Source organism: Psychromonas sp. CNPT3, from assembly GCF_000153405.2.
Lineage (GTDB): Bacteria > Pseudomonadota > Gammaproteobacteria > Enterobacterales > Psychromonadaceae > Psychromonas.
Genome location: NC_020802.1, coordinates 2883577 through 2941247, shown reverse-complemented (window position 1 = coordinate 2941247; position 57671 = coordinate 2883577). Strand labels below are relative to the sequence as shown.

Sequence of the window (57671 nt, the reverse complement as noted above, 5' to 3'; positions counted from 1 at the left end):
CTTTCGCAATACTGGTTATTGGGCCATGGCCCGGATACACAAGGGTGGCACCTGGCAGAGTTAATAGTTTACTTTTAATGCCTCGGATCAATTGATTGTGATCGCCACGTGGAAAGTCGGAACGACCGACGGCCCCACAAAATAAAATATCACCGACAATCACTTGCTGGCTTTGCTCGTCGAGCAATGCAATGTGCCCTGGCGTGTGTCCAGGGATATGTAATACCTGTAATTTTATATTACCCACATTAACAATTTCACCTTCTTCTAACCACTTTTCAGGTAAAAAACTAGTGTGCATGGGAAAACCAAAATGTTGACTCTGCTCTTCTAAAGATTCCAGCCAAAATAAGTCTTCTTTTTCAGGGCCAATGATCGAAACCTTTAATTTATTGGCAATGCGCTGCGCGCCACCGACATGATCTAAGTGCCCATGCGTTAAAATCACTTTATCTATGATGACGTTTTGTTGCTTAACAACATCTAAAATGCGTTGTACATCCCCACCGGGATCAACGATAGCTGCTTTGTTAGTTTGTTCACAAATAATTAAACTACAATTTTGCTCAAACGGGGTGACGGGGATCACTATTATTTTCATCACTTATCTCTTTATAAAAAGGAATGGAGTCAGTTGAAATATTTATACAGATTATTGCACCCATGTTACCTCAAAATGCTTGATCAGGCACTAGATTGGACAACGGCTTAAATGTCATGATTGTTGCATTTGCATGCTTACAATGCACAAATGACATTTTTGCTTTGCGTTAAAGCTTGCTCTACATCCAGAAAAATGATTATTATGAAGATACGCGTCTTCTGTCTAAACAAATGTTATGAGGCAGATAATGACCATCATATCAGTAAGGATTTGGCCTATGACACAGCAAAAGAAAACAGAGCAACAGTTACGTCAACAATTAACAGAGATGCAATATAGTGTGACCCAAGAAGATGCAACAGAGCCTGCGTTTAATAATACCTATTGGGATAATAACGAACTGGGTATTTATGTGGATATTGTCTCTGGAGAGGCGCTGTTTAGCTCTTTGGATAAGTTTGATTCGCATTGTGGCTGGCCCAGTTTTTCTAAACCATTAAAAGCGCGCTTACTCATTGAAAAAGAAGATAACACGCTTTTCTCGCAACGCACCGAAGTGCGCAGTGAGAATTCAGATGCACATTTAGGACATGTCTTTGAAGACGGCCCAAGTGAGCTCGGCGGTTTACGCTACTGCATCAATTCAGCTTCGTTACGTTTTATTGGCAAAGAGCAGATGCAAGAAGAAGGTTATGCGCAATTTTTGCCACTGTTAACGCCATAAGACATTAATAATAATGGGCGATTTTTTTGATAAGCCGCATGTTTTTTGATGATGGCTAAAGGGATATTGATCTGCTTTGCATCGCTAAGGATAAACCCTAAACGCTGATAAAAAGTATGTAAGGTGGGTGTTACAAAGCAATAAACGGGCGCCGTTTGTCGCGTTAACAGGTATTTTACTAAGCGTGATGCGTCACCTAGTCCACGAAACGCAGGGTCGCAAGCTACGCTACAAAGCAGTAAGTGTGAGTCAATATCGCGTAATTTAGCGGCACAAGTTATCCCCGCTCGTTGAAGAACAAAAGCTCGGGAGCCTTTCAGGTTGCGCCCTTTTTTGTAAACACGCTGATAAAACTTGACCAATAAAGGAAATTTCACTTTTTCAAGTTCAATGGCTGGTACGACTAAATTTATCATTGTTTTCCTTGTATACTGCACTTTCTCTTTAAGTTAAGGATCATCATGATTGAAACTAATTGTTCTCTCAAGGCATTTAACACCTTTTCAATAGACGCGACGGCGCACATCTTATTTCATCTTAGCGATTTAACGCAACTAGCGGAGTTATCAGCGCTAGTAAAAAAAATGCGCGTGCAAAACAAGCCAATACTAATATTAGGTGCGGGAAGCAATATTCTTTTTTGTGATGACTTCTCCGGCTTGATCATTAAAGTTGAATTATTAGGTATCAGCATAGAGACAACTGAAAACGACTATATTTTACAGGTGGGTGCGGGTGAAAATTGGCATGACTTAGTCACCTATTGTATTGATAATGACATGGGCGGGCTTGAGAACTTAGCGCTCATACCCGGTGTAGTAGGGGCCGCGCCCGTACAAAATATCGGTGCTTATGGCAGTGAATTTAAAGATTTTTGTGTGGCACTTGAATACCTTGATTTAGACACCGGTAAATTACATAAAGTGAGCAATGCGCAATGTCAATTTGCTTATCGAGACAGTATTTTTAAACAGGCGAATATGCGCAGTGCCTTGATCACGCAGGTCACATTAAAACTAGCGAAGCAATGGCAACCTAAACAGCGCAACGCGTCATTAAGTGATGCACTTGATGTGAGTGCTAAAAGTATCTATCAATCTATTTGTCAGGTGCGCGCTGAAAAGTTGCCAGATCCAAGTGAACTGGGTAATGCGGGCAGCTTTTTTAAGAACCCTGTCGTTAAGAAAGAGGTCGCAGATAAATTACGCGCAGAGAACCCGAATATGCCTTATTACCCGCAGGATGCTGAGCATGTAAAATTGGCTGCTGGCTGGTTGATTGAAAAAGCAGATCTGAAGGGTAGACAAATCGGTGGCGCTGCTGTGCATAAAAAGCAAGCATTAGTGCTGATCAATAAAGGTAATGCGAGCGCCCAAGATGTGATCAAGTTAGCTGAATTGGTACGCCAAAGTATTAAAGACAAATTTAATATAGAGCTACAACATGAAGTGCGTTTTATGGATAAGTTAGGTGAAACAGATTTAGCAAGGGCGATACAGAATGTCTGAATTAAATGATAAAGGTGCCTGTTTACTTAAGCTACTTGCCGATGGAAAGTTTCACTCGGGTGAGACCATAGGTAAAGAGCTTGGCGTGTCGCGTACCTCGGTAAATAACTATATTAAAGCATTACAGAGTATTGGTATTGATATCTATAAAGTAACGGGCAAAGGTTATTGCTGCGCCGGTGGGATTGAATTACTTGATGCTAAAAAAATAGAGATGCACAGTCAAAGTAAGCGGGTACATGTAGAACAAATAGTGGACTCTACTAATCAATACTTACTCGATAAAATCGGCAGTATTGAAAAAGGCCAAACGTGTATTGCAGAATATCAGTCAAATGGACGAGGGCGTCGCGGACGCTCGTGGGTATCTCCTTTTGCCTCGCATCTTTATTTCTCTTTTTATTGGCGCTTTGATAGCGGTATCGATAGATTATCCGGGTTAAGTTTGTTGGTGGGTATCGCAACCGTCAATGCGCTTGAAAAGATGGGTATACAAGGCGTGACACTAAAGTGGCCCAATGATATTTACTACCAGAATAAAAAGCTCGCAGGCATATTGATAGAGCTTAACGCGCAAGCAACAGAAGCATGCCATTGTGTTATAGGTATTGGTATCAATGTTCGCATGTCAGCAGAGCAGGGTGCGTTAATTGACCAACCTTGGGTAGACTTAAATAGTTTGAGCGCGGAGCCCATCGATCGTAATGCGTTAAGTGCACATCTTATCGTAGAGTTACAATTATTATTAGGTGAATATGAAAAGCAGGGGCTACAACCTTATTTAGATCGTTGGTTTAGTTTAGATTGTTTTTTAAGCAAAAGCGTCAATGTGCTGATCGCCGATAAAATACAAACAGGCATTTGCCGAGGAGTAAATGCGAAAGGCGCTTTATTACTAGAGGTTGATGGAGATATAAAAGAATTTATTGGTGGTGAAATATCACTGCGATTGTTGGATAAATAAGCGCAAACACAAGCAGTTGAGTTGTTTTTGAGCAGTCAGACCATAAACATGCAGTTATTATAAATAAACAGTTGCAAGATGGAATGAATGTCTCTATTATTCACCGCACTTAGACGGCGCCGACTTAGCTCAGTCGGTAGAGCAACTGACTTGTAATCAGTAGGTCACCAGTTCGATTCCGGTAGTCGGCACCATTTAAGTCTGGAGGGGTTCCCGAGTGGCCAAAGGGAGCAGATTGTAAATCTGCCGCGTAAGCTTCGGTGGTTCGAATCCACCCCCCTCCACCATATTATTTCACAACGGCCTTGTGAAACGCCCGAAAGGCGAAAAATTATTGCTAATAGATGCAGTTATGCGGGCATCGTATAATGGCTATTACTCCAGCCTTCCAAGCTGATAATGTGGGTTCGATTCCCACTGCCCGCTCCATGTTTCATCTATATTAAATCAACCTCTTAAGGTTGATTTTTTCGTTTCTGGCTTTCTAATAAATACACATAGGGACCAAAAGTCGCCCATTTATAGACCGAAGCTATTTTTCTCTTCAATAAGTAATCATTCCTTTAACTCTCACAAAATTCTAAAAGTTCACCTACAGTACACTCTAACTAATGACATAGCAGTTCTAACGTTTCAAAATCAATGCGGTTATTTGTCTCATGAAAAAATCTCGTGACAGTAGGTATTGTCACTTATCCTCTCTGAATGATTAAAGGTAGTAGAATCTAGTTTAATCTAAATTTTGGATTCAACTAACCCACTTCCATTCAGAAAAAGAGCGAGCTCTAAATGCCCTATAATGTTTTGCCTGCATTAAATGACGCCCAAAACGAAACAGGTTATTTACTACTCCATGGCAACTTAAAAACCGCGGGCTTGACCCTGTAATTTGAACTTTCGCATTTGTTTTTCTTGTAGACGTGTTGGTTGATGTGATAACTCGTATCTATTGTTTTTATACTGAACTGTTGAGTGTTCTAGCGTTGAGATTGTTTTTTTGCGGCAGAGTAACTTGCCAATTTATCAGTACCATCTTCAATGGTGTAAAGCCTTCTCCTTTCAATAAGCGTTTGAAAAAAAACGTATCGCGCCTCCTTTATCCTTGTGCTTTTGAACTAAAACATCAATCTCATCACCATTTTGAGCAACGCGAGCTAAAGGTAATGTAATACTCCATTTATTTTGATGAATACCTCATCCAAATACCAAGTATCGCAAACGGACCTCGTTTCTTTTTAATTTGTAGTATTCCCTTTTTATTTTTATATTTTATATTTATCTGGGTTTGATTCATTGCAAACAATTATTTAACATTTAAACAGCTAAATAAACTATAGGGATCAAGATGCCTTCATCAAATGTAACTACAGCGCGATCTCAACATCAAACATCAAACATAATAATCACAAAGGAACTTGAGCTGTGTCACTTAAAAGGGTTATTCAATCGAACTATTGATGTAGTACGCGTACCTGGATATCTGAAAAAACAAAACGCTAAAGAGATTTCCAGTAAAATCAAACAAAGTCAGCTCTTTGGAAACTATGTAAACGCTCCAAATATTGGACGTATTGGACAAGCATTTTTCGAATGTCAAAACGACGAAGTTTCGTTAAAACTCTATAGAGACTTTTCGGCTGTTTGGATAAAAGAAATGCGGAAAACAGTTAGTCCTTTTTTGACACCAATCGATCGATTGCGGTTAGAGCTAGATGAAATTTGGCCTTTTCATTGTCACCTAGCTGAGATAGGCGAACGTAAACTTTTCGCAGGATTAGTAAGAGAGTTTAAAAAAGGATCATTCGCTGAACCACATAATGACGTTTTAAAATGGGATCTGGTCAATGGAATGCTTACGAACATCACCGACCAGATTGCTGCCAATGTGTATTTGGAAACGAGTAACAAAGGTGGCGAACTTAGGCTTTGGAAGCAATGTCCAGAGACCAAAGAAGAATACGAAGCTATTCGTATTGAAGGAAGTTATGGGATTAAAGCGGAGCACTTGAGCGGATGCTACCTTGAAATCACACCAGAAATAGGTGAACTTGTTTTGTTTAACCCAATGCGCATCCATTCTGTGGGAAAAATCAGCCAAGGCTCTAGACTTACTTGTGGGTTAGAGAGCGATAAAAAAGCACTTCAAATATGGAGCTAATACTATGAAAAGTCTTAAATACCTTTCGGACACTTATCTAGAAAAATTTACGGTTAAAATCACTAAAGTGATAGAAATGGATGGCGCTGTAGCAGTATATTGTGATAATACGATTTTCTACCCCCAAGGCGGAGGTCAACCTTGTGACCTTGGCGTATTTATCATTGACGGTTGTGCTCACCAAGTTTATCACACGGAAACAACAGTGGAGGGTATTTCACATATGTTAAAATCGCATCCTTCACTTTTAACGTGCACTGGTAAGCAGTGTATTCAGCATATTGATATTCAGCGTCGATTATTTAATGCTAAATTACATACAGCAGGACATTTGATCTCTCATATTGTAGAAACGTTGGATCATAATTTATCTCCAGTAAAGGGCCATCATTATCCCAACGGTTCCTACATTGAAATGATAGAAAGTAAAAAAACTAACGACACCTTCTTGGTCGAATGGATTAACGAGAAAATCGATGCTTTTGTAGATACATCCCCCAGAAAAATTCAGTCATTCGAATTGGATCTGGCTGAGGTCAAATCCCTTCGTCCTTTATTAAGCCCATTCATACCTCAAAGCACTCGCATCAGAATGATTGCGGTTGATGGTTTTACACCCGTACCATGTGGGGGGACGCATGTAAACTGTACTTCAAAACTAAAAGGGTTACGGGTAACGCGTATCAAACGCAAAAAAAACCGTATCAAAGTTAGCTATTTAATAAATTGAGAAAAAAATGGACTTCACAACTGCACTATTTTCTATATTGACTATTCATTTAATGGCGTCGATTTCACCCGGGCCTGATTTCATTGTAGTTTCTCAAAAAACGCTACACCAAGGCCGAAAATCGGGTGTTTTTTGTGGCATAGGTGTTTGTGTTGGACTATTGTTCCACATCAGCTATTCCGTGGCGGGGTTAACAACAGCGTTTGGACACTCTGAATATATAGCTCAAGGAATAGGTGTCTTCGGTGGAAGTTACCTTGTGTTCCTTGGTTATAAATCGATAAAGGGTTCTTTCTCAGAAAAAACAAAAATACGGATAAAAAAGGAAAGAAATATCGCAGTACAATCGGCTTTTTGGAGTGGCTTGATTGTGAATCTATTAAACCCTAAAGCTGCAATATATATAATATCTTTATTTTCAATTGTCATTTCTCCTACTTTGGGGATAGAAAAGCTATTACTGGTCATTATCTCGATAATTTCGGTGCAAATGGCATGGTATCTGACATTTATTTTTATTGTAACGTTACCAAGTGTAAGGGTTAAGTTTGACCGTAACGTCTATTTGATTGACCGCACGTTAGGGGGGGTAATGGGGTTGATGGGGATTTACATGATCGTCACCTATACCATTTTTAAGTAAAATATATTAATTTGGTTATTGGACGCCATGTGATTAATTTTATCCTATAGCTACATAACTGTATCTGAGGAAAAGAGCCCCTTTAATTTATGGGGCACAATATGAGTTTGAGACAGAGCCTGTTATCCTAACATTTACGACTTAATTAAATACAGACTAATCAAGTAAGGTTAAGGCCTGTTTTACCTGTCTAAGTAGGATTTGTAATTCATTCTTGTAGTCTGAGCGGAATTTTGTATCGCTCAGGCTATCCCCCACCCTCCAATATATTGTATAAATAAGCACTTTGGTGATTTTTTCTCTTAATTCGAACAGTTCGTAGCTGTTTCCTGGGGCTGAATACCTGCTTAAGAATGTATGGTAGCAATCGTTCATACGGCGGAAGTTATCCAAAGCTGTTTCTTGGTCCGGCTTGATAAAGGACAACCCACTATTATGTTTAGTAATCTCGACTGATTCACTGTATACAATACAGTCTGCAATAATTTTCGTGATTTCTTTCAAAAAGGAATTTTTGTTCTGTTCATCTCGTTTACCTTCCAAAACAGGATGCCATTTACTGGAAATTTTATATCCAATTCCTCGAACAAGAACAATGAAATCGTCTAGCATTAGATTTTTTAAGATGGATCTCGATTTAAATACATACTTGTTCGCGATGATATTGTCGGGACAACCTTCCATGTGGAATGTAGATTTTTGTTCTTTAACAATACAAGCTATATCGCTATAAAGGATAAACTTTGTTTTTAGTGTAAAAAGATGATGTAAAATAACTAATACGGCAGCATCTTGTATAAATATTTCTTGTCCGGAGGACTTTAACATTTTCAAATTAACGTCAAGAGTAACGATCTTAGTTGTTTCTATATTTTTGAACGTAAGTTGGCTCATGTGACTCCTAACTGTCTTCTACCTCCGTGTATTAATATAATTTCAATAATGGTTTATGTAAACACCTTAATTAGATAATGAGGTATAGCTAAATTAAAAAATCAAATACTGTTTTAAAAAGTATAATTATAATGACATTTTTTTGTCAGTTAGTAAATGATAATACTCAATCATAGAGGTACAGAAAAGTGTCATGGTAAAATACGGTTTGTTCACTGCCGTACAGGCGCTACGATATATAGTCATAAACAACCAACCTTTGATTTAAGGCTTATACCAAAGGAACTAAATAAGAGATCCGTCTTGCTGGAAAAATTAATCCCTACCAACGTTGTAAGTTTTGAAGTGAGAATAATACTCTCCTGCAACTCACGTATTGTTAGTGCTAATTTTTCCTGCGCAATAATGAAAGCTTAATTAATTCCATGGGGCTTACTTATTAAAAGACGTTTGCAACATTTTATGCAAACGCTCTAACGCAACCGGGCTTGCTTTAACCGTTAAACGCATACCATCTTCATGATATTGCTCATCGATAACCTGCATTTTACTGTGGATCTCTCCCATGATACCGCTAGCGGTATATGGAATATTAAAACAAGCTGCACACATTTTCTTTTCCAGGAAGGTTTGAATTTCCTGATGAACCATCGCCACATCGGCTTTATCACGGGTGCTGATTTGTAAGGCATCAGGGTATTCGTTTAATAGCTCTAATTGACGTTCTTCGCTAATACAATCAACCTTATTGAGTAACAGTATCTTGTTACTCAAATCAACATTCAATTCACCTAATACATGATCAACAACCGCCAGTTGTGATTTGAAATTGACATCGGATGCATCGACGACATAAAGCAGTAACGCCGCATCTTTAGCTTCTTCTAAGGTTGAATGGAATGATGCCACTAAATCATGTGGCAGTTTTTTAATAAAACCAACCGTATCTGAAATTAGAATACGTGGCTGCGTGGGAGGCTGTAGAGTACGCACTGTCGTATCTAAGGTCGCAAATAACTTATCTTCTACTAAGACTTCGGAGTCAGTTAAGGCGCGCATTAATGATGACTTACCGGCATTGGTGTAACCTACTAGCGCGACACACTGCTGCTCAACACGACCACTACGGCGACCTTGCATCTCGCCTTGTAACTTTATTAACTCACGTTTTAAACTGGCGATTTTATCGCGAATACGACGACGATTAATTTCAAAGGCCGATTCACCAATCCAACTCCCTTTTTGACGTTCACGATCTCCACTATTTTCGTCACGGATACGTGGCGTTAAGTAGTTAAGTCGTGCGATTTCTACTTGTAATTTAGCGGTACGTGTACGTGCATGTTTACTAAATATTTCGATAATAACGCGCGTACGGTCGTAAACCTCAACACCTAATGCCAGTTCAACACTACGTAATTGATTAGGGCTTAGTTCGCAATCGAATACCACTACATTAGCCATCTCTTGGGTTTCGGACTCGGCTAATAAATCGCTTACTTGCTCTTGGTTAAAGTTAACCTGAGCTTCATCTTGTAGGGGTAATTCTTCGTCATTAGTCATCGTAGCTAACTCTTCGAGTTTACCAGAGCCTAATACCGAGAGCAGCTTGGTAGATTGCTGGCGCTGCGTTTGCTTGCCAACGACCACAAATCCTAAGGTCGTCACTAATCGACCTAATTCAGATAATGACTCGTCCACGTCCAATTGCGTAAGATCAGGCGTACGAATAGAAATTAGTAAGGCGCGGGTAACAGAGTGATCTGCTGTGGTGATCGACATAACGTTGCTCATTGCTTAAAGTAATATGCAGTGCATCCTACGTGGTTATGCTTAGCTTATATAGGCATATCGAGTAACCGTATTGTAGTTAAGTCATCTTAGACACCTATTTACCGGTTTCTAAGACGATAAAAGAGCTAAAACGGGACGCATAATTTATCTTTAATGAGCGTCTATCATCGCGGTGCTACGCAGCTGATTTCCCTAACTTATGCAGTACTAAAGTGTGTGGTAGTGTATTGGTTAAGCCATATTCGCCCTAAATTTGTAGCTGGCTAAAGGGGCGTTAGGGAGAGGATTTCATCGGTAAAATTCACGCTAAAATAACATCATATTCAATGTGTCATAACGCCGGGATCACTGTTATGTGTCACCACTTAGTATTGATAATAGTTATCAATACAATTTACATTTCAAGACTCCCTCTGTAGTATTGTTCTTAAATCAAACACAATATATTGTGTTTTTATTTTTTAAGGACGGGTAGTGACACCGTAATTGTGGCACCTAGCAGAGGATTTCATATGTATATTTCACATGTGACTAAGCGTGATGGTTCAGTTAAAACATTTAAAATTGATAAGATTAAAGTTGCGATACATAAAGCAATGCAGGCTGCAGATAGTGGAAATCTAGATGATGTCGATAATATTAGTCAGAAGGTATTAGACGTCATTGAAAGTATTAAACATACAGATAGTCGTTATATTCCCTCAATTGAAGGCATACAGAACATTGTTGAAGAACAATTGATGGGATCAGGATTTCATAAGGTAGCCAAAGCTTACATACTTTATCGCAATGAGCATTCAAAGGATCGTAAGCATAATATCTTTGAAAAACGCATAAACTTAAAGCCTTATGAATACCCCGAAATATTAGAATATGTCGATGCTATTCGCCATTCATACTGGATCCATACAGAATTTAACTTTACGAGTGACATTCAAGATTTTAAAGTCCGCTTAAGTCACCCAGAAAGGGAAGTGATTAAACGCACTATGCTCGCTATTTCTCAAATTGAGGTGTCAGTTAAAACCTTTTGGGGAAACATATATACGAAAATGCCAAAACCCGAAATCGGCTCTGTAGGTGCTACATTCGCTGAATCTGAAGTACGTCATCATGATGCCTATTCGCACCTGTTAGAGATATTGGGGTTAAATGATGAATTCTCCAAATTAGAAGAAAACCCTGACATTATGACACGCGTTCGTTACCTCGAGTCGGCGTTGAAGCATGCCAATAGTGAGGACAATAAAGAATATTCTGAATCTATTTTATTATTTTCACTCTTCATCGAACATGTCTCTTTGTTCTCTCAGTTTCTCATTATTATGTCCTTCAATAAGTATAAAAACATGCTCAAAGGGATATCGAATGTTGTCGAGGCGACGTCAAAAGAAGAACAGCTACACGGCAATTTTGGTATAGATTTAATTCAAATTATTAAACAAGAAAACCCATCTTGGTTTAATGAGGAATACCAACAGAGTGTGCGGACGTTATGCTTACAAGCCTTTAAATCAGAGTCAAAAATTATCGATTGGATTTATGCAGAAGGTGAGCTTGACTTCATTCCCAAAGCACAAGTGAAAGAGTTTATTAAAAACCGATTTAATCAATCATTACAAAGTATAGATATTGAAAAAGTATTTGAAATTGATGAAAAGCTTTTAGAAAAAACTGAATGGTTTGATGATGAAATAATTGGTACAAAACATGGGGATTTCTTTGTAAAACGTTCTATTAATTATAATAAACGCAGTAAAAGTGTGACTAGCGAAGATCTGTTTTAGGCATGTAATACCAAAGGAATTAATATAGTGATCATGTGTTGCGCAGGAAAAATTAACACTAGCAAGGCGTGAGTTGTAGGAGATAGTTGTTCTCACTTCAAAACTCACAACGCAGGTAGGGATAATTTCAACAAGCAAGACGGATCACCTTTTTAGTTCCTTTGGTATAAGTCAGTGGATTATTAATATTTATTCAAGGGAAAGATATGGAATGGTTAACACCCCATAGCCGTCAATTTTTGGCTGGCGGATATTTAAGTGAAGGGCAGAGTGCTGAAGAGCGTATTCGTGAAATAGCAGATCGCGCAGAGAAAATACTTGGCATGGAAGGTTTTTCTGACAAGTTTTATGGTTATATGGAAGCCGGATTTTATTCACTTTCATCCCCTGTTTGGTCTAATTTCGGTAAAGACAGTGGCTTACCTGTCAGTTGTTTCGGCTCTAGTATTACGGATGATATAGGTAATATTTTATTTACTGAAGCAGAAGTCGGCATGATGTCAAAATTAGGAGGCGGTACCTCTGCTTATTTTGGGCACTTACGTCATAGAGGGGCCACGATCAAAAATAATGGTGTTTCATCAGGCGCACCGCATTTTATGCAGCTGTTTGAAACAATGGTTGATGTGGTCAGTCAAGGCTCGGTAAGAAGAGGGCGTTTCGCTGCATATTTACCGATTGAACATAAAGACGCTAATGAATTTTTAGATATTGGTAGTGAAGGCAATGTGATTCAAAATCTCACTCATGGGATCACGGTAACAGATGCTTGGTTACAAAAAATGATAGAGGGTGATAAGGAAAAGCGGGTACTTTGGGCGAAAGTGATACAACGTAGAAATGAAATGGGCTATCCATACATTTTGTTTTCTGACAATGCGAATAATCAAACGGTAGATACATACAAAAAACATGATCTAAAGATTAATGCGAGTAATTTATGTACTGAAATTATGCTTCCGGCGCATGATAAATGGTCATTTGTTTGTGTTTTATCTTCAATTAACTTACTCCATTATGAAAAATGGAAAGATACAGATGCCGTTGAAACGCTCATCTATTTTCTAGATGCCGTGGTGACAGAATTTTTAGATAAATTAGAAGAGTATCGAGATTCAAATGAGCGTGCCGATCAATTGGTTTTCTTGTTTATGGAGAAAGCTTATAATTTTTGTAAAAGTAATCGTGCATTGGGAATGGGGGTATTAGGTTGGCATTCTTTGTTGCAACAAGAAATGCTCCCTTGGGAAGGTCGAGATGCCGCTAAGTTAAATTTAGAAATATTCAAACTTATTAAACAAAAATCGTATCAAGCGTCTGCATCTTTGGCGGATAAATTCGGTGAACCGAGTATTCTCGAAGGCTATGGGCGTCGAAATGCAACACTCAATGCCATCGCTCCTACGACATCATCCGCCTTTATTCTTGGGCAAGTGTCGCAAGGCATTGAGCCTATATGGTCAAATTGTTATGTTAAAGATATCTCTAAAATTAAAACGACGATTAAAAATCCATTCTTAGAAAAATTATTAGAAGAAAAAGGTTTTAATACGAAACAAGTTTGGTTGGATATTCGAGATCATGATGGCTCAGTGCAGCATTTAGACTTCTTAACCGAGGAAGAAAAAAAGGTATTTAAAACGTTCCCTGAAATAGACCAAATGAGTATTATTGATCAAGCCTCGACGCGGCAGACCTATATTGACCAAGGTCAGTCATTAAATCTTATGATACATCCTGACACTCCCGTGAAAGATATCAACCAACTCTATCTTTCAGCTTGGAAGATGGGGATAAAATCGCTGTATTACCAGCACAGTATGAATGCGGCGCAAAAACTGAATCAACAGCGCAGTAACTGTAAGGCCTGCGAAGGGTAAAACGTGGCTGTTGTTAACTTAACGAAATTGGAACAAAAAAAACGGAGAATTTAAAAGTAACCTCTCGATATATCGTCGCTGCGCGAATGCCTCTTATATTTCATGGCAACTGGGCTTGTAAGTCAGATAAGAGCGTCGCGTCCGCATGATGGTATTGGAGGGATAATGTCATTTGAAATTGAGCGCTAACTAATAGTAAAAGAGAGAGCATGCGATAACTTTAACTTTATGCTGAAAAGCGTCATTAACAAATATTTCAAATGCTGCTAAATAGTTAAATTCGTTAATGGAATTCTAGGGGGTAAGCAAGTGAAGCAATCGATAGACAATGAATATACTCGGCTCTACGTTTTAGATGAACAATAAATACTAAGCCAATTAGTGCTCACTATTGATTCAAAATGAAACTAAAATGTCTTGATGTTGAACTTGCTGCATAGTACGTTTATAGCATGTTTTCCATTACGCAGTTTAAATTATGCCAAATAGTAGTCCTTTTAATGTTGAAAGTGTATTCACGTGCTGGAAGTTTTTCCAAAAGCACCGTTGGGTTTCTCCTGAATTTACTCATTCTCCAATTCATGACTCTTGGGATCGCTGCATACGTCAATGCTCTGCTTATGAATGGCATAAACCCAATGTTGCATCAGGTAATACATTGCGCTCATTTGTGCATCGTAATAATGAAATAGTCGCTATTTCTGAAACGGTATTAGAAGATGCTTATCGTATGTTAGAGCCCAAAGATTGTGCCTTATTTGTGACCGATGCAACGGGGTGTAGTCTCGCAATTTTAGGCTCAGAGAAAAGCATTGAACAAGCAAAGCAACTTGGATTTAAACTCGGTGCATTTTGGACTGAAGGGCGAGTGGGTACTAATGCAGTCAGCCTTAGCCTGCATACTCATCAGCCAGAAACCGTTTTTTCAGCGCAACATTTTAATCAAAACCTGCATGGTTATGGTTGTCATGCGGCGCCTGTTTTTGATATTGATGGGCGCCTTAAAGCTTGTCTTTTATTATTTACTGATATGGAAAATTATCAGCCGTCCGATGCCGCTTTAATCACCTCTTGTGCCAAAGAAGTCAGTAGTTTAGTGCAGTTAGAGAATAGCTTATCTGATTCAAATCTAATTTTAAACCAGCGCAATGCGGTATTAGAATGTATGGATGATGGCATTATTGCTTGGGATAAAGATCTGCGTATTACCTTAATGAACGATCAAGCAGCCAGTAAATTTAAGTTAAAAAAAGAACATATTATTGGCTCGTTATTACATAAAATCATCATGTTACCTCCTGTTATTAAGCAAGGTATAAAAAACAGAGAAAAGCTTTCTCATCTGGAAATTACCTTTGAATGCCAAGGTGAATTTATAGAGGCGTTAGTCACTTTAAGACCCCTTTCTAATGCGGGTTTTCTCTTTTTTATTCATCCACTTGAAACGATTCGCCGTTTTGCTCAGCGTAATATTGATAACAATGTTGAGCTTAGTTTTGATTCCTTAGTGACTCACTCTAAAAAAATGAAAAAAGTGCAAACGATTGCCAAAAGAGCGGCTAAAACAAAAAATCCTATTTTATTACGCGGTGAAGATGGCGTCGGAAAAAATAAAATTGCACAAGCGATGCACCACCTTAGTGACAATAGTAAAGGCCCTTTTATCATTGTTAATTGTAAAGTTATTCAAGCTGAAAATATGGTGCGAGAGTTACTCGGGTGTGATGAAGGTGAGGGAAAATTATCAAAATTTGAATTAGCAAATGGAGGGACGATTTATTTAGAACAGGTGGAGTTTCTGAGCTCCGAAGTACAGTCTGCTTTGTTGCAGATGCTAAAAAACAACCTGTTCATGCGTACCAGTAGTAATCGTATGATCCCCGTTAATTTCCAATTGATCACCTCTACCAGTGCAGATCTAGAGCAGTATGTTAACCAAGGTACTTTTAGACGTCACCTTTATTATGCGATCAGTGCTGTTGAGCTCAACATCCCCTCTCTAAGGCACCGCCAAGAAGATATTGTTGAGTTAGTACATCGTCAACTTCTACGTTTAGAAAAGCGTTACAAGACGAGTCTGTCGATTACAGATGAAGCATTACAACTACTGCTTCATTATTCATGGCCTGGTAACCTTTCTGAATTGCAAAATAAAATAGAAAAAATAGTATTAAATCGCTCTGGAGATTTAATCACTATTGATGACTTTCCAAGTCAATTATTGGAAGAGCCAATTAAAGGGGAGTTATCTGCTAAAGGTTATATTCAAAGCCTTGAAGCGATCGAGAAACAAGCGATTCAACAGGCTTGGGATCATTTTGATGGGCGAGTGAATGAAATCGCGACGGCATTACAAATTGGACGCACAACCTTGTGGCGTAAATTAAAAAAATATCAAATATCCCCAAAAATAAATGACTGATAGCTAAAAATAACAGCAAGCGAGATGGTAAATGGGGCAATAATGACCGTTTATCTTCACAATGGTTTCACCTTGAAACCTTTTGCTTGGCTGTATATTTCAAATTGAAACGTTTCTGTGAGCATTTTCTGATAGTGTGATCTTATCCTTCTTTGTTGATTTTCTGAGTATGTTTACGGGGAGCGTTGTGCACCTCTTCAAGAATAATGTCACCATTATCTAGTAGATCGTTACCTTTGTGTCAATTGTGTTTATCGTACCCTCAACCGTTGTAATACCAACATTAAGATTAAATGATTAAAAATGTGAGTATTGCTAGCTTATGGCAGATGAGTACGCGCTCCTTCTGCTTGCGATAAAACGCTAACCTATATATGGATATACACAATGAAAATATTAGAAAAAATTGGTTTTACTTCCAATAAGAAATTTTATGGCTTTCTATCGATAGTGATGTCTGGGCAGATCATGTACTCTGCTTTTGAGGCTTTTAAAGGCACATTTTATAACTTGTTATTGGAAGTATTAAGCATTACTAATACAGAAATTGGGGTGTTATTTACCTTGATTGGATCCGCAATGTTTTTCTACATACCTGCTGGGTGGGTCAACAACCGTTTCCCAGTAAAAAACATTCTGATGATCAGTTTGTTTGTGCGTTTTTTAAGTTTGATGTCAATCATAATTTTTGCTCCTGGGTTTAGTTACTTAGTTGTGATCGCAGGATTATGGGGCGTGATAGATGCCATATTTTGGCCCGCGGTACTTAATGGTGTGACATTAATGTCGGGTGATAAAAATAAAGGCATGGCATTTGGACTACTTGAATCGGTACGTCGTGGTGCTGAAATGGGAATGAATGCCGGTGTTATTGCAGTGATGGCTCTTTTAGGGGGATCTATTTTAGTCTTCCAAGGTGCGATTGTATTTTATACCTTGCTTATTTTACCTATGATTTTTTGTGTATGGAAATTTGTGCCGAACAATGAGTTTGATGTTGAAGCGGGACAAAACAAAAATAAAGAAGCGTTAAAAGGTCTGGCGTATGTATTTAAAATGCCGACACTATGGCTTGCCGCGTTAACTTCTTTAACCGTATATTGGACTTATATTACCCTTATTTACACGGTGCCATATCTACAAGCGGTATTTGGTTTAACCACCACTCAAGCTGCTTTCTTTGGTATCGTCAATACTGCTGCCATGGGGATCCTCGCCGGATTGGTGAGTGGTTTTATTGCGGACTTTATTTTCAAGTCATCCATAAAAATGATGCTAGTGGCGCTTGCGCTCACCGCAACGTGTCTTGCCATTACCATCATGTTGCCTAAATCTGCAGATATGTTGATGATAAACATGGTGTTGTTAGTGTGTTTCTCTTTCAGCTCATTTTTGGCAAAAAGTATCATTCTGGCCCCCATTGCAGAATCAGGTGTCCCTAAAAAATACAGCGGTGCAGCTATGAGTGTCGGATCGTTTGCCGCTTACGCTTCTATCTTTTGGGCATATACCTTAAACGGTTGGATCATCGATAATTATCCTGCTATTGAAGCGTATGAAATGATATTTGCCATTGGTGCGATTGTTTCACTCGTCGGTATGGTATTTTCTATTCTTCTACTGTTATTGAAAAAGAAACAAGCATTAGCAGATCAACAACCGGAACTGGCCACAACAGAGTCAGAGTAGTATTTACCCGTTATCAACGATAACGGGTATTTTATATGGAAGTGACTTGCTACGTTATAAGTCATTTTCATTAGCCTTTTTACAAAAAAATAATGGAACTACCCTCAAATAACAGATGGCCACTTGTAATGGCCATTTCACCTGTGACGAGTAAGGATTTATCATGTTTACATTTTCTGACGAATTAACCTTTGGCCATCGTATTCTTACGTTTAATGTGCCCGCTCATACGCATTCAATTGAGTTAACTGGCACCACAGTCAAAAAAGGTCTCTTATACGCTTATCTGTATGATAGTAATAAAAAATTGCGTGCAAATTTAATGTTTGAAAAACGTAATACCGACGTAGTGATCAGTAAAGATTGTGCTTCATTAGGTGGTTTTTCGGGAGAGATCCCAGAGGGAGATTGGCAATTACAGATTTATAATCTGGAAGGTGAGAACCGCAACCCTAAGGCGATGTCTTATGCTGTTGAAGTTAATTTTAATGTGCCTGAAAAATCATTACAAGTAGCCACAGAGTTATCTTGTACAAAAGACAATCAGATTGTTTTTGATTATGATAAACAAAAACGTGCGGGTGCAGCTTGGTATAAAGGCGATTTACATGCACACTCGCAACTTTCGGATGGTAATAATAGTTTAGAAGCGGCGGGTGAGATTGTTGAGCAACAAGGCCTCGATTTTTTCTTTTTAACAGATCACAATATTTGTCATCCTGAATTACCTATTTTAAAAAACACATTAATTCTCCCCAGTCTTGAGATAACAACGGGTAAAGGGCATTTTAATGTTCACGGGGCCCGTCGCGGTTTAAATATGTTTAATGCCGATTACCGTGCCAGTGCGTTGATTGAGCAAGGGCTGACATTAGGCGATGGAGAGCCGTGTAATATCAGCGTTAATCATCCTGCCATGAAACCTTGGCATTGGGTTTATAGTGAAATGTTATTAACCAATATTAATACATTAGAGGTTTGTTGTGATCCTACTTGGCCCACCTCTCCAAAAGCCACAGAAGAAGCATTAGAAATATTTACAGAGATATGGAAGTCAGGACATTGTATTGCAGCGGTAGGGGGCAGTGATTCACACCTTGAACCACATGAGCGTTACGCCAATGCAACTGTACCTTCTATTTATGGCGATCCTGCTACTTTTGTCTATGCACAAGGGTTAAGTGGTAATGCCATTATTAATGGGTTACGTAGTGGTAATGTCTACCTAGAGCGTCAATGCCAGTTAGATTTTACTATCAATAATGGTGATTTTTTGCCCGGACAGGATGTGGGCAATGAATGTATTGATTTTATGCTGGCCGTAAAAGATGAATCTATCGCCTATTACGCCGAATGTTTTATCGATGGGAAAATAGTGGCTTATTATCCGCTCTCCACTAAATCGTTGCATATTCAGTTTGATATGAGCGAGCATGCATGGGTACGTTTCGATATTCGTCGTGGTGAGTGTATCGATGGAAAAGTTGCGTGTCGTGGTGAATTTGAAGGCGTGATAAATCCTATTTATAACGGGACACATCGTTTATTTAAAGAGCCGTTAGTGGCTACATGGAGTGAATTAATGGTGCGTGTAGAGCATAACAGAGAGCCTCTCGCAACGAAACCCTCTAAATATAAAAACTAATATTAATGTTCATATGGGTGTTTAACACCCATATTTTTTATGATTTATAGGTCATTATTCTAGTTGAATTGGCATTATTACCTTGGTTTAAAAGGTGCTTAGCTTTCTAATTGTGCTTTTTTCAGTGCTTTTAAGATTAACAGCGTCGAGGTTGCTCCCGGATCTTGGTAACCCACACTACGGGCGCCTAAGTAACTTGCTATGCCTTTTTTAGCTTGCATTTCAATCGTGCGGGTGACGGCTTCTTCTGCACGTTGGCAGATGTTTTGTAATGCGATATTTAAGGGTAAATTGTTATCAAGAGCTTGTTGGCCTGCGTCGATAGCTGGCCACCAAACATCACACAGCGTTTTATCACCGGGTTGGGCCCTGCCTCGCTCAATAATGCCGTCCAGACCTGCACTTAACATGCAGAGTAAATCTTCTAAGTTAAGCTTTTCTTTATTAATGACCGCTTGTGATGCACGCATAAAAAAGCTGCTATACAAAGGACCACTTGCGCCACCAATACTGAAGGATAAGATCATGCCCGTTGTTTTTAGTATATCGCTTATTTGTTGTTTTTCTAATCCGGATAGTTTATCTGCAACGCGATCGAAACCACGCTTCATATTAATACCATGATCGGCATCGCCAATATCTGTATCGAGTTGCGTTAAAAACAGACACTCTTTGTTAAAACTTTGCGCGCAATAGAAAAGCCAAGCCAGTAGTTGTTCTTTGCTGATAGTTTCATTATTCATCTAGCATCCCCAACGTAAAGCCGGTGTATTGACTGGCGCATCCCATAGCGTCAATATCTCTTTATCTACTTTTACAAAGGTGATTGAAAAGCCTTCCATATCCAAAGAGGTACAATAATTTCCGATCAGGTTGCGTGTTATATTGATAGAATGTTGCTGACAAGATTGGTGTAAACAGCGAAATACGCCATATAATTCAGCATTCGGTGTTGCACCAAGTCCATTGACTAATACAATGTATTGATCGTCACTTGAAAAAGGTTCGCTAGTTACTTGATGCTCTTGCCACACCCCAAGCATACGATCCCATTCTCTAATTTCACGCGTATAAAGAGGGCTATTTATGATCTGCTGAAGCATCTGTTCAACCAGAGAATTAAGATCTGTATATTGACGTCGTTCAATACCCGATTCCCCATGAATACCCACCCCAAATTCGATTTCATTATCAGCGAGTATAAAAGAGGGGCTTCCCGTAGCAGGAACCGTACAAGCGGTTAAGGCAACCCCAAAAGTTCGTGTACCATTATTAATACGCCTCGCTAATAATTCACACTGCGTTAAATCATATCCTTGCTCAGCGGCAGCTCCCACCACTTTTTCAATGATCACGGTACCTGCAACGCCTCGGCGGCCGGAGGTATATAAGCTGTCTTTAACTGCGACATCATCATCAATAAGCACCGCGCCCACTTTCACACCATCAAAATGCAACATTTCAACCGCGGTTTCAAAATTGAGTACATCGCTGGTGTAGTTTTTAATAAAAAAGAGGATCCCATGACCATTATCAAGTTGTTGGCCACATTCGTACATTTGATCGGGGGTTGGCGAGGTAAACACTTCGCCCGGGCAAGCCCCCGTAAGCATACCTTTGCCAATATAACCTGCGTGCATGGGTTCATGACCATTACCACCACCTGCAATAAGCGCAACGTGATTATTATTATCGCGCCAGATATAACGAGGGTGGGTTGATACCTTTAAGTCGGGATGAGCTAAATAAAGACCTTCAAGTTGTTCTGTCACAATATCTTCGACTTTATTAATAAACTTTTTCATTACAAACCTTTTTATGACGCATCGTTAAAGAGGGATAGATGACAGTATCTGTGTCGTCGGGCAAGTTGTAAATATTAGGTTAAATGTTTCATTTGGAAACGTTTTAATTTATATCGTGGTTCTAAATGAAACCGATTTTTTTGCTGCTTAAATATTTGTGAACTGAGTCAAGTTTCACTTTTTAGGTCACTGCTCAGACGACATATTTGTGCCTGTTATCATGGATAATGATGGGAGAACGTGATGTTAGTTGTCCTTGCTCTGATTACGTTTATGATAACAACAAGCCATCTAAAGGCGCAAATTTTATAACACAAAAAGTCAATGTAATCATATAAGAGGCATTAATTATGGATAAGATCATCATTTCTCCAAGTAAGTATATCCAAGGCGAAAATGTATTAGCGGCGATTAGTGAATATGTACTACCCGTTGGGCGTCAGGCGATGGCCATTGCAGATGAGTTTGTCACTGGGCTAGTCGGTGAAACGGTTAAACAAAGTTTTAGAGATCAAGATTCAGAGTTAACCATGGAAATTTTTAATGGTGAATGTTCACGTACTGAAATCGAACGTTTATTACTATTGAGTGAGCAGGCCAATGCCGATGTGATCATTGGTATTGGAGGCGGTAAAACATTAGATACCGCTAAAGCAATTGGATTTTATCGTAAAATACCTGTCGTGGTAGTACCTACAATCGCCTCAACAGATGCACCTACTAGTGCATTAGCGGTTATTTATACACCTGAAGGTCAGTTTAGTGAGTATTTAATGATCCCAACGAATCCTAATATGGTGATCATGGACAGTAAGATTATTGCGGCCGCACCGGTGCGTTTATTAGTGTCTGGTATGGGGGATGCACTTTCTACTCATTTTGAAGCGCGTGCGAATGCTCGCTCTGGCGGTAAGACAATGGCAGGCGGTGCGCCAACTAAAGCGGCACAAGCATTAGCGAAACTCTGTTATGAAACATTACTTGCTGACGGCCTACAAGCAAAAATAGCCGTTGAAAATGGATTGTCATCACAAGCAGTAGAAAATATCATTGAGGCTAATACCTACTTAAGTGGGATTGGTTTTGAAAGCAGTGGTTTAGCCGGCGCACATGCGATACATAACGGTTTAACTAAGCTTGAAGAATGCCATCACCTTTTTCATGGTGAAAAAGTGGCCTTTGGTACTTTAGTGCAATTAGTCTTAGAAAATGCACCAATGGAAGAAATTAATACGGTGCTTGAATTCTGTCATAGTGTTGGTTTACCAACCAATTTACATGCGATGGGCGTCAAAGTGTTAGATAGAGATAAACTGTTAGAGGTTGCTAAAGCATCTTGTGCTGAAGGTGAAACCATCCATAACATGCCATTTGTCGTGACGCCGATTGCTGTGTTATCTGCAATATTAGTGGCACATGAATTAGGCTCTAAGAAATAACGCTAATTTATTATTTACTCACGATAAGTGGGTTAATAACCTCTGCCTATTAAATTTGTAATTTATTGAATAAGCCATCCGTTCATTTAACCCTTTTTCATTAGGTGTTAAAGGGGCTGATGGCTTATTTTTTTAGTCAAAATATCCAATGTAACCCTCAAATATATGATGACAAAAGCGCTTATGAATTAATTAAGTTTTCATGTATTACGCAGGAGAAATTAGCACTAGCAAGGCGTGAGTTGCAGGAGATAGTTGCTCTCACTTCAAAATTCACAACGCAGGGTGGGATAATTTCAACAAGCAAGACTGATCACTCTTTTAGTTCCTTTGGTATTATCCAGTCGTGTTGATAGTAGGCGCTGTCGGTTTTTTTACTTGAGAGGGTTAAAAGGGGATAACGTTTTCTAAGCATCTCATTTTAAATATTTTAAACCTTTAAAAGGTGAGATCTAGATCTCTATTTTCAACTATTTTTTAATGCGGAGATGATCATAAACACCCTATTTGGCGCCTTTTTTGTTCGCTCTAAAGTCGTTTTTAACCTAGATCAAATGATAAGAGTGATCTACTTCATTATCAACAATCAAAATGGCTGTAACGTTTCAACCTGAAACGATTAGCCCTTGTTTTTTGGTTTCTTAATGGAACCATCGTTGTTTTTTGCATCCCTATTTTGTTCTGGCAAGATGGTTATATTATTTTTTAACCTACTTTATTTTAAACTACTTTTTGGAGTAATTATGAGCCGTTTATTTATTAATGATAAAGCAACGTTAGTCCATGATGCGATTGATGGCATCTTATATAGCAATAAGCATAATAACCTTGTTCGTTTGGATGTTGATCCGCAAATTAGAATTGTGACGCGTAATGATTGGCATCACGATAAAGTTGCCATTATCTCTGGTGGTGGCTCTGGGCATGAGCCTGCTCATGTTGGTTTTATTGGTAAAGGTATGTTAACGGCTGCTGTTTGTGGCGATGTTTTTGCCTCACCAAGTGTGGATGCGGTGTTAAATGCCATAGTCCATGTCACAGGAGAGAAAGGTTGTTTGGTCATTGTTAAAAACTATACCGGCGACCGTTTGAACTTTGGCCTTGCTTGTGAAAAAGCCAAAAAAATGGGTTTAAACGTTGAAATGGTAATAGTAGACGATGATATCTCTATTCCTGACAATCTTAAACCTCGTGGTATTGCTGGCACATTGTTTGTCCATAAAGTGGCAGGTAATGCAGCAGAGCAAGGCGCTTCTTTAAATGTCGTTAAAAAGGCAGCCCAAGGTGCGATTGATGCAACGGCAAGTATTGGCCTCGCACTGACAAGTTGCTCTTTACCGGGAGAAGAATCAACGCAGCGTATTGCAGAAGGCAAGGCTGAATTAGGGTTAGGTATTCATGGAGAGCCTGGCATTAAAACAATTGATGTAACATGTTGTCGTGATCTTGTGATGATCATGGTTGATAAACTAAAACAATCGTTTTCTGCTCCAGATATTAAAATTGCAGTGATGATCAACAATTTAGGTGGCGTTTCTCCATTAGAGATGAGCCTTATATGTAAAGACATCGTGGAATCTGAGTTAAAAAATAATATTGAGTTAGTGGTTGGGCCTGCTCCATTTATGACGGCTATTGATATGAAAGGATTTTCAATTTCAGTGATTGAATTAACAGGCGATCATGCTCAAGCTCTGTGCGCCCCTGTTGAAGTGGATGCATGGGTTGAAGCCATTCCATTGCGCCCATTAAATGTGATAAAAAAAGATAAAGTGTCCATTAACTTTGCATTTGAAGCGTCTGAAAATGCACAGGTTGCAAGTATTGTTAAAACAGTAACCTTGGCTTTGATTAATGCAGAAAAAGAGTTAAATCGTCTGGATACGTTAGTGGGCGATGGGGATACCGGTTCAACGTTCTCTGCGGGTGCTCGACAAGTTTTAGCTGAGCTCAATGCGGGTAATTTACCACTTAATGATACTGGCGCGTTGCTTAATGTCATTGGGGAACAACTTGCTACCGTTATGGGGGGATCGTCAGGCGTATTATTCTCTATCTTCTTCACAGCAGCGGGTCATCATTACCAGCAACATGGTGATACAGTACAAGCATTACAAGCCGGTTTACAACAAATGATGCAATACGGTGGAGCAAAACCGGGTGATCGTACGATGATTGATGCAATGTACCCAGCCTTTATCGCTTGGAAAAATGAAGGTTTTGAAGCTGCCATTGTTGCGGCTAAAATAGGGGCAGAAAGCACAGCCACTATGGTCGAAGCCAAAGCAGGACGCTCTTCTTATTTAAACAGTGAGAGTTTAAAAGGTGTTAAAGATCCGGGCTCAGTCGCTGTTGAGTTGGTTTTTGACGCGTTTAATGTGTAATTAAAACGTTGAAAGTGGATGCTAAAAAAACAGGTTAATCTTATTAACCTGTTTTTTTGTCTTCAACAAATTCGAGGGAGTAATTCGCCCTGTGGTAGTTCAAGATAACGACGACTACCCCAAGGGCTATGTAAAATGACTTTATGATTTCCTTCGTTATCGTGACAAGCATTACCGATGTGACTCGCCGTTGCGGAAAACTGTTTTAACACCGCTAATGTGGCAGCGAGTTCTGATTGTGGCACTGCCAATATCATAGTGCCTTCATTTGCCAAATCGTAAGCTTCAAAGCCATATAATTCACATAAGCCTTGTACTTCATCGCTCACGGGAATATCGGTTTCATTTATATCGATTTGAACTTTTGAAGCAATACACCACTCATTTAACACCGCTGATATACCACCTCGCGTCGCATCACGTAACGTGCGCAGTGTGATGTTTTTCTCGAGTAACATTTCGACAATAGGCCATAAAGTGGCACAATCACTGTGTAGGTTAGAATTTAGTTTCAATGCGTCACGCGCCATTAAAATACAACTTCCATGGCAGCCAATATCGCGTGACACTATGATTGCATCACCGTCTTCGATCGCACTGACTGATAGCGTTTGTGAATGATAAAAACTACCGACACCTGTGGTGTTAATAAATACGCCATCTAAAGTCCCTCTCGGCACGACTTTTGTATCGCCACAGACAATTTTTGCGCCTGATATCGCCAATTCTTTTTGCATGCTTTGTACGATTGTTTTTAAATCGGCATAACTAAATCCTTCTTCAATCATAAAGCTACAGCTTAAATATTCAGGTTTAGCGCCCATCATGGCAAGATCGTTTACGGTTCCTGCAATGGCGAGTTTTCCAATGTCACCCCCAGCAAAGAAAAGGGGTGAAACCGTAAAGCTATCAGTGGTAAATGCAATTTTACCTGTCGTGGGTAAAATGGCTGCATCTTCTGTTTTTAGCAAAATTTCATTTTCGAAATGATGAAAGAACAGATCTTTGATCAAAGTATTCATTTCTTGACCGCCACCACCGTGGCTTAGTTGTATTTGTTGCATATTGTTACCTAAATTATTTTTGTGTATTCGGTTGCTTATTAAGCGCATTATTATTTAAGCCTAAATAACGGAAATAAGCATTACATGCGCCTTCAGAGCTTACCATGCAACTGCCCATCGGCTGGGTTGGGGTACAGTTTTTAGCAAACACTTTACATTGATTGGGTTTTGCCAAACCTCGTAAAATATCGCCACATTGACACGCTTTATGATCGTCTATTGGCTTCGTTGATAAATGCGTTTTAAAGATAAGCTCTGCATCAAAGCGCGCATATTTTTCGCGTAATTTTAAGGCTGAATTGGCAATGTCGCCCAAACCGCGCCAGCGAAATACATCACGAAGTTCAAAGACTTCATTGATTTTAGATTGCGCAATCAGGTTACCTTCTAGGGTCACTGCGCGACTATATTGGATCAACATTTCAGGCGTCACATCATGTTGATCCGTTGCGATACTAAGCTCTACTAACATGAGTATTGACTGCATAACATCAACAGGCTCAAACCCCGCGACGACCACGGGTAATTTATATTTATCTGCGATGTGCTGATATATCTTCGCACCTGTAATAACGCTGACATGTGAGGGTCCAATAAAAGCATTTATTTTGGCGCGACCATCTGACATCACCGCGTTAATAGCGGGCGGCACGAGAACATGATTACAGTGCACATAAAAGTTACACAGTTTTTGCTGATCGGCAATTTGTACTAAAACCGCGGTCATCGGCGTGGTCGTTTCAAAACCAATTGCAAAGTAAATGACTGATTTAGTCGGGTTTTCTTTGGCAATCAGGAGTGTGTCCATGGGATCGTAAATAGGGCGGACATCACCGCCACGGGCGCGGCATTGTGCTAATGTCCCCTTTGAACCGGGCACGCGGATCATGTCACCTAACGTGACTAAAATAGTGTTAGGTAGCATAGCAAGATCAATCGCTTGATCGATGCGCTCTTTTGGCATGATACATACGGGGCAACCCGGACCATGAATAAATTCAATATTGTCAGGTAATAACTGCATTAACCCATATTTCATAATGGTGTGAGTATGCCCACCACACACTTCCATCACCTTAAGGGGATAAGGTAACTGTTTCGCTTTAGTGTTAATTTTTTTCGCCAGTGCTTTCATGATCAAAGGATCACGAAAGGTTTGATAGAGCTCTTTTAAATCCATGCTATTTTCCACATATTAATGTCATATTGTTAATTAAATAAGGCTTGTGCATCTTCTGCTGACATATTTTCAAGCATCGATTTATATTCAATTAGGCTTTCTTGTGCTTCTTCATTATTTAGTTTACTAATGGCAAAGCCAACGTGGATCAGAAGATAGTCTCCAATGGCTAGTTTTTCGCTTATCAAATGAATACTAATTTGTCGTTGGACACCTAAGGTATCCACTGTCACAAGGCTTTCGTCGTCGTGAAAGGCACAAATTTTCGACGGTATACATAAGCACATAGGTTTTCTCTTAATGTTAAAGGTTAAATAGTTAAGTCTGCCGAGTGATCGTTATTCACTATTGTTTGGGACAGCTCTCATCTTTTTTTTAGTATTTAGTTTATTTTCTAACGTATTTTTATGGGCGACAAACCAAAGTTGACCGGCTGCAATACCGCCATCGTTTAAGGGAATAGTTTGGCTAACGTAATAGGTTTTTTTGCGCCTCTTTAATTGGCTCAAAACGCAGTCCATTAATACTCGATTTTGAAATACACCACCACACAATACGATGGGAAGCGTCGGATATTGATCACTGATGGTGATAATTAAAGCACTTAATTGTGTAAATAATAATGACGCACCTTGTTGATATAGAGAGGTGCTTTTATCTGCCGTTAAACGCTCGATAACGTGTTTAAGTAAAGGCAGAAAATCAAATTCACCTGCATTGAGAGTAAACAGAGGCGCAGACTTTTCTCGTTTGCTAAGCGCATTTTTATTACCTTCATTTAATGCTAATTGCTCGAGTAATAATCCGCATTCACCTTCAAAACTGATTGTTTCTAATCCGCTTAATAGAGCGCAATAGGCATCAATAAAACGGCCGATTGAACTGGTGTAGGGGCTATTAATCCCTTTTTCCCAGAGTACGTGCCAATTTTCTAATTGATGCGCGCCTAATTTTTCGAACGCACTTAAGTGCATCATTTGGATTTGCTTTATCGAATAATATTCAAGTAAAAGAGCAAATAATAAACGAGCCGGTGAGGTGATCGCTTGCTCCCCACCAATTAAACGGAATGCTTTTAATGAGTAGCATCGATGGCTATTTTTAATATCGGCGATCAATACTTCGCCACCCCATAATGTACAGTTTTTACTTGGCGTTAAAGGATTATGCGCGTGTTGTGTGCTATCGATATCTCCGAGGCCTGTCCCATCAAAACTAAAACCTAATACACGCTGTTGCAATTGGTACTCTGCCATCACCGATAACACATGCGCATAATGATGTGGCACAGTGCTAATATCAGCAGAGTTATCATTTACTTGCTGATGTGCCCATCGATGTGTGGCATATCTTGGATGTTTATCGCAACAATAATGAGCCACTTTAATCTGATGTAGCAATGTAAGGCTCATGACGCGATGTTGATAATCTTGCTGCATTTCTAAATTATTTAAGTCGCCGATATAAGGGCTAATAAGCGCTTGGCTTTGCTTTTCATTTTGTGGCGCGCCAAGGGCAAAACTGACTTTTTGTTGTGCGCCAGTCGCTAATACGGGTTGCGTTAAAGTGTTCGGCAATGCGAAATAATAGGGGGCGAAGCCACGTCCTAAGCGTAACATTTGACGTTGCCCACCTGAAAAATGCACGAGACTGTCATCACAGCTATTAACTATTTTTCTTGGATGATCGATAAACCCTGCAATGCAGTGCTGAAATTTTGTGGCAACGTCATCACCTTCTATTAATATTGGCTGACCTGAGTAGTTGGCACTGGTGAAGACAAGCGCGCTTTCAATATGATCAAATAACAAATAATGTAATGGTGTGTACGGTAGCATGATACCTAAATAAGGTACGTTTTCGGCGATATTACTCGCCAAATCAAGTATTTTGTTATGCTTATTCGACACTGATTGCAGAGATAAAGCATCATGTTTTTGTAGTAATGTTATCGGGCGTTGTTGTGATCCAAGCAGCGCCCATTCGGCTTCTCCGCCTTGCACATAATGTTGTGCTTGCGTGCGATCTTTAACCATGATTGCCAAAGGTTTAAGGGGGCGATTTTTACTGATACGTAATTTGTTAACCGCTTTTTGATTGCTGGCATCACAGACTAAATGAAAACCTCCAATGCCTTTGATGGCAATTATCTTACCCGCGCGGATAGCGCTCGCAGCTTTTTGTAATACTTGCATCGAATCTGAGCTTGGCGAAGTGCTCCCGTCTGACATTCTCCATTGAATTTGAGGGCCACAACGGGGACAGCTGATAGGTTGTGCATGGTAGCGCCGATTGGCGGGATCTTCATAAGCCTGCAAACATTCAGGGCACATTACAAAATCGGCCATAGAGGTGTTTTTTCTGTCGTAAGGCAATGCGTTGATAATACTAAAACGTGGTCCGCAGTGTGTGCAGTTAGTAAGAGGGTAACGATAATAACGGCTATTTGGATCGCGAATATCGTCTAAGCAGGCATTGCATATACTAAAATCCGCAGAAATATGGGTGCTAAATTGCGTATCGTTACTCTTATTTTTTGCTAAAGAGAGGCTACTCTGACGTATCGAAAATACACCTGGCTTTGGCATATCATCGAGGCTGTGCACGGCAGATGATTTGCAAGTGATACTATCAATCTGACTTAATGGTGGCGCTTGTTGGCGGATATTTTTGATAAAAATATCAAGCTCATTTTCTGGGCCTTGTACGTCAATGTGCACGCCTTGGGGGTGATTAAGCACCCAGCCTTGCAATTGATGTTGCTTGGCAAGGAGATAGATAAAAGGTCGAAAGCCGACACCTTGTACAATACCGCAGACTTCAATTAAGCGTCGAGTTTGTAGTTTAGGTGCCTCTTTTTTACTCATGTAGATTATTCACCGAGTTTATGTGCTTAAAATTTTAAGCAAAGCTAACGATCACACCACAAACGGCGGTCATTTTTGCTAAGATTTTTGTTGGAATAAAACGTGATAAGTAAAAGCCGATAGACATAATAATAATGGCAGAGCAAGACATGCCGAGGGCAAATGCGCTTAAACTCAAGCTACTAAATTCAGTGCCATGTGCCCAGCCGTGGAATAAGATAAAGGAAATAGATACGACGTTAAGCAATGTTTTTTTGAAGTCACTTGCTGTTCGCGCTTGTCCCCATAAGGCAAATGCAGCAACAAACAAAGAGCCAGCAATAAGGCTTTCAACGCTGGCGCCTGTAAAATGAGCGCCTAACGCTAAACCTGAGAGCATAAGGGCAACTGTTGTCGCCATCATTATCAACGATTTTTTAGTGTTTTTTAAATGTTGCGCCATAACACCGATAGCCAGTAGCAAAGTTAAGTGATCTAAACCTGTAAAAGGGTGAATAACGCCATCTAGCCATGAATTATGAAGATGAATAGCGCCCACATGAGCGGATGCAAGGGGTGATAATAAAAGTGCACTCATTGTGATCATGCCGAGGGTTGTTTTTTTCATTTGAGATCCTTAGAAAGTACGAGTCAATGTTAGATAGGTTATTACGATAGCGGGATCGAAAACGATTTAAACACTGTCAAAAGTTAACTACACAATTAGCATGATTCATGCCAGATATAAAATAAGATAAAGCTCGCTGTATCACGTTGTTTTATAAGGGTTATGTTGCCAGCTTTCAAAGTGATCATGTAAGGTGTCGACATTTATGATCGTATGTCGACACCTTTGGCGGCGCCTCTGTATGATTGAATTTAAAGCGTATTTTATAAGCTTAAAAATTTAGCGATTTACCGTAGTTGTTTTGATTAGTGTCAACTTCGAGTCGGAAATTAAGTGTTTTAATGCAGCTATAAATTACTACTGTACACATCAGGATCCGTATGCACGAAATGTCTATTAGCCTAGATACCGTTAATTTGGTGGTCGAATCGGCTAAAAATCAAGGTTTTAAAAAAGTAACTGCCGTGTGGTTAGAAATAGGGGCTCTGTCGTGTATTGAAGCAGGGACCATTGAGTTTTGTTATGAAATAGCAGCAAGAGATACCATTGCTGAACATTCAATATTACATATAGAGTCTGTCGCGGGCCAAGCATATTGCTTTGTTTGCGCAACAGACGTCATTTTAAACCAGCGTGGTAATGCTTGCCCAAATTGCGATGGTTTTCAATTACAAGTGATTCAGGGTGAGGAATTACGTGTTAAAGAAATAGAGGTAGAATAAAATATGTGTGGAGTCTGTGGATGTGGGGACACTAAAATCGAAGGGCATGATCATCATTCTCATGTGCGACATGATGAAGATAGACATGAGCATGAGGGATCTTATCAAGAATTAAATGAATATAGATCGCAACATAAACGGGCAGATGAGGTGCACCATCATTATCCTGCAGCGACACAGGTTATCATTCATCATCACCATTATTACGTAGGTGCAACAGAGCATCAGGCTCATGGGCACTCTCACGCAGATCAACATTCTCATGCAGAGGCCCATTATAAGCACCACCATGCTCATCCTCATCATACGCACGAAGAAAGCACTCTCGACAAGAGCGATAACTTTAAAGCCACGCGCAATGAAAAAAATGATTTACATTATGGCGGTGGTGAAGCAGGTGTACATGTTCCAGGTATTAGCCAACGTCGTTTACTTAAAATTGAAACCGATATTTTAGATAAAAATAATCAATTAGCCAAACATAATCGAGCGCATTTTAAGCAAGAGAAGCAACTTGTATTAAATCTTGTATCAAGTCCTGGCTCGGGTAAAACGACGTTATTAACGGAAACGTTGCATATTATTCAAGCGGATCGTGCTTGTGCGGTAATTGAAGGTGATCAACAAACCTCTAATGATGCTGATCGCGTACGTGCGACGGGAGTACCTGCCGTGCAAGTGAATACGGGTAAGGGATGTCATTTAGATGCGAAGATGGTGCATGATGCTTATCATCAATTACAACTTAGTAAGGGAGGTTTGCTTTTTATCGAAAATGTGGGGAATTTAGTGTGCCCCGCGAGCTTTGATCTCGGTGAAAAATATAAAGTCGCCATTTTATCGGTGACAGAAGGGGAGGATAAGCCTCTTAAATATCCCAATATGTTTGCAGCCTCTCAATTGATGATCATTAATAAAATTGACCTTCTACCTTATGTCACGTTTGATGTTGATATTTGTATTGCTAACGCTAAAAAAGTGAATCCTTATATTAAGGTGATCACTTTATCTGCGACGACAGGTGAGGGTATGCAAGAGTGGCTAGATTGGCTAAAAGAAAATTAAAAACGTTGTGTCACTCAATATAATCATGAAACCGTCACTTCTGAAGTGGCGGTTTTTTTATGTCTAAGTGTCACCTTCGTCACACTGCGTACTGTCTCGTCACATATGTCGAAAAAGGTATTTCGAACATCCTGTTTAGTTAATGATTTTGTTTTTTTTGTTATTAAAAACAATGGCTTAATGTCTTTATTGGGGCATTTTAAAAGTTGGTTTGATTTTTGCTTATAAGGTGTGAATTTCCTAATTTTACTCATTAACTAAGGTTAATTATGAATCGCTTTGTAATTGCTGATCCGAAGTTATGTATTGGTTGTGATACCTGCATGGCTGCGTGTTCAACCACTCATAAAACTATCGGATTGCAAGCCCACCCAAGGTTAACCGTAACACGAAATAAAGATGCGACAGCACCTGTGTTATGTCGCCACTGTGAAGACGCTCCTTGCGCGACGGTATGCCCCGTAAATGCTATCACCCATGTAAATGGTAGTATTCATATTAATGAAAGTCTCTGTATTGGCTGCACATTATGCTCGATTGCTTGCCCTTTTGGCGCAATTACGTTTAGTGGTAGTCGAGGTGTCGGACTTGCGCATGCCTATGATACGTATATCCCTTCAAATGTAAGAACAAGTAATCCGACGACCTCATCACCCAGCTGTTTTGGTAATGATATTTTAGCATGGGAACCTGGGGTGAAAAATATTGCGGTTAAATGTGATCTTTGTGCACACCTTGAAGGTGGACCTGCTTGTATTGAAGCGTGCCCAACCAAAGCATTATTCCTCGTAGATCCCGAGAATACCTTAGCGATGCAAAAGCAAAAGCGAGATGATGCAGCTAATGCGGGCTCTTTGCTTACCCACATGATTTTGGAGGAGAGATAATATGGTTTCTTTTAATCTATTATTTGCATCCATCGCACTGTATGTCGTTGCCGGCGTTATATCACTTCTTCTCTCATCGAAGGAATCGATTGGTATTGCTCTTTCTGGCGTTGTTTCGACCCTTGGTGGTGTATTGGGAGTATGTGCTTCATTACCTGTATTATTTGGCAGTGATGCGATTAGTTATCAAATCTCATCCCCTTTTTACTTTGCAGATTGCATGTTACGCCTCGATCCACTGTCATCATTAATGGTATTTATTATTTCATTAGTGGTGATTGCTTGTAGCATTTACTCCCTTTCTTATATGCAAGAATATAAAGGAAAAGGTGCATGGGCAATGGGCTTCTTCATGAATGTTTTTATTGCATCCATGGTTGCACTCGTTGTTTCAGAGAATGCCTTTTATTTTATTGTCTTTTTTGAAATGATGTCGCTCGCGTCTTACTTTTTGGTTATATCGGAACAAAAAGAAACGTCGATCAATGCGGGCTTACAGTATTTTTTGATTGCGCACGCAGGGTCGGTGCTGATCATGATCGCTTTCTTCATTTTGTACCGCGCGACAGGGAGTTTAAATTTTCAAGATTTCCGCACGGCGAATTTGTCATCCGGCATGGCTTCGATAGTATTTTTACTGGCTTTCTTTGGCTTTGGCGCTAAAGCGGGGATAATTTCTCTGCACAGTTGGTTACCTCTTGCGCATCCCGCGGCTCCCTCTAATGCCTCGGCATTAATGTCGGGTGTGATGGTTAAAATTGGTATTTTCGGGATCATTAAAGTCAGTATCGATTTTCTCGGTGCAGATACGCCATGGTGGGGGTATCTAGTATTAGCCTTCGGCGCGGTATCTTCCGTTTTAGGTGTACTTTACGCCCTGGCTGAACATGATATTAAGCGTTTATTGGCTTATCACACGGTTGAAAATGTCGGCATTATATTAATGGGTGTCGGTGTCGGTATGGTGGGCATTGCAACACATCATCCCGTACTTGCGACAATTGGTTTATTAGGTGGGTTGTACCACATGTTAAATCACGCTGTATTCAAAGGCTTATTATTTCTGGGTGCCGGCTCGATAGTCTTTCGTCTGCATACTAAAGACATGGATAAAATGGGAGGGCTTGGTAAGTTAATGCCTTACACCGCGATAGCCTTTTTAATTGGTACGATGGCGATTTCAGCGCTACCGCCATTAAATGGTTTTATTAGTGAATGGTTTATCTACCAATCACTACTGACCATGGGCCGTCAAGGTGATTTAATGATGTCGATTGGCAGTATTATTGCGGTGGTGATGTTAGCTTTAACTGGGGCTCTCGCCTGCATGTGTTTTGTTAAAGTGTACGGCGTATGTTTTGCCGGCGCGCCAAAAAGCAAAGCGAGTACTAACGCAACAGAAGTGCCTATTGCAATGCTAATAGGCACAAGTTTACTTGCACTTATGTGTATTGTACTTGGTATTGGATCGCCTTGGATAGCACCTGTTATCAAAGGCGTCGCTGCAAGCCTAGTAAAAGGCGGTGTAGAGGTGACGGTATCACAGGGCGTTGCGCTCGTGCCGGGTATTGCACACCAAGCTATTTTGTCAGCCCCTATTATTGCAATTTCATTATTACTATTGCTACTTATCCCTTATGCACTCATTACATGTTTTAAAGGTCAGAAACTCAAACGTCGACATAGTAATGATCCATGGGCATGTGGCTATGGCTATGAGCAGCGTATGAGCGTAGATGCGGGTAGCTTTACATGTACGCTTCGCGCTATGTATGCCCCGCTTTATACATTACGAGAAAAATTAGATCCAGCAGGTCTCTTTACTTGTATCTTACTCAAAACGACCGCCTTTGCAGTCGCGATCGAAGCTTGTTTTGAGGATCATCTTGTTAGCCCAATGACACGTATGCTGCGACGCATGAAAGGGGGTAGTGTCCTATTTTATGGCCTCTATCTGCTTATTGCGTTGGTTGTATTAATGTTAATTCCATTTTATTTAGGAGTGAAATAATGCAAGGACTTGAGATCCCAAGCTTAGGGATGATAACTCTCGCTATTATTCAAGCTTTAATAATGGTCGCTCTCGCTCCGTTATTTACTGGTTTATCCCGTGTGATCCGTGCCAAAATGCACTCACGACAAGGTCCCGGTATACTTCAAGATTATCGTGACTTATATAAATTACTGCGTCGCCAAGATGTCGCGCCTTCACCTTCAGGCATTATTTTTGCTATCACACCTTGGGTGTTAATTATTACCATGGCACTCGTTGCAATGGCAATGCCCGCTGTGACCAATCACTCACCGTTTCCTATCGCAGGAGATGTGATCACCGATATTTATTTATTTGCTATTTTCCGCTTCTTTTTTGCATTGGCAGGTTTAGATTCCGGGAGTATTTTTGCCGGTTTAGGCTCAAGTCGAGAGTTAACCTTGGGCGTACTTGTTGAGCCTATCTTAATTTTATCTATTTTCACCGTGGCACTTATCACGGGCTCTTCCGATTTAGGTAACATGAGCAATACATTGGCAACACTCCCTTGGAGTATGCCGGTTGCAACTGTGGTCTCAGGTGCCGCTTGTGCATTTGTTATTTTTATCGAAATGGGTAAATTGCCCTTTGATGTTGCAGAAGCAGAGCAAGAGCTACAAGAAGGTCCTATGACGGAATATTCAGGCTCTAGTTTAGCGTTGATGAAAATTGGTTTTGGCTTAAAACAAATGGTTGTAGTGATGTTATTTCTTGCTATTTTCGTTCCCTTTGGCAAAGCCGACACGCTTACTGTGTCTGCTTTACTCATCGCGACGTTATGGCTTTTAGTTAAGTTATTTGTGTGTTTCAGCATTGCAAGTGTGTTGGAAAACAGCATGGCACGTGTTCGTTACGTACAAACGCACGAATTGACTTGGATAGGGTTTGGGATCGCGGTGCTTGGATTCTTGTTCTACTTGACAGGTATATAGAGGCTGATGAATATTATGGAAAACCTAGCTTTAATGAAAAATGTGGCCCTTCTGACCATATTATTGCCTTTTTTGGGGGCAATTATCACTATGTTGGTTGCCGCTCCGCTGGCAAAATGGGTATCTCAGATTTTTGCGGGTATCGCTGCATTTGGGGTACTTGTCTTAGCTTTTCTTTACCGCTCGAGCGGGCAAAGTACACTGCATTACACCTTATTTCACATAGATAATACTGAAATTTTGGGCTTCACTTTTGATGCCGTCAGTACTCTGACCGTAATAGCGGTCGTCATACTTGGATTTTTAGTGAATATTTATTCACTTGGCTATATGACCGAAAGTAATCGAGAACATCCGCATGAGGCTAAACCGCGTTATTACGCATTTTTGCTTATCATTATCGGTGCAATGGCAGGTTTAGTACTGTCATCAACGTTCGTCGGCCAATTATTATTTTTTGAAATCACCAGTGTCTGCTCTTGGGCGTTAATTGGCTATTATCAAAAAGCAACGTCACTTAAATCTGCGTTAAAAGCATTATTAGTGACACATTTTGCGTCGATAGGTTTGTTTGTCGCAACCGTTATCGTGTTTAAAGAAACGGGGACCTTCTCGATCACTGCACTGGCGCAGCTGAGCGATCAAACCAAAATCATTGTATTTTTAGGTATCATGCTCGCCGCTTGGGGTAAATCTGCACAATTACCCTTGCAGTTTTGGTTACCTGAAACGATGGATTCTCCGACCCCGGTGAGTGCTTATTTAGATGCTGCATCAATGGTAAAAATAGGCGTGTATATTTTTGCGCGTGCTATTTTGTCGGCAGGTGAAATCCCACACATTATCGGTGTAATTGGCGTGATTGGGGCGATTTTAACAATGCTATACGGCTTTATTTTGTATTTACCACAAAAAGATATGAAACGCTTGCTCGCATACTCAACGATCACGCAACTTGCGTATATTTTCCTTGCATTGTCACTGTCAATATTTGGATCACATCTCGCACTAGAAAGTGCTGTCGCCTATATCTTTAATCATGCCTTTGCTAAGACCCTGTTCTTCTTGGTCGCTGGTTCATTGGGTTACACCTGTGGTACTCGCATGCTGCCTTCTCTGAAGGGTATTATTAAAACTTCACCTCTTTTAGCCGTTGGATTTGGCGTCGCGGCGCTAGCGATAAGTGGCGTTCCCCCCTTTAATGGATTTTTCAGTAAATTCCCGTTATTTGAAGCGGGATTTCAGTTATCTCAACAACACCCTTGGTTAATACCCGTCATGCTTATTGCATTGCTGGAATCAGTGGCAAGTTTTGGTTGGCTCCTTTACTGGTTCGGAAAAACGGTACTCGGAAATCCTTCTGAAGCGGTCCAAAAAGCATCCCCATTACCGATATCAATGAAAATTGTGATTGTGATTTTGATTATTATGTCGGTGTTTTCAAGCTTTATAGCATCAACGTGGCTCAGTTAAAGTAAGTGGTTGTTATGCGTTATGCATAACAATCAATAACTTATATGCAACCGAACCTGTTAATTTAAAAAATTAAGAATAGAGATAGAACTGATTATGTTAGAAGAAAATACTCCAAACAACGGTAAAATAGGCAGTAGCTATATTGCTGGAATACATCACTTTTTTCCAAATGCGATTTTAGAAGAAGAGTGGCGTACACATAACCAAATATTGATCACGGTAAAAGATACGGCATTAATCGAGGTCATGAAATGGTTGTACTTTGAAAAAGATGGTTGGCTAAGTGTTTCGTTTGGTAACGATGAACGCACCTTAAGTGGCTATTTCGCGGTTTATCATACTTTGTCGATGGAAGGTGATGAAAAATGTTGGATCATGGTGAAAATTCATGTTGATGCTGAAACAAAAGAGTTTCCTTCAATTACGCCAGTGATACCTGCTGCAGTGTGGGGCGAACGAGAAATTCGTGACATGTTTGGTTTAAGACCGATTGGTCTTCCTGATCAGCGACGTCTTGTTCTACCTGATGATTGGCCTGAAGATTTACATCCACTGTGTAAAGATGCAATGGATTATCGCCAGCGCCCAATGCCAACGACAGAATCTGAAACATACGCATTTGATAATGAGCTTGGTGATAAAAGTAATCGTATTATTCCGCTCGGACCTTTGCATATTACATCCGATGAACCTGGGCATTTCCGTTTATTCGTTGATGGTGAAGATATTATCGATGCCGATTATCGTATGTTTTATGTGCATCGTGGTATGGAAAAATTGGCAGAGACGCGTATGGGTTATAACGAAGTCGCCTTTTTAACGGATCGCGTGTGTGGCATTTGCGGGTTTACTCACAGTGTTGGTTACACCAATTCGGTTGAAAATGCATTGGGCATTGAAGTGCCACCCCGTGCGAAGATGATCCGTACTGTATTACTCGAAGTCGAGCGTTTGCACAGTAATATGCTCAACGTCGGCTTATCAAGTCACTTTGTCGGTTTTGATACGGGCTTTATGCAATTTTTCCGCGTACGTGAAAAAACCATGTTGCTTGCTGAATTATTAACCGGCGCGCGTAAAACGTATGGCTTAAACCTGATTGGCGGAGTACGTCGCGATATTCAAAAAGAACACCGTCTTAAAGGTATTAAATTAATTCGTGAAATTCGTAAAGAGTTCACAGATCTTGTGGAAATGCTATTAAGCACGCCAAATATTGATCAACGTTTGAAAGGAATTGGGCGTCTTGAGCCTGAAATCGCACGTAACTTTAGTGTTGTTGGTCCGATGGTGCGTGGTAGTGGTTTTGCTCGTGATGTACGTCGTACACATGGTGATAGTGTCGAAGCTTATGCTGATATGCCGATGGAAATTCAAACGTTAAATACCTGTGACGTTGAAGCGCGTCTTTTAGTGCGTATAAAAGAGCTATTAGATAGTTTCAATATGATCGAGTATGGCTTAGGAAATCTACCCGAAGGTCCTTTATTGACAGAAGGTTTTACCTATAAGCCGTTCCAATTTGCATTGGGCTTTACAGAAGCGCCTCGTGGTGAAAATGTACACTGGAGTATGACCGGTGATAACCAAAAATTATTCCGCTGGCGTTGTCGTGCTGCGACCTATGCAAACTGGCCGACACTGCGTTATATGCTACGTGGTAATACGGTATCGGATGCACCTTTAATCATTGGTAGTTTGGATCCCTGTTATTCATGTACAGACAGGGTAACGATTATTGATAAGAAAAAAGGAACAAGCAAAACAATACCGTATAAAGAAATCGAACGTTACAGTATTGAACGTAAAAACTCGCCATTGAAGTAGGCTGTCACTAAGAATTAAGGCAAATCCATGTTTAAGTTATTTAAAACCATAGCAAAAGCAGGTACTCATAGCACCATCCAGTATCCTTTTGCACCGCTTGAAGTGTGCGACGATTTTCGTGGCAAGCCAGAGCATGATCCTGAGCAATGCATTGCGTGTGCTGCATGTACTCAAGCGTGCCCTGCGAATGCATTAATTATGGAAACCGATACGGAAAATAATTTGCGCCGTTGGGAAATTTCATTTGCGCGCTGTATTTACTGTGGTCGCTGTGAAGAGGTGTGCCCAACAAATGCCATCACTTTATCGCAAGAGTTTGAATTGGCCGTTACAAACAAAGCCGATTTGTATGAAGAAGCTAACTTTACGCTAGCTCATTGCGCTGAATGTGGTGAGGCATATGCTCCCACTAAAGCGGTATCTTACGTCCATGACTTACTCTTACAGTCCGGTCTAGATAGCGATGATCCACGCTTAAGTAAACTATTAAACACCTGCCCAAGCTGTTGTCGTAGCGCGAATATGCTCGATAGCAAGAATCTTTCTCATGGGCAATATTTTCATGATGCATTAGCTAAGGATAGTTTAGAAAACGCAGTATCTGCGCATAAAACATCTCAAGATGAATGCAGTAATCAAGGCGAGTAGGGTAAAAACATGAAAGGAATTAAGTCATTAGTTGGCAATGATCATACAGAAACGATCCCTGTTGTAGAAGATGCTAACGTACGAAAATTAAAAAAGACGTTACTCAAAGAGATCAAACGCTCCGCCTATGTTTACCGTGTTGACTGTGGTGGTTGTAATGGCTGTGAAATCGAAATTTTTGCAGCAACAACACCTGTTTTTGATACAGAGCGTTTTGGTATTAAAATTGTCGCATCACCGCGTCATGCAGATATTTTATTATTTACAGGCGCAGTGACGCGTGCCATGCGTATGCCCGCTTTACGTGCATATGAAGCGGCGCCCGATCCAAAAATTGTTATCTCTTATGGCGCCTGTGGCTGTGATGGTGGTATTTTTCACGACCTTTATTGCGTTTGGGGGGGCACTGATAAAATAGTGCCTGTTGATGTTTATATTCCAGGTTGTCCACCTACGCCAGCTGCCACCATTTACGGATTTGCAATGGCATTAGGTTTGCTAGATCAAAAATTAAAGTCGCGTAGTCACAGTGAATCTGAAAATGAAAAAGCAACGCTGCAACATTTAGGTATTCCTCTGGCGTTGAAAACAATTATTGAACGCGAAGCGCGCCTTCTTTCTGGATACCGTCAAGGGGGAATTTTAGCCGATGAGTTTATGACCTTGCTCGCTAAGAGCACCGCCGAGACGATTGATGCTAATTTAAAAGACTTTTTGTCAGAAAGAAACGATCCACGTATTAGTGAGATCATTAAAATATTACATCATGAAGCGCTCGCGTTTATGCGAGGTTAATATGATTAATGTAACGACAGATATAGTGCAAAAACCGGCTTTGACACCTGAAGATGAACAAGTTTCGATGCCTGATAAGCAAGTTATGAGCAGCGAAATATATAAAGAGGCAACGCAAAAACGCGATACGGGTAAAGTGCTTTTTTATGCATTAAAACGTAAATTTGTTGATGAACGATTTGATGTGCCTGAAGAAGCTAAACAAGTGTTGTATTACACGTTAGCAATTGGGCATCATCTGGGAATTGTGGATTGTTTAGAAGTAGCTTTTGAAGCGACGACGACAGAGTATAAAAAATGGGTAAATTTGCTTGATCCAAGCACGGAAGCACATCGAAAGATGATCCGTTATTTTACCTTTGGTGAGATCACCATTTATCCCGATCATATACACATGCTAGCGTGTGCTTTTTCTGCACTTGATAAAGCTAAAATGAGTACGAAAGAGCAGACGATGACGGACGCATTTATTAAAGTACTGACTGCGATTTATCATGAACAAACCATGTATATGATGATAAGAGATAGATAATATGCGAAATCAACTTGGAAAAGTGCAAGGTAAAAAAGACGCAAAGGGTACTCAATTGAGCACGCTATCTTTTGATGCGGGTTTCTCCCATGATGCGGATTTTTTAGCTCTGCAGGCACAAAATACAGTGTCGGCTAATTTATCTATTGTCGATTTATCCATGGCTGATATGGCAATGGCAGGGATCACCAGTGGGATAACCCCCTCTTGCGCGAGCGCCGCAATGCAGGATCTTGCGTTGTTTGATAAGCCTTGCGAAAAAGTAATACTAACCGTCGGTAATAGTATGATGGGTGATGATGGTGCGGGCCCTTGTTTAGCACAAAAGATGATGACGTTACCAATAGAAGGCTGGGTTGTTATTGATGGAGGCACTATCCCGGAGGATAACATTCATATTTTACGTCGTTTACAGCCAAAAATGTTGGTGCTCGTGGATGCTGCAGAGATGTCTGAAAAAGCGGGCACTGTGCGTATTATTGATCCTGATACGATTGCGGATATGTTCATCATGTCGACGCATTCTCTACCTTTAAATTTCTTACTTGATGAGCTTAAACTGTTTATTCCAAGAGTTGAATTTATTGGCGTTCAGCCGGCGATTGTTGCTTTTTCTTTTCCGATGACTGAAATGGTAAAAAGTGCGGTGGAAGAGATCTATCAAGCATTGCAAAAAGTGAACGAGGTAGATGCGTTATTACCGAGCGCTTGGTCTGAGTAGCAAGTGTTTATTTTTCAAGACAATGAACATGCTGATACGAATTGAAATGTCAGCCTTTCATTCCCTCGCTATCGCGAGAAGATCGTATATTCCTTGTCTTTTTTACTGTCGACACTAATGACGAAATCAAATTAACGACTGTCGATATTTAATATTTAATATTACCGACTTTAATGAGCAATCTAAATTTAACTTTAAATTCAGTCGGTTATATATATTTCTTGATATGGTTTCATTGGCACGGTTTATGCAAAAATGATTTGCTATTAATGATAGCAAATCAGCAGAAATATTCTGAGGTCATTCAGTCTATTTTTGTTAAATAAGAATCTCTGAGTTAAGAAAAGGTTAAATCATGAATAAATTTGTTTATGCGGATCCTAATCTGTGTATTGGCTGTACAACTTGTACTATCGCCTGTGTTATTTCACATCAACAGGGATCAGGTTATACGCTAACAGAGAAAAACTTTGTGCCACGTTTAACGGTGGTTAAAACGCTAGATGTTTCGACACCTATATTATGCCGTCAATGTGACGATGCTCCTTGTGCTAAAGCCTGTCCTAATAACGCGATTATTTCTGAAGACAATCATATTAAAGTTATTCAAGAGCTTTGTATTGGCTGTAAGAGTTGTGTGGTCGCGTGTCCTTATGGGGCAATGACGGTGGTGACAGCTACGATTTCCACAGGCGCAGAATCGTCGTTGTTCAAAGAAGAAAAACAAACATCTCTAGCGCTCAAGTGTGACTTATGTGCACATAGTGATGACGGTCCTGCTTGTATTCAAGTTTGCCCAACCAACGCGTTACGTTTAGTAACGTCTGAAGATTTAGATGAAATGAATAAGAAAAAACAATTGGCGGCAGCATGCGCAGCCGGTTAAGTGATTTCTTTTTAATACTATTAGTTCATGACGCTATGTGTCATTGAAGTAAAAATAAAGCGATAAAAGTGAGATTTTTAAATGGAAAAAACACTAACAGTATGCCCATATTGCGGGACAGGATGTAAATTAAATTTACTGACTGAAAACGGTAAAGTGGTAGGTGCTGAGGCGGCCAATGGTCGTAATAATGAAGGTGAATTGTGCCTCAAAGGATATTATGGTTGGGATTTTCTCAATGATACAAACCTTTTAGTTCCACGTCTTAAAAGCCCGATGATCCGTCGAGAAAAAAGCGGGAAATTGGAAAAAGTTTCTTGGGATGAAGCCATTGAATTTGCCAGTTCTCGTCTATTATCAATCAAAGAAAACTTTGGTCCTGATGCGATCATGACCACCGGTTGTGCACGCGGACCTGGTAACGAAGCAAACTTTGTGATGCAAAAGTTTGCGAGAGCGGTTATTGGTACCAATAACGTGGATCACTGCGCTAGGGTGTGACACGCTCCATCAGTCTCCGGTCTGGAGACAACTGTAGGTAACGGTGCAATGAGCAACGCCATTATTGAAATACAACATGCAAAATGCTTACTTATTTTTGGCTATAACGCGGGTGATTCACATCCTATTGTGGCAAAACATATTCTTAAGGCCAAAGCCAATGGTGCAAAAATCATTGTCTGTGATCCTCGTAAGATTGAAAGTGCACGCGTAGCTGATCAATGGCTACAACTGAAGAATGGATCTAACATGGCCCTTGTTAATGCATTGGCTAATACAATTTTTGCTGAAAATTTACAGGATCAAGTATATATCGATAAATATACCGATGGTTTGCAAGAATATAAAAAGATCATCAGTGAATATACACCTGAAAAAGTGGCCTCTATTACCGGTCTTGAACCTGAAGATATTCGCCGCGTTGCGCGTACATATGCAAGTGCTTCTGAATCTATGATCCTTTGGGGAATGGGAGTAACACAATACGGACAAGCGGTTGATGTGGTAAAAGGGCTTGCAAGTCTTGCACTTATCACCGGTAACTTCGGTCGTCGAGGCGTAGGTTGTGGTCCTGTTCGCGGACAAAACAATGTACAAGGTACCTGTGATATGGGTATGTTACCTAATATCTACCCGGGCTACCAAAAAGTAACGGATGAGGCTGTTCGTGAAAAATTTGAGAGTAAATGGGGCGTCCCGTTATCAGCGGAAGAAGGCGATAAAATAACCAACATGAACCATTTAGTTCATGACGGCAAAATGAAGGCTTACTATATCTTTGGTGAAGATCCCGCTCAAACCGAAGCAGATTTAGCTGCCTTTCGTGAAATGATGGGTAAACTTGATCTTGTTATTGTTCAAGATATTTTCATGACGCAAACGGCTGCTATGGCAGATGTCATTTTCCCAGCGACGAGTTGGGGCGAGCATGAGGGCGTTTATAGTTGTGCTGATCGTGGTTTCCAACGTTTTAATAAAGCGATAAATCCACCTGCTGGAACAAAAATTGACTGGGAAATTTTCTCGTTAATGGCAACGGCAATGGGTTATCCAATGTCGTATGAAAACACCAATGAAATTTGGGATGAAATTCGTAGTTTATGTCCTGATTTTGCGGGTGCAACGTATGATAAAATGGATGGCTTAAAAAATGTGCAATGGCCATGTACCGATGAAGGTGATCATGATTTGGGGACTTCATTCTTATTTGAAGGAAACAAATTTACCACTGAAAATGGACGCGGACAGTTGTTTGCTTCAGAGTGGCGTCCACCCCAAGAATTGCCTGATCGTGAGTATCCTTTAGTGCTATCAACGGTGCGCGAAGTGGGTCATTATTCTTGTCGTTCAATGACGGGAAATTGTTCTGCGTTGCAAACATTAGCGGATGAACCTGGATATGTTCAAATGCATCCAACCGATGCAAAAGCACATGGCATGAAAGATCAGCAACTGCTTTGGATCTCATCTCGACGAGGAAAAGTGATCACGCGCGTTAACTATAACGAACGTATCAATAAAGGGGCTGTTTACATGACTTATCAATGGTGGATAGGTGCTTGTAATGAACTCACTATTGAACACCTTGACCCAATCACCGGTACGCCAGAGTATAAATACTGTGCGGTGAAAGTTGAGAAAATAGAAGATCAAAGTTGGGCTGAAAATCACGTTCAAGTTGAGTATAGTGCATTACGTACCAAGCTTCGTAATGCAGCTAAAGGATAGTTTTCCGCTTAAGGAATAACGCTATTTTTATTAAAAAAGTCACTGCTTGTCATTTATGAAAGGCAGTGACTTTTTATTTACATATATAAAACCATATCAATATTATGGATTTATTGCGTAAGATCAAATCTTATAAAAAAAACCTCATTATAATGCCCATCCTAAATTGGTATTTGATAGCGAGATTTATGCATCTAAATGATGAGTTTGCCCCGAATGATAAAATAAGCCCCATTTTTGCGCACTTATGTACAGCGAATAACCTTCAAGAGTTAGTTAAAAAACTGAATACTCTTTCGGCTATTACTGAATCTTTGCAATCGGTTCACCTTCTTATTTATCATGCTGATAAAAAAAACCATATTTTATTTTACCCTGAAGAAAATAAAGTAAATTCATTACAATTAGGCCGGCTTGAAATAGATCCAAAACCTAATGGTGTTCTCCTTGTAAAAAAATATCAAACTTATGATAAAAAAACGTTTACTGACAAGTTTAACGATTATTCACATCTCAAAAACTTCTCTAATGCACACAGTATATATCACGTCCCACTGAGCGCATTTAATCGTTATATTGGTAAAATAGAAGTCGTTAATATAGCACCACTGAGTGCATCAGGAATTAGTGATTTAGAGCAAATTTCGACTGTTGTTTCTCTTGTTTTAGCGAAAATATTCGATGGTAACTTAAATCATCATTATGGATTCCAAGACGAATTACTTGGTTATGCTAAGCCCTTAAGTGTAGAGGAAAATAGGGCGGATGTAGATGCTGCTTTAGAAGGGAATTCCTTGCATAATCATGTCCTTGTAGAGGTCACTGAAGCAGTGATCGGACAAGTAAACTTCGAAGGTTTAGCGACCGTGTTGTTTTTGCACTTACAAGAACATTTTGGTATTGAATTTATCAGTATTATGTCATTTTCGTCGGATAGTGAAAGCCTAAGTTGCCATGAAGTTAACCAAGGTAAAGAGGGTAAAGCACAGTATATAGAGAGTCAAAAACCCAAAGCAAAAACGATGGAAGAACATGTTATTCAATCTAAAAAAACATTGCAATTAAGTCGCTCTGATTATCCGCTTCTTAAGCATAAATTTTTACATGTTGATGATCATTACATGTCTCATAAATTGAGCTCTGAATGTGTGTTTCCGTTATTATTTCGCCAGCAAGTATTAGGTGTTATCAAATATGGACATCGAGCGGAGAAATATTTTTCTGAAGAGCGTTTAGATTTGCTTAAGCAAATAGCTGCGCGTATTTCTGTTGCGATCAATTACTTTCAGAACAGTAGCAAATTCATGATGAAATCGACGCCAAAAGACCTAATGTCAGTAGATAAAACTGAACAAAGTAAGGCAATGTTTGGCGGTATAATTAGTCAAAGTAAAGCGATGCGGGAGGTTTTTCAACGGGTATTAATGGTTGCAGATTGTGATAGCACTGTGTTGATATTAGGTGAAACGGGTACGGGTAAAGAAATGATTGCTAACATGATCCATAATGCCAGCAATCGTAGTCATAAAAAAATGGTCAAGATGAACTGCTCTGCAGTACCCTCTGGCTTGTTCGAAAGTGATTTATTTGGACATGTAAAAGGCGCCTTTACGGGGGCGGTGAATCAACAAGTCGGGCGTTTTGAAGAAGCTCATAAAAGTAGCTTTTTTCTCGATGAAATTGGTGACATGCCCTTGCAGTTGCAACCTAAAGTGTTGCGCGCTTTACAAGAAGGCGAAATAGAGCGTGTTGGTAAGCATACTATTATACCCGTAGATGTTCGTATGATTGCTGCCACACACTGTGATTTACTGAGCATGGTTAAAGATAATTCTTTCCGTCGTGATTTATATTATCGTTTAAACGTCTTTCCTATTCGTATTCCGCCTTTACGTGAGCGCCGTGAAGATATTCCTCTGCTGGCAAAACATTTTACGCAACTTTTTTCTAAAAAAATGAATCGAGATATTCAAAGTATCTCTCCTGAAACGCTACGTATTCTTTATTCTTTACCATGGCCAGGTAATGTTCGAGAGCTAAAAAATGTGATAGAACGGGCCGTTATTATGAATAAAGGGCAAGTATTACATCTGCCGATGTCTGAGTTAAAAGAGTATTTTCCAGACATCGATCCTAGCCCGCTGTGTGTTCAAGATGGCACGAAAAAGGAAGCTGGTTGTTTTCCTGATACCGTAGATCTGTACGGGGAAAACACAATACCGAAGAATGTTAGTGCGGTTAAATCTGTTAAAAGTATGGAACGAGAGCAGATTATTAAGGTGCTTAAAGAAACCAATGGCATTGTCGCCGGACCTAAAGGCGCGGCGCATCGATTAGGTTTAAAACGCACTACGCTATTATCGCGCATGCAACGATTGGGTATCACCTCGAATGATCTTATATAATTAAACGCTGAGTTATCAGCGTTTAATACCAAAGGAATTAATATAGCTTCCATGTATTGCGCAGGAAAAATTAACACTAGCAAGGCATGAGTTGTAGGAGATAGTTGTTCTCACTTCAAAACTCACAACGCAGGTAGGGATAATTTCAACAAGCAAGACGGGTAACCTTTTTAGTTCCTTTGGTATAAGTACATGTATCAGTATATTTTAATTTAGAAAAGGCCATTGTAAATGAACGAAGTGAACTCCCCATCTGTGCTACTGCCCATTGTTGATAGCATCTCTCTTACGTCATCAACCTGCACTACTTATCCGTGTTTGCGCTTTCATGATGGTCAGGTTTTTGAGGCAGAAAATGATGAGCTTGCAGTCGAAACAGCAGTGGCAATGATCTATAACGGTATCGCGCATACCGTGCAGATGTGTAGTGCGACGGATCTTGAAGATTTAGCCATTGGCTTTTCGGTGACAGAAGGTATTATAGATAGCGTAAAGGATATTCATGATATTGAAGTTGTGATCGGATGCAATGGTATTGAAGTACATATGACATTAGCAAACAGACACTTTGAACGTTTAAAACGTGCGCGTCGCAATATGAGTGGCAGAACCGGTTGCGGTATTTGTGGCACTGAAAGTTTGCAACATGTGGTGCGTCCGGTGACGCCCGTTTCAAATATCACTTCGTTACCATATAGCGCTGTACAACGTGCCTTATCTTCCTTCAAACAGCATCAATTGCTCAATCAGATCACAGGTTCGACGCATGCTGCCGCTTATATTTCATCGACAGGTGAAATATTGGCTATTCGTGAAGATGTTGGTCGGCATAACGCGTTAGATAAGTTAATTGGACATTATTTAAGCGCCGATTATAAAAATGGGGCTATTTTAATTTCGAGTCGCGCCAGTTTTGAAATGGTTCAAAAAGTAGCATCGGCCAATGTTGGCATACTCTTAGCTATTTCAGGCGCAACGAGTATGGCTGTCGATTTATCCCGTAGCTTAAATCTTACCTTAGCCGGTTATTGCCGAATTGGGCGAATGAATTTATATACACACGCAGAGCGAATTGAGTTTATCGATTAATAGAGAAAACATTATGTTTTTAGCACCAAAAAACAACAAGTACTTGTTACGTTTCAACTTTCAGTTTCACTGTTAATGACTCCCGCAACCTTTACATCGATTTCAGTCCCTTTTCAGATAATAGACTGCCGAGCAAGTGAATTTTTTAATGGCTGGCCAGAGCAAGGGATGAGCGTCGGTGGACACTTACCTGGTGCTATCAATGTGCGTCCTCAATGGTTAGAGAGAATGTCGCTAGGCGAAAGAAAACATTTTCTTCTCAATCAAAAAAAACTAGATAAAGATAAACCCACACAAATATATTGTAATAATTCAGACGCAAAAAAACTGCAACAGCAACTATTAGAGCTTGATTTTAAAACGGTTGAGATCCGAACCCAAGCATTGGATGACGATAGTCATCAACTGATAGCATTGCCATATTTTCGGACATTAGTCAGTGCTAATTGGTTAAATAAGCTGATTTATTCGGCAGGTGTTCAACCAATTTCAGAAGCGCCAAAAGATAATTTAGTCATACTTGAAGTGGGGCGTGATGATATGACACATTTTATCGCATCGCACGTAAAAGGTGCCCGTTACGCAAATACTAATGATTTTGAAGTTGAACCACTTTGGAATATTGTGCCCTTAAAGCAGTTAAAAGAAAAAATAGAAGCATTAGGTATCACGCATAATAGTACGGTGGTGCTTTACGGCCGACTTAATTTAAGTGCAGCGCGTCTTGCGCAGATACTTATGTATGCGGGCGTGCAAGACGTACGTTTACTTGATGGTGGCTGGGATGCATGGCTCGCTCAAAAATTACCAAGCGAAGCGGGGCAAAGTCGGCATGTTAAATCGGTTGATTTTGGCGTAACCATACCTGTTTATCCGCAATACATTACTAATATCAAACAATTGAAAACGATGCTCAACGATGCAGAGAAAAATTCAGTTGTGAGTGTACGAAGTTGGCTTGAATACAAGGGTGAGATCAGTGGTTATGCTTATATTAAGCCTAAAGGGCGGATTGCGGGTGCCAAATGGGGCCAAGGTGGCCGTGATGCGAATAATTTAGATGATTTTAAAAACCCGGATGGCACAATGCGCAGTGCAGATGAAATTAAGACTAAATGGCAACAATGGAATATACGCGAAGATCAAAAAGTCAGTTTTTATTGTGGTACTGGCTGGCGTGGATCAGAAGTTTTTCTTTATGCTTATATGATGGGATGGAAAAACATCAGTTTATTTGATGGCGGTTGGTTTCAGTGGAGTATGGACAGTCAAAGACCCGTTGAGACAGGAATGCCTGTTTTATAAATGCCAATTTAAGCGCATATCTCATCACCTACAAAAAAGGGCTAAGATTTAAAAATCTTAGCCCTTTTTTCGTGAAACGTATTATTTAATAATAAGAGTTTCTTCACTGTATGCTTTTAAAATAATGCGCTCATTTTCTTGGCGCCGAACCCAGCCATCTTGTTGCATGCGATTAGCGAGTGGAATTGCGTATTTGCGACTTAAGCCACTGCGCTCTTTAATATCATTCATATTTATCCTATCGCCCTTTACATGCGTTGCAATAATGGCTTTTATTAAAGTGCGGTAGAGTAGCTGATCGTAATAAATATCGCCTTCGATGTGTACGATATATTTGAGGCGAGCAAGGTTTCGAAGTTGTGCTTTTTCAGCAGTTGTAAGATCTTCTTTACTTAATTCAAACCCTGCCTTTCCTTTATCGCGAATGATCGATAAGAAGCTCTGCGCGTCAGCACTGAGATCATCTTCAGAATCGCCATCACCTAACACCCATTTAGCGTAACTTAAATGCATCACTTTTTGTGTTTTCAAATATTGTGTGAGCACCTCAATGGCTTGTATATCGAGGTGTAAATGCTGACTTAATTCGGCACTTCCCATGGCAACATTAGCACTGAACAAATGAGTTTTAATCAGCTCTGTTTGCGTCTCTAGCCACTGCTTATCAAGAAGCCATTGCTGATGAGTTATCATGTTGCTAGTGATTGCGTTGCTAGCAATGTCTTTACGCTCAATATAACCGCGCAGTGAAAACTGTATTTGAGCGCATTGTTGCGTTTTAATCGGTAAGCTAAGGGTATTTAGAACGTGATATAACTTACGTCGTAAAAATCCGGTAACCTCTGACGTCCACACAATAAAACCGCCATGAATTAACGTACTGCCACCATGGCGAATTAATGCGATAGGTTGACCAAAATAAACAGGGGCAGGTTGGCTTAGTTTTAGGCGGACAAGGTTTGTGTCTTTAAGGTAGATAAGCTGCCCATATCCATGCCAACTGCCTAACGAAATTTCAATGTTTTTATAACTTTTTAATTTAGGTACAAATTTGATGCTATCGGAGAGCCGTACAATCAATTGGTCGGTCATTTCACAGGCACTTGCATCAGACATCAAACAATCCCCGCGTTTAATATCTTTACGTTTGACACCTTTTAAACAAATGGCCACACGGCTGATGCTTTGTACTGTGTCACATTGTTGATGATAAGATTGTAAACTGCGCACTTTAAACGCTTGTGATTGTTGATTTTTTATAGAAGAAGAGGCGATGTAGACTTTATCATTAACATTAAGAGTGCCTTGTGCCAGCGTACCGGTTACGACTGTGCCAATGCCTTTGATAGTAAAACTGCGATCAATATAAAGCCGAGCTGGAATGCTATTTTCTTTATTATCGGGGCATTGAGGCTGTATGGATTGTTCTGATGCAGAAGTCGAGACTGCTTTGATAATGAGATTTTTAAGTAAATCTATGCCCTTTTTTGTACGCGCTGAGACGCAAACAATGTCGGGTACAATATCTGTCATGTCCATAAGACGTTCTAAAACGATCTCTTCTAATACAAGGAGCTCTTTCTCTGAGACTAAATCTGATTTATTGATGCAAATAATAATATTGGTTTGACCTAATGCTTGTGCAATTTGCACATGATCAGTGGTCATTGGCATCCAACCTTCCGTCGCAGAAATAACTAAGATCACCGCGTTTAAATTGGCAATGCCAGACACCATATTACGGATATAACGTTCATGGCCCGGGACATCAACAATGCCGATATTGTTACCCTGTGGATCACAAAAATAAGCGAAACCAAGATCTTGGGTCATACCGCATTTTTGTTCGTGCTCTCTGGCCGTTAAAATGCCGGTAAGCGCGTGAATAAGCGTCGTTTTTCCATGATCAACATGGCCAATAATGCCAATAGAAGCATGATACGTCGAAAGTATTTTTTGGCTCATAGTCTTCATAATTGTTGAAAGTACAATTGCAGTTTTTGCTGCAAAATAAGGTAATCATCATCATTTACTGCTGCTAAATGGCAAAGAACCTCAGCATTTTTAATGGTGGTAATAATGGGATTTGGCGCTTGGCGCAGTGCACTGCTTATTGCTTCAGCGCAGTGCCCTTCACATTTTATCGAGACACCTGTTGATACGTATTGTGTATTGGGTAAGGTGCCACCGCCAATGACTAAGGGCAGTGATTTTAAGGTTAAGTATTGCGGAAAAAGGGCGACTAAGCGCTTAGCTTTGTCATGGATGTTTTGCTGATCGTCAATGGTTCGTTGGGCGATGCCTTTACCCGAATTAGCTTTATTGAGTTTTTTGATAAGTAATGCTTCGAGTAAGGAATAGATAATACGACTTGGTCGAAATGTGCGCATCATTGGATTTTTTTCAAGTAAAGCTATCAAAGCATGACGACCACAAATAATACCAGACTGTGGTCCACCCAATATCTTATCGCCAGAAAAACACACTAAATCAGCGCCCCATTTTATGTACTGTGCAATGCATATCTCACTTTGTGAAAGCGTCTCATTGCTAAGGCCTGAGCCTTGATCAACCGCTAAAATAATATGTGCTGGCAGGCGTTTGGCGACATCGGCAATATCTGGTTTTTCAGTAAACCCTTGAATTGTAAAGTTAGATTGATGCACCATCAGTATTAATGCGGTTTCGGGCGTGATGGCGTTAATATAATCATCTGCAGTGGTAATATTGGTACTACCCACTTCAACCATTTTTGCGCCCGTTAAAGCGAGAATATCGGGAATACGAAATCCTCCTCCAATTTGAATTTGCTCACCGCGGGAAACAATCACCTCTTTACCCTTTGCAAGCTCGGCTAAAATCAGATAAACCGAAGAGGCATTATTATTAACGATCACAGCATCTTCGGCGCCGGTTAGTGCTTGTAATAATTCACCCATGATACCTTTACGTCCGCCTCGTTTTCCGGATGAAATTTGTAGCTCTAAGTTGTTATAACCGATATTAATACCACGAACACTGTCCCAAATCTCAGCATTAATAGGAGATCTTCCTAAATTAGTGTGGATCACCGTACCCGTTGCATTTATCACGCGTTGCAGTTTCTTATACTGAGTTTGAGAGCAACGAGACACAATACGCTCTATGACGTTGATAGCATCACAACCTTGCTGTTTAAATTCATCCGATTGGCGGATAGAATCTAACTCTTTTTGTATTAAACGAGTGACAATAGGGCGACTTAAACTATTGATATAAAATTGAAGTTCATGTAGTTGTAAAACTTTTTCAATTTGAGGTAATCGATAATTAATAGTAGAGGAGAGAGAGGTCATAAGATTTACCTATATGCGATTATTCGTTTAGAGCGCCAGCCTAATCATAATGCTATCACGCAGAGAAAGTCTCAATGTGGCGGTTAATAGTTGGGATATAGGCAATAATACCAAAGGAACTAAAAAGGTTACCCGTCTTGCTTGTTGAAATTATCCCTAGCTGCGTTGTGAGTTTTGAAGTGAGAACAACTATCTCCTGCAACTCACGCCTTGCTAGTGTTAATTTTTTCTGCGCAATACATGAAAACTTAATTAATTTCTTTGCTATAAATATCTCATTACGATCATTTTCAGATCGATTTGAGTGAGTTTAGCTATTTGGCGGAAGAGGCAAGAATCGAACTTGCCAAAGCCTATTCGGCTTACATCGGTTTTGAAGACCGAGAAGGCCACCAGACCTCATCAACTTCCATCTTTTTAACGTCTGCTTCTCAAAAAAACAAGCAGAATTATGCTAGGGCTTATCATAAAGAGTTACCTATAGGTTAATCTTGCGTTAAATCAATGTATTTTGTTATAAATCCACAAAGGCTTTGTTTAATTAAAAAGCCGAAGAGTCTATTTATCATCGTTCACTAGGCTGTTTTAATTTAGAATAATCCCGTGATTTGAGGATTTGAGGATTTGTAATAGCACTCTGCCACTTTAACTGCTTTTGGGCGCTGTTTTTTTTGATTGGCTACGTATAAGGCAATAGAAAAGCCAAGCTGATGGTGCGAAGAGCTAAAGGCTCAAGCGACTTAAGTGCGCTTGAGCCTTTATTACAATGACAGAGGAGTGCTTACTTATTTATTTACTGGTTTTCTTTTTGCCATTCAGTGAGATAAGTTTTGTTTTACTGACTCGGTAACGATAAATTTCACGTAAGTATTTAATCGCGCGTTTAACGTTTGTTGAGGTTAAGCGGATATCATTAATAGAAATGAATTTTTCTTCATCACCTAATATTTCGCGATATTTCTTTTCATACATTGGTTTGATGGCGTGCCAGTTAGTATCTAAAATTTTCGCTGGATTTTCAAACTCAGAAATCATTTTATCAAGCCCTGCTTCGTCAAAATCATCACTAGTAATAAAGTTTAAGAAGGCATCATCAAAGTTATCATCAAAGCAATATTCATTTTTTGCAAAGCAACGTTTTACGTAAGAGACAATTAAAGTTAAAAAATCATCACTTAAACAAGGGCTTTTTGCAATTAAGGTGGTTAATGAAATATTTTCGGATGCGCCAATGACTAACGCATAGCGTTTCAAGGTCGTGTTCGGGAATAAACTATTAAGATGCGTCTTTAAACGGTTTAAGTCCATGTATGAAAGTTTGTAATCTTTTGGTAATGAGATAATAGAGACCACAGATGAACATTTATTAAAAAAGAGGATCTCTTTTAGTTTACTGGTATCGTAATTATTATCACGGCACTCGGCAAGATGTTCGCGGTAAATTTCAGCTTTCATGGGTAATAAACTCACGCCTTCAATCGCGCGTGTATCTTTATTAAAATGAGGAAGATCGATGGAGCGGAAGAAAAGATCGTCAATATCTAATTCAACTAATTCACTGTCTTCTTGGCGGCCATTAATAATGGGAGCGGTTTTCTTAACCGTTGACTCTGCATAAGCGATGGTCACAGGGCCTGCTAAACTCATAAATAAATCATTGGCATCTAAGCGAATGGTATCACTGATATCCACACCCGCTCGGCGGAAGTAATCTTGGTCGTAATCTTTAGTTACCGCTTGCGCAGTTAATATATTAAATATTTGCTGTGAAATATATTGGTTTGCATATTTTTCCATGGTGTTTACATCAACATTTTCCATGCTGCCACCATCGGCCTCTTCGGCATAACGCATAATATCATTTGATATCAGCATCATTGAATTCCAAGGGCGTAATCGATCTACAATAGTACGGTCACTTTCATGGTCTTCGCGATCTACATTATAAGAAAAGTCCCACTCTTCAGAGAGGTATTTACATAATAAGCGGCCCGCATTGATATGTAAGGCTTCTGAGATTTCAACGCTCTGACAAGCGATATTGGGTAATATACAGATACCGCTACTAAAGATGGGCTCAAATACAAAGGAATGCGCATCACTACGGCGTTCGCTCTGTATTTTTTTCTCAGTGTGTAATGTTTTGCTCATATAAGCATATTGTTGTGCTAAGCCAAATTCTGATGCCATACCAGAGCCTGTACCACCGCCTGCACTAAAGATATAAAAGAATAAGCGTGATTGATTGGCTTTAATACCACAAGAATCAATAAGGTAAGAATGAATGGATTTCCAATCTTTATTTAAAAATTTCTCCGCACCTTTGTTGAGAATGATTTTTGCTAAATATTGGCCTAATACAGGTGCGTTACCTGATCCACCCGCATGTACTTCGGAAAGGTCCATTATTTTCATTTTAGGATAACCGTCTAAAAGGCTATGTTTACCATCCATGTAAGAATAATGTACTCTGCCAGAGATATCTTGGTCTAAATCGCCTAAGATCACAAAGGGTTCAATTAAAAACGCCGCGTGTTTATTGTGTTTATCTTTAATGCCTAATGTGTTTTTTATCCATTGAGTCGTCAGTGAGCTTTGATTCTTTGTTTTGGCTCCTGATTTTTGGAAGTCATTAAGGTAATAATTACGCGCGTTATAAACCAGATTAGCAAGATCTAAAGAGATGTTCGAGCCACAGCGTCCTAAACCAATTAAACAAACAGATGGGAATGGTGCATTGGTTTGATCTTCGACCGAAAAATTATCATGTAAAGGATATATTTGTTTTTTTAATTCAGTTAAGTTTTCTAAAATACGTTGAGTATCATCTTCAATGAAATACATGTGTTTAGAGCTAGAAGGAACATGATCATCTAGTATGCTCTGAGAATTCATTGATATTTCTTTTTCTTCATTAATTGAGTTGTTTTTAGACTCTTCTAACTCTGTATTATTGAAAGCTTCACTGTCATGATTTTTTTCTTTTAGCGCACTTTTTTTGATTTCCATATTATTTCTCTTAACTGATACCTAAAGTAAAAGGCGCTATATGCACCAATATAACAACACGTTACTATAATTTATAAGATCACACCAATCTAGTTTATATCAATACAGCATTAGCAATTATAAAATGCTTTGACTTATTTTAGAAAGGAGATACTGCGCACAAATAGGAGAATAGGTATAAATAAAAAGAATTGTAAGTTATGACAGGTTTCAGGATAAGCTTATTCGTTTATTTCTCATCTTAAATCTCTACATTATCTGTTCATTTTCTCTGACGTTTGTAAGTTAAGAATGCCTCATTTCATTATCAATACACTTCAAAAAAATGGCTATAGAAACCAAACTCCGCCTTTTCAATAAAAATAAAACGATCTTTTAATAAAAGCGCCTAAATGTCACAAAAATTAAAAATAAACTGTAATTTTATTGATGTGCTGATTATTAAAGTTCATATTCTGCATTTAGAAAGGGATCTCTTTCTGATACTGATCTTTTCAGCGAATAAATAAAACAACATAAGGAATATTGAAAATGAAAAGAGCGATACTATTTTCTCTATTGATAGTGATAGCTACACCATCTTTTAGTAATGATTATAAAACCACATTAGAATATAGGCATGAATATAAAGATGGTAATAATAAACATTCAGATAGGATTAAAATATTTTTAGATTCAGGTGAAAATTTGGGCCTTGAGCTCGATGCTCGTTATAATAATGAAGACGAAAATAAAACATTTAATGACATGTCGATGAATGGATCAGAGCTTTCTATTTTTTATTATAAAGCACTTAACCGTAACTTACTTGGTCTCGTCGGACTGTCAATGGACTTTAATCCGGATGGATTAGTGTACGTTCCTTATGTTCGTTTAAACTACTCTTTTGATAGTGGGTTTCGTACTCAAGCTCGTTACAAATGGAAGTTATGGGATTATGCGGATACAACGACGGATATTCGTTCTAAAATACAAGAGTTAGATACCT

At 39.6% G+C, this 57671-nt stretch carries 44 protein-coding genes and 4 tRNA genes (2 of these 48 only partly in view); 33 read left to right on the top strand and 15 right to left on the bottom strand.

Going from position 1 to position 57671, the window contains the following annotated elements; all coding sequences use genetic code 11:
• A protein-coding gene (locus tag PCNPT3_RS12940; RefSeq protein WP_015466297.1) for an MBL fold metallo-hydrolase crosses the window boundary here: on the bottom strand, positions 1–601 show its 5' portion. The gene continues 29 nt to the left of window position 1, outside the view; the window shows 601 of its 630 coding nt (coding positions 1–601); its start codon is at positions 599–601; the stop codon falls past the left edge of the window.
• 280 nt (positions 602–881) lie between these two features.
• Between PCNPT3_RS12940 and msrB the strand changes: the two genes are divergently transcribed.
• Positions 882–1328, top strand: coding sequence for a peptide-methionine (R)-S-oxide reductase MsrB (msrB, locus tag PCNPT3_RS12935; protein ID WP_015466296.1), 447 nt, complete (start codon positions 882–884; stop codon positions 1326–1328).
• On the opposite strand, the gene PCNPT3_RS12930 is transcribed toward msrB, so the two are convergent.
• A complete protein-coding gene (locus PCNPT3_RS12930; RefSeq protein WP_015466295.1) occupies positions 1295–1744 on the bottom strand; it encodes a GNAT family N-acetyltransferase in 450 nt (149 codons plus the stop codon). The two genes, msrB and PCNPT3_RS12930, sit on opposite strands and share 34 nt — an antisense overlap.
• A 45-nt stretch (positions 1745–1789) precedes the next feature.
• Between PCNPT3_RS12930 and murB the strand changes: the two genes are divergently transcribed.
• The 8 genes from murB to PCNPT3_RS12890 all read left to right on the top strand — a co-directional run bounded on the left by murB (position 1790) and on the right by PCNPT3_RS12890 (position 7331).
• The gene (gene murB / locus PCNPT3_RS12925; RefSeq protein ID WP_015466294.1) at positions 1790–2836 is read left to right on the top strand and encodes a UDP-N-acetylmuramate dehydrogenase; all 1047 of its coding nucleotides are present in this window, start codon (positions 1790–1792) and stop codon (positions 2834–2836) included.
• Positions 2829–3800: a bifunctional biotin--[acetyl-CoA-carboxylase] ligase/biotin operon repressor BirA gene (gene birA, locus PCNPT3_RS12920; protein WP_015466293.1), complete on the top strand. Its 972-nt coding sequence runs from the start codon at positions 2829–2831 to the stop codon at positions 3798–3800. Before murB ends, birA begins: the two co-directional genes overlap by 8 nt.
• Before the next feature lie 118 nt (positions 3801–3918).
• A tRNA-Thr gene (locus tag PCNPT3_RS12915) sits at positions 3919–3994 on the top strand.
• 9 nt (positions 3995–4003) lie between these two features.
• A tRNA-Tyr gene (locus tag PCNPT3_RS12910) sits at positions 4004–4087 on the top strand.
• A gap of 67 nt (positions 4088–4154) precedes the next feature.
• Positions 4155–4229: transfer RNA gene (locus PCNPT3_RS12905), tRNA-Gly, on the top strand.
• A gap of 916 nt (positions 4230–5145) precedes the next feature.
• The gene (locus PCNPT3_RS12900; protein WP_015466292.1) at positions 5146–5958 is read left to right on the top strand and encodes a 2OG-Fe(II) oxygenase; all 813 of its coding nucleotides are present in this window, start codon (positions 5146–5148) and stop codon (positions 5956–5958) included.
• 4 nt (positions 5959–5962) lie between these two features.
• Positions 5963–6688, top strand: coding sequence for an alanyl-tRNA editing protein (locus PCNPT3_RS12895; RefSeq protein ID WP_015466291.1), 726 nt, complete (start codon positions 5963–5965; stop codon positions 6686–6688).
• 7 nt (positions 6689–6695) lie between these two features.
• Positions 6696–7331 carry a LysE family translocator gene (locus PCNPT3_RS12890; RefSeq protein ID WP_015466290.1) on the top strand — a complete coding sequence of 212 codons (636 nt, stop codon included), beginning with the start codon at positions 6696–6698 and terminating at the stop codon, positions 7329–7331.
• A gap of 156 nt (positions 7332–7487) precedes the next feature.
• On the opposite strand, the gene PCNPT3_RS12885 is transcribed toward PCNPT3_RS12890, so the two are convergent.
• Both PCNPT3_RS12885 and hflX read right to left on the bottom strand, forming a co-directional pair.
• Positions 7488–8225 (bottom strand): hypothetical protein, encoded by a 738-nt coding sequence (locus PCNPT3_RS12885; protein WP_015466289.1) that lies wholly within the window; start codon positions 8223–8225, stop codon positions 7488–7490.
• A gap of 432 nt (positions 8226–8657) precedes the next feature.
• Entirely contained in the window at positions 8658–10007 is a 1350-nt protein-coding gene (gene hflX / locus PCNPT3_RS12880) for a GTPase HflX (RefSeq protein ID WP_015466288.1), read from the bottom strand.
• A gap of 524 nt (positions 10008–10531) precedes the next feature.
• Here hflX and PCNPT3_RS12875 point away from each other — a divergent pair.
• From PCNPT3_RS12875 to PCNPT3_RS12855, 5 genes are all read left to right on the top strand, one after another.
• The gene (locus tag PCNPT3_RS12875) at positions 10532–11806 is read left to right on the top strand and encodes a ribonucleotide-diphosphate reductase subunit beta (RefSeq protein ID WP_015466287.1); all 1275 of its coding nucleotides are present in this window, start codon (positions 10532–10534) and stop codon (positions 11804–11806) included.
• Positions 11807–12012: 206 nt separating this feature from the next.
• The gene (locus PCNPT3_RS12870; protein ID WP_015466286.1) at positions 12013–13686 is read left to right on the top strand and encodes a ribonucleoside-diphosphate reductase subunit alpha; all 1674 of its coding nucleotides are present in this window, start codon (positions 12013–12015) and stop codon (positions 13684–13686) included.
• A gap of 478 nt (positions 13687–14164) precedes the next feature.
• Positions 14165–16108 (top strand): dihydroxyacetone kinase operon transcriptional regulator DhaR, encoded by a 1944-nt coding sequence (dhaR, locus tag PCNPT3_RS12865; protein ID WP_015466285.1) that lies wholly within the window; start codon positions 14165–14167, stop codon positions 16106–16108.
• A gap of 387 nt (positions 16109–16495) precedes the next feature.
• Positions 16496–17797 carry an MFS transporter gene (locus PCNPT3_RS12860; protein WP_015466284.1) on the top strand — a complete coding sequence of 434 codons (1302 nt, stop codon included), beginning with the start codon at positions 16496–16498 and terminating at the stop codon, positions 17795–17797.
• Between the two features lie 163 nt (positions 17798–17960).
• Positions 17961–19442 (top strand): CehA/McbA family metallohydrolase, encoded by a 1482-nt coding sequence (locus PCNPT3_RS12855; RefSeq protein WP_015466283.1) that lies wholly within the window; start codon positions 17961–17963, stop codon positions 19440–19442.
• A 98-nt stretch (positions 19443–19540) separates the two neighbouring features.
• Here PCNPT3_RS12855 and dhaL read toward each other — a convergent pair whose 3' ends face one another.
• Together dhaL and dhaK are read right to left on the bottom strand one after the other, a co-directional pair.
• On the bottom strand, positions 19541–20185 hold the full coding sequence (gene dhaL / locus PCNPT3_RS12850; protein ID WP_015466282.1) for a dihydroxyacetone kinase subunit DhaL: 645 nt from the start codon (positions 20183–20185) through the stop codon (positions 19541–19543).
• The gene (dhaK, locus tag PCNPT3_RS12845) at positions 20186–21247 is read right to left on the bottom strand and encodes a dihydroxyacetone kinase subunit DhaK (protein WP_015466281.1); all 1062 of its coding nucleotides are present in this window, start codon (positions 21245–21247) and stop codon (positions 20186–20188) included.
• 350 nt (positions 21248–21597) lie between these two features.
• Between dhaK and PCNPT3_RS12840 the strand changes: the two genes are divergently transcribed.
• Together PCNPT3_RS12840 and PCNPT3_RS12830 are read left to right on the top strand one after the other, a co-directional pair.
• A complete protein-coding gene (locus PCNPT3_RS12840) occupies positions 21598–22686 on the top strand; it encodes a glycerol dehydrogenase (protein ID WP_015466280.1) in 1089 nt (362 codons plus the stop codon).
• Between the two features lie 743 nt (positions 22687–23429).
• Positions 23430–25070, top strand: a complete 1641-nt coding sequence (locus PCNPT3_RS12830; protein WP_015466278.1) for a dihydroxyacetone kinase subunit DhaK — start codon at positions 23430–23432, stop codon at positions 25068–25070.
• 62 nt (positions 25071–25132) lie between these two features.
• On the opposite strand, the gene hypE is transcribed toward PCNPT3_RS12830, so the two are convergent.
• From hypE to PCNPT3_RS12805, 5 genes are read right to left on the bottom strand one after another with little or no spacing between them, the layout of a single operon-like run.
• On the bottom strand, positions 25133–26134 hold the full coding sequence (gene hypE, locus PCNPT3_RS12825; RefSeq protein WP_015466277.1) for a hydrogenase expression/formation protein HypE: 1002 nt from the start codon (positions 26132–26134) through the stop codon (positions 25133–25135).
• 13 nt (positions 26135–26147) lie between these two features.
• On the bottom strand, positions 26148–27314 hold the full coding sequence (hypD, locus tag PCNPT3_RS12820) for a hydrogenase formation protein HypD (RefSeq protein WP_015466276.1): 1167 nt from the start codon (positions 27312–27314) through the stop codon (positions 26148–26150).
• 29 nt (positions 27315–27343) lie between these two features.
• Positions 27344–27601 (bottom strand): HypC/HybG/HupF family hydrogenase formation chaperone, encoded by a 258-nt coding sequence (locus tag PCNPT3_RS12815; protein WP_015466275.1) that lies wholly within the window; start codon positions 27599–27601, stop codon positions 27344–27346.
• Positions 27602–27652: 51 nt separating this feature from the next.
• Positions 27653–30181, bottom strand: a complete 2529-nt coding sequence (gene hypF, locus PCNPT3_RS12810) for a carbamoyltransferase HypF (protein WP_015466274.1) — start codon at positions 30179–30181, stop codon at positions 27653–27655.
• 34 nt (positions 30182–30215) lie between these two features.
• A complete protein-coding gene (locus tag PCNPT3_RS12805; RefSeq protein ID WP_015466273.1) occupies positions 30216–30788 on the bottom strand; it encodes a HupE/UreJ family protein in 573 nt (190 codons plus the stop codon).
• Between the two features lie 380 nt (positions 30789–31168).
• Here PCNPT3_RS12805 and hypA point away from each other — a divergent pair, with 380 nt between their 5' ends.
• The 16 genes from hypA (at position 31169) to PCNPT3_RS12720 (ending at position 50339) form a co-directional block, all read left to right on the top strand.
• A complete protein-coding gene (gene hypA / locus PCNPT3_RS12800) occupies positions 31169–31510 on the top strand; it encodes a hydrogenase maturation nickel metallochaperone HypA (RefSeq protein ID WP_015466272.1) in 342 nt (113 codons plus the stop codon).
• A gap of 3 nt (positions 31511–31513) precedes the next feature.
• Positions 31514–32575 (top strand): hydrogenase nickel incorporation protein HypB, encoded by a 1062-nt coding sequence (gene hypB, locus PCNPT3_RS12795; protein ID WP_015466271.1) that lies wholly within the window; start codon positions 31514–31516, stop codon positions 32573–32575.
• Between the two features lie 269 nt (positions 32576–32844).
• Positions 32845–33462 carry a 4Fe-4S dicluster domain-containing protein gene (locus PCNPT3_RS14470; protein ID WP_015466270.1) on the top strand — a complete coding sequence of 206 codons (618 nt, stop codon included), beginning with the start codon at positions 32845–32847 and terminating at the stop codon, positions 33460–33462.
• Between the two features lies 1 nt (position 33463).
• Positions 33464–35473: a hydrogenase 4 subunit B gene (gene hyfB, locus PCNPT3_RS12785; protein ID WP_015466269.1), complete on the top strand. Its 2010-nt coding sequence runs from the start codon at positions 33464–33466 to the stop codon at positions 35471–35473.
• Positions 35473–36426: a respiratory chain complex I subunit 1 family protein gene (locus tag PCNPT3_RS12780; protein WP_015466268.1), complete on the top strand. Its 954-nt coding sequence runs from the start codon at positions 35473–35475 to the stop codon at positions 36424–36426. The genes hyfB and PCNPT3_RS12780 overlap by 1 nt, the downstream gene beginning before the upstream one ends.
• A 6-nt stretch (positions 36427–36432) precedes the next feature.
• A complete protein-coding gene (locus PCNPT3_RS12775; RefSeq protein ID WP_269571686.1) occupies positions 36433–37899 on the top strand; it encodes a hydrogenase 4 subunit D in 1467 nt (488 codons plus the stop codon).
• A 96-nt stretch (positions 37900–37995) separates the two neighbouring features.
• Positions 37996–39729, top strand: a complete 1734-nt coding sequence (locus tag PCNPT3_RS12770) for a hydrogenase large subunit (RefSeq protein WP_015466266.1) — start codon at positions 37996–37998, stop codon at positions 39727–39729.
• Between the two features lie 27 nt (positions 39730–39756).
• A complete protein-coding gene (locus tag PCNPT3_RS12765; RefSeq protein WP_015466265.1) occupies positions 39757–40377 on the top strand; it encodes a formate hydrogenlyase complex iron-sulfur subunit in 621 nt (206 codons plus the stop codon).
• A 9-nt stretch (positions 40378–40386) separates the two neighbouring features.
• A complete protein-coding gene (locus tag PCNPT3_RS12760; RefSeq protein ID WP_015466264.1) occupies positions 40387–41172 on the top strand; it encodes an NADH-quinone oxidoreductase subunit B family protein in 786 nt (261 codons plus the stop codon).
• Between the two features lies 1 nt (position 41173).
• A complete protein-coding gene (locus tag PCNPT3_RS12755; protein WP_015466263.1) occupies positions 41174–41704 on the top strand; it encodes a formate hydrogenlyase maturation HycH family protein in 531 nt (176 codons plus the stop codon).
• 1 nt (position 41705) lies between these two features.
• The gene (gene hycI, locus PCNPT3_RS12750) at positions 41706–42425 is read left to right on the top strand and encodes a hydrogenase maturation peptidase HycI (RefSeq protein ID WP_015466262.1); all 720 of its coding nucleotides are present in this window, start codon (positions 41706–41708) and stop codon (positions 42423–42425) included.
• 355 nt (positions 42426–42780) lie between these two features.
• Complete coding sequence (locus PCNPT3_RS12745; RefSeq protein ID WP_015466261.1) at positions 42781–43311, top strand: 4Fe-4S dicluster domain-containing protein; 531 nt, start codon at positions 42781–42783, stop codon at positions 43309–43311.
• A gap of 81 nt (positions 43312–43392) precedes the next feature.
• Positions 43393–45540, top strand: a complete 2148-nt coding sequence (fdhF, locus tag PCNPT3_RS12735; protein ID WP_083900345.1) for a formate dehydrogenase subunit alpha — start codon at positions 43393–43395, stop codon at positions 45538–45540.
• Positions 45541–45728: 188 nt separating this feature from the next.
• Positions 45729–47945: a sigma 54-interacting transcriptional regulator gene (locus PCNPT3_RS12730; protein WP_015466258.1), complete on the top strand. Its 2217-nt coding sequence runs from the start codon at positions 45729–45731 to the stop codon at positions 47943–47945.
• Between the two features lie 231 nt (positions 47946–48176).
• Positions 48177–49034, top strand: coding sequence for a formate dehydrogenase accessory sulfurtransferase FdhD (fdhD, locus tag PCNPT3_RS12725; protein ID WP_015466257.1), 858 nt, complete (start codon positions 48177–48179; stop codon positions 49032–49034).
• A gap of 75 nt (positions 49035–49109) precedes the next feature.
• Positions 49110–50339 (top strand): sulfurtransferase, encoded by a 1230-nt coding sequence (locus PCNPT3_RS12720; protein WP_051043815.1) that lies wholly within the window; start codon positions 49110–49112, stop codon positions 50337–50339.
• Positions 50340–50420: 81 nt separating this feature from the next.
• On the opposite strand, the gene selB is transcribed toward PCNPT3_RS12720, so the two are convergent.
• The 4 genes from selB to PCNPT3_RS12705 form a co-directional block, all read right to left on the bottom strand.
• Entirely contained in the window at positions 50421–52304 is a 1884-nt protein-coding gene (gene selB / locus PCNPT3_RS12715; protein ID WP_015466255.1) for a selenocysteine-specific translation elongation factor, read from the bottom strand.
• Between the two features lie 5 nt (positions 52305–52309).
• Positions 52310–53674 (bottom strand): L-seryl-tRNA(Sec) selenium transferase, encoded by a 1365-nt coding sequence (selA, locus tag PCNPT3_RS12710; protein ID WP_015466254.1) that lies wholly within the window; start codon positions 53672–53674, stop codon positions 52310–52312.
• A gap of 319 nt (positions 53675–53993) precedes the next feature.
• A tRNA-Sec gene (locus PCNPT3_RS14205) sits at positions 53994–54085 on the bottom strand.
• A 378-nt stretch (positions 54086–54463) separates the two neighbouring features.
• A complete protein-coding gene (locus PCNPT3_RS12705) occupies positions 54464–56683 on the bottom strand; it encodes a hypothetical protein (protein ID WP_015466253.1) in 2220 nt (739 codons plus the stop codon).
• A gap of 531 nt (positions 56684–57214) precedes the next feature.
• Here PCNPT3_RS12705 and PCNPT3_RS12700 point away from each other — a divergent pair.
• Positions 57215–57671: the 5' portion of an oligogalacturonate-specific porin KdgM family protein gene (locus PCNPT3_RS12700; RefSeq protein ID WP_015466252.1), read on the top strand. Its footprint extends 254 nt past the window's final position; the window shows 457 of its 711 coding nt (coding positions 1–457); the start codon lies at positions 57215–57217; its stop codon lies off the right edge, out of view.

Excerpts from the sequence above, each read along its gene's own strand:
- PCNPT3_RS12760 (WP_015466264.1), top strand. The coding sequence starts at position 40,387 with ATGAAAGGAATTAAGTCATTAGTTGGCAATGATCATACAGAAACGATC.
- PCNPT3_RS12755 (WP_015466263.1), top strand. The coding sequence starts at position 41,174 with ATGATTAATGTAACGACAGATATAGTGCAAAAACCGGCTTTGACACCT.
- PCNPT3_RS12875 (WP_015466287.1), top strand. The coding sequence starts at position 10,532 with ATGTATATTTCACATGTGACTAAGCGTGATGGTTCAGTTAAAACATTT.
- PCNPT3_RS12705 (WP_015466253.1), bottom strand. The coding sequence starts at position 56,683 with ATGGAAATCAAAAAAAGTGCGCTAAAAGAAAAAAATCATGACAGTGAA.
- dhaL (WP_015466282.1), bottom strand. The coding sequence starts at position 20,185 with ATGAATAATGAAACTATCAGCAAAGAACAACTACTGGCTTGGCTTTTC.
- dhaR (WP_015466285.1), top strand. The coding sequence starts at position 14,165 with ATGCCAAATAGTAGTCCTTTTAATGTTGAAAGTGTATTCACGTGCTGG.
- PCNPT3_RS12745 (WP_015466261.1), top strand. The coding sequence starts at position 42,781 with ATGAATAAATTTGTTTATGCGGATCCTAATCTGTGTATTGGCTGTACA.
- PCNPT3_RS14470 (WP_015466270.1), top strand. The coding sequence starts at position 32,845 with ATGAATCGCTTTGTAATTGCTGATCCGAAGTTATGTATTGGTTGTGAT.
- PCNPT3_RS12840 (WP_015466280.1), top strand. The coding sequence starts at position 21,598 with ATGGATAAGATCATCATTTCTCCAAGTAAGTATATCCAAGGCGAAAAT.
- hypD (WP_015466276.1), bottom strand. The coding sequence starts at position 27,314 with ATGGATTTAAAAGAGCTCTATCAAACCTTTCGTGATCCTTTGATCATG.
- hyfB (WP_015466269.1), top strand. The coding sequence starts at position 33,464 with ATGGTTTCTTTTAATCTATTATTTGCATCCATCGCACTGTATGTCGTT.
- hypB (WP_015466271.1), top strand. The coding sequence starts at position 31,514 with ATGTGTGGAGTCTGTGGATGTGGGGACACTAAAATCGAAGGGCATGAT.
- PCNPT3_RS12730 (WP_015466258.1), top strand. The coding sequence starts at position 45,729 with ATGCATCTAAATGATGAGTTTGCCCCGAATGATAAAATAAGCCCCATT.
- PCNPT3_RS12870 (WP_015466286.1), top strand. The coding sequence starts at position 12,013 with ATGGAATGGTTAACACCCCATAGCCGTCAATTTTTGGCTGGCGGATAT.
- PCNPT3_RS12765 (WP_015466265.1), top strand. The coding sequence starts at position 39,757 with ATGTTTAAGTTATTTAAAACCATAGCAAAAGCAGGTACTCATAGCACC.
- PCNPT3_RS12930 (WP_015466295.1), bottom strand. The coding sequence starts at position 1,744 with ATGATAAATTTAGTCGTACCAGCCATTGAACTTGAAAAAGTGAAATTT.
- birA (WP_015466293.1), top strand. The coding sequence starts at position 2,829 with ATGTCTGAATTAAATGATAAAGGTGCCTGTTTACTTAAGCTACTTGCC.
- selB (WP_015466255.1), bottom strand. The coding sequence starts at position 52,304 with ATGAGCCAAAAAATACTTTCGACGTATCATGCTTCTATTGGCATTATT.
- selA (WP_015466254.1), bottom strand. The coding sequence starts at position 53,674 with ATGACCTCTCTCTCCTCTACTATTAATTATCGATTACCTCAAATTGAA.
- fdhD (WP_015466257.1), top strand. The coding sequence starts at position 48,177 with ATGAACGAAGTGAACTCCCCATCTGTGCTACTGCCCATTGTTGATAGC.
- PCNPT3_RS12860 (WP_015466284.1), top strand. The coding sequence starts at position 16,496 with ATGAAAATATTAGAAAAAATTGGTTTTACTTCCAATAAGAAATTTTAT.
- msrB (WP_015466296.1), top strand. The coding sequence starts at position 882 with ATGACACAGCAAAAGAAAACAGAGCAACAGTTACGTCAACAATTAACA.
- hflX (WP_015466288.1), bottom strand. The coding sequence starts at position 10,007 with ATGTCGATCACCACAGCAGATCACTCTGTTACCCGCGCCTTACTAATT.
- PCNPT3_RS12720 (WP_051043815.1), top strand. The coding sequence starts at position 49,110 with ATGACTCCCGCAACCTTTACATCGATTTCAGTCCCTTTTCAGATAATA.
- PCNPT3_RS12805 (WP_015466273.1), bottom strand. The coding sequence starts at position 30,788 with ATGAAAAAAACAACCCTCGGCATGATCACAATGAGTGCACTTTTATTA.
- PCNPT3_RS12855 (WP_015466283.1), top strand. The coding sequence starts at position 17,961 with ATGTTTACATTTTCTGACGAATTAACCTTTGGCCATCGTATTCTTACG.
- hypA (WP_015466272.1), top strand. The coding sequence starts at position 31,169 with ATGCACGAAATGTCTATTAGCCTAGATACCGTTAATTTGGTGGTCGAA.
- PCNPT3_RS12830 (WP_015466278.1), top strand. The coding sequence starts at position 23,430 with ATGAGCCGTTTATTTATTAATGATAAAGCAACGTTAGTCCATGATGCG.
- dhaK (WP_015466281.1), bottom strand. The coding sequence starts at position 21,247 with ATGAAAAAGTTTATTAATAAAGTCGAAGATATTGTGACAGAACAACTT.
- murB (WP_015466294.1), top strand. The coding sequence starts at position 1,790 with ATGATTGAAACTAATTGTTCTCTCAAGGCATTTAACACCTTTTCAATA.
- PCNPT3_RS12890 (WP_015466290.1), top strand. The coding sequence starts at position 6,696 with ATGGACTTCACAACTGCACTATTTTCTATATTGACTATTCATTTAATG.
- PCNPT3_RS12900 (WP_015466292.1), top strand. The coding sequence starts at position 5,146 with ATGCCTTCATCAAATGTAACTACAGCGCGATCTCAACATCAAACATCA.
- PCNPT3_RS12780 (WP_015466268.1), top strand. The coding sequence starts at position 35,473 with ATGCAAGGACTTGAGATCCCAAGCTTAGGGATGATAACTCTCGCTATT.
- hypE (WP_015466277.1), bottom strand. The coding sequence starts at position 26,134 with ATGCAACAAATACAACTAAGCCACGGTGGTGGCGGTCAAGAAATGAAT.
- PCNPT3_RS12775 (WP_269571686.1), top strand. The coding sequence starts at position 36,433 with ATGAATATTATGGAAAACCTAGCTTTAATGAAAAATGTGGCCCTTCTG.
- PCNPT3_RS12815 (WP_015466275.1), bottom strand. The coding sequence starts at position 27,601 with ATGTGCTTATGTATACCGTCGAAAATTTGTGCCTTTCACGACGACGAA.
- PCNPT3_RS12885 (WP_015466289.1), bottom strand. The coding sequence starts at position 8,225 with ATGAGCCAACTTACGTTCAAAAATATAGAAACAACTAAGATCGTTACT.
- PCNPT3_RS12770 (WP_015466266.1), top strand. The coding sequence starts at position 37,996 with ATGTTAGAAGAAAATACTCCAAACAACGGTAAAATAGGCAGTAGCTAT.
- hypF (WP_015466274.1), bottom strand. The coding sequence starts at position 30,181 with ATGAGTAAAAAAGAGGCACCTAAACTACAAACTCGACGCTTAATTGAA.
- hycI (WP_015466262.1), top strand. The coding sequence starts at position 41,706 with ATGCGAAATCAACTTGGAAAAGTGCAAGGTAAAAAAGACGCAAAGGGT.
- PCNPT3_RS12895 (WP_015466291.1), top strand. The coding sequence starts at position 5,963 with ATGAAAAGTCTTAAATACCTTTCGGACACTTATCTAGAAAAATTTACG.